This is a genomic window from Hyalangium versicolor, assembly GCF_020103695.1.
Classification (GTDB): Bacteria; Myxococcota; Myxococcia; order Myxococcales; family Myxococcaceae; genus Hyalangium; species Hyalangium versicolor.
On sequence record NZ_JAHXBF010000014.1, the window covers coordinates 1 to 57,671 of the forward strand.

The 57,671-nt window shown below is 66.5% G+C and carries 37 protein-coding genes (1 of these 37 running past the window's edge); 13 read left to right on the plus strand and 24 right to left on the minus strand.

The features are described 5' to 3' along the window. Window positions 1-117 precede the first annotated feature (117 nt). From KY501_RS27470 to KY501_RS27480, 3 genes are read right to left on the minus strand one after another with little or no spacing between them, the layout of a single operon-like run. Window positions 118-597 (minus strand): peptidase associated/transthyretin-like domain-containing protein, encoded by a 480-nt coding sequence (locus tag KY501_RS27470; RefSeq protein WP_224366428.1) that lies wholly within the window; start codon window positions 595-597, stop codon window positions 118-120. 23 nt (window positions 598-620) lie between these two features. Continuing rightward, entirely contained in the window at window positions 621-1,271 is a 651-nt protein-coding gene (locus KY501_RS27475) for a peptidoglycan-binding domain-containing protein (protein ID WP_224366429.1), read from the minus strand. Window positions 1,272-1,318: 47 nt separating this feature from the next. Then, window positions 1,319-2,500 carry a hypothetical protein gene (locus tag KY501_RS27480; protein WP_224366430.1) on the minus strand — a complete coding sequence of 394 codons (1,182 nt, stop codon included), beginning with the start codon at window positions 2,498-2,500 and terminating at the stop codon, window positions 1,319-1,321. Between the two features lie 117 nt (window positions 2,501-2,617). Here KY501_RS27480 and KY501_RS27485 point away from each other — a divergent pair, with 117 nt between their 5' ends. Together KY501_RS27485 and KY501_RS27490 are read left to right on the plus strand one after the other, a co-directional pair. Next, entirely contained in the window at window positions 2,618-4,108 is a 1,491-nt protein-coding gene (locus KY501_RS27485; protein ID WP_224366431.1) for a phosphoinositide-specific phospholipase C-related protein, read from the plus strand. A 128-nt stretch (window positions 4,109-4,236) separates the two neighbouring features. Then, window positions 4,237-4,770, plus strand: a complete 534-nt coding sequence (locus KY501_RS27490; protein WP_224366432.1) for a hypothetical protein — start codon at window positions 4,237-4,239, stop codon at window positions 4,768-4,770. A gap of 115 nt (window positions 4,771-4,885) precedes the next feature. On the opposite strand, the gene KY501_RS27495 is transcribed toward KY501_RS27490, so the two are convergent. Continuing rightward, window positions 4,886-6,139: a discoidin domain-containing protein gene (locus KY501_RS27495; protein WP_224366433.1), complete on the minus strand. Its 1,254-nt coding sequence runs from the start codon at window positions 6,137-6,139 to the stop codon at window positions 4,886-4,888. 179 nt (window positions 6,140-6,318) lie between these two features. On the opposite strand from KY501_RS27495, the gene KY501_RS27500 reads away from it, so the two are divergent. Beyond that, the gene (locus tag KY501_RS27500) at window positions 6,319-6,795 is read left to right on the plus strand and encodes a GFA family protein (protein ID WP_444881610.1); all 477 of its coding nucleotides are present in this window, start codon (window positions 6,319-6,321) and stop codon (window positions 6,793-6,795) included. Between the two features lie 70 nt (window positions 6,796-6,865). Here KY501_RS27500 and KY501_RS27505 read toward each other — a convergent pair whose 3' ends face one another. The 3 genes from KY501_RS27505 to KY501_RS27515 form a co-directional block, all read right to left on the minus strand. Then, a complete protein-coding gene (locus KY501_RS27505; RefSeq protein ID WP_224366434.1) occupies window positions 6,866-7,936 on the minus strand; it encodes a hypothetical protein in 1,071 nt (356 codons plus the stop codon). A gap of 377 nt (window positions 7,937-8,313) precedes the next feature. Further along, on the minus strand, window positions 8,314-8,757 hold the full coding sequence (locus tag KY501_RS27510) for a nuclear transport factor 2 family protein (RefSeq protein ID WP_224366435.1): 444 nt from the start codon (window positions 8,755-8,757) through the stop codon (window positions 8,314-8,316). A 117-nt stretch (window positions 8,758-8,874) separates the two neighbouring features. Next, window positions 8,875-14,169, minus strand: coding sequence for a trifunctional serine/threonine-protein kinase/ATP-binding protein/sensor histidine kinase (locus KY501_RS27515; RefSeq protein ID WP_224366436.1), 5,295 nt, complete (start codon window positions 14,167-14,169; stop codon window positions 8,875-8,877). Window positions 14,170-14,384: 215 nt separating this feature from the next. On the opposite strand from KY501_RS27515, the gene KY501_RS27520 reads away from it, so the two are divergent. Together KY501_RS27520 and KY501_RS27525 are read left to right on the plus strand one after the other, a co-directional pair. Further along, complete coding sequence (locus KY501_RS27520; protein WP_224366437.1) at window positions 14,385-15,428, plus strand: SH3 domain-containing protein; 1,044 nt, start codon at window positions 14,385-14,387, stop codon at window positions 15,426-15,428. 147 nt (window positions 15,429-15,575) lie between these two features. Beyond that, window positions 15,576-16,064: a VOC family protein gene (locus KY501_RS27525; protein ID WP_224366438.1), complete on the plus strand. Its 489-nt coding sequence runs from the start codon at window positions 15,576-15,578 to the stop codon at window positions 16,062-16,064. An 83-nt stretch (window positions 16,065-16,147) separates the two neighbouring features. On the opposite strand, the gene KY501_RS27530 is transcribed toward KY501_RS27525, so the two are convergent. Continuing rightward, window positions 16,148-18,361 carry a M4 family metallopeptidase gene (locus KY501_RS27530; protein ID WP_309242999.1) on the minus strand — a complete coding sequence of 738 codons (2,214 nt, stop codon included), beginning with the start codon at window positions 18,359-18,361 and terminating at the stop codon, window positions 16,148-16,150. A 184-nt stretch (window positions 18,362-18,545) separates the two neighbouring features. Here KY501_RS27530 and KY501_RS27535 point away from each other — a divergent pair, with 184 nt between their 5' ends. After that, on the plus strand, window positions 18,546-19,694 hold the full coding sequence (locus tag KY501_RS27535) for a beta/gamma crystallin family protein (protein WP_224366439.1): 1,149 nt from the start codon (window positions 18,546-18,548) through the stop codon (window positions 19,692-19,694). A 185-nt stretch (window positions 19,695-19,879) separates the two neighbouring features. Next, the gene (locus tag KY501_RS27540) at window positions 19,880-21,292 is read left to right on the plus strand and encodes a pilus assembly protein (protein ID WP_224366440.1); all 1,413 of its coding nucleotides are present in this window, start codon (window positions 19,880-19,882) and stop codon (window positions 21,290-21,292) included. Between the two features lie 99 nt (window positions 21,293-21,391). On the opposite strand, the gene KY501_RS27545 is transcribed toward KY501_RS27540, so the two are convergent. Continuing rightward, complete coding sequence (locus KY501_RS27545; protein ID WP_224366441.1) at window positions 21,392-22,600, minus strand: hypothetical protein; 1,209 nt, start codon at window positions 22,598-22,600, stop codon at window positions 21,392-21,394. A 299-nt stretch (window positions 22,601-22,899) separates the two neighbouring features. Here KY501_RS27545 and KY501_RS27550 point away from each other — a divergent pair, with 299 nt between their 5' ends. Continuing rightward, window positions 22,900-24,678, plus strand: a complete 1,779-nt coding sequence (locus KY501_RS27550; RefSeq protein ID WP_224366442.1) for a hypothetical protein — start codon at window positions 22,900-22,902, stop codon at window positions 24,676-24,678. An 8-nt stretch (window positions 24,679-24,686) separates the two neighbouring features. Here KY501_RS27550 and KY501_RS27555 read toward each other — a convergent pair whose 3' ends face one another. After that, window positions 24,687-27,143, minus strand: coding sequence for an ABC transporter permease (locus KY501_RS27555; protein WP_224366443.1), 2,457 nt, complete (start codon window positions 27,141-27,143; stop codon window positions 24,687-24,689). 275 nt (window positions 27,144-27,418) lie between these two features. On the opposite strand from KY501_RS27555, the gene KY501_RS27560 reads away from it, so the two are divergent. After that, window positions 27,419-30,175: an AbfB domain-containing protein gene (locus KY501_RS27560; RefSeq protein ID WP_373691644.1), complete on the plus strand. Its 2,757-nt coding sequence runs from the start codon at window positions 27,419-27,421 to the stop codon at window positions 30,173-30,175. A gap of 135 nt (window positions 30,176-30,310) precedes the next feature. Here KY501_RS27560 and KY501_RS27565 read toward each other — a convergent pair whose 3' ends face one another. Genes KY501_RS27565 through KY501_RS27580 form a run of 4 tightly spaced genes read right to left on the minus strand, consistent with a single transcriptional unit; the run spans window position 30,311 to window position 36,441 of the window. Beyond that, window positions 30,311-33,406 (minus strand): ELWxxDGT repeat protein, encoded by a 3,096-nt coding sequence (locus KY501_RS27565; protein WP_224366444.1) that lies wholly within the window; start codon window positions 33,404-33,406, stop codon window positions 30,311-30,313. 56 nt (window positions 33,407-33,462) lie between these two features. Beyond that, on the minus strand, window positions 33,463-34,068 hold the full coding sequence (locus tag KY501_RS27570) for an anthranilate synthase component II (protein ID WP_224366445.1): 606 nt from the start codon (window positions 34,066-34,068) through the stop codon (window positions 33,463-33,465). Beyond that, on the minus strand, window positions 34,058-35,560 hold the full coding sequence (pabB, locus tag KY501_RS27575) for an aminodeoxychorismate synthase component I (protein ID WP_224366446.1): 1,503 nt from the start codon (window positions 35,558-35,560) through the stop codon (window positions 34,058-34,060). The genes KY501_RS27570 and pabB overlap by 11 nt, the downstream gene beginning before the upstream one ends. Beyond that, the gene (locus tag KY501_RS27580) at window positions 35,557-36,441 is read right to left on the minus strand and encodes an aminotransferase class IV (protein WP_224366447.1); all 885 of its coding nucleotides are present in this window, start codon (window positions 36,439-36,441) and stop codon (window positions 35,557-35,559) included. The genes pabB and KY501_RS27580 overlap by 4 nt, the downstream gene beginning before the upstream one ends. Before the next feature lie 45 nt (window positions 36,442-36,486). Between KY501_RS27580 and KY501_RS27585 the strand changes: the two genes are divergently transcribed. Beyond that, window positions 36,487-37,392 carry an alpha-ketoglutarate-dependent dioxygenase AlkB gene (locus tag KY501_RS27585; protein WP_224366448.1) on the plus strand — a complete coding sequence of 302 codons (906 nt, stop codon included), beginning with the start codon at window positions 36,487-36,489 and terminating at the stop codon, window positions 37,390-37,392. Between the two features lie 16 nt (window positions 37,393-37,408). Here KY501_RS27585 and KY501_RS27590 read toward each other — a convergent pair whose 3' ends face one another. The 3 genes from KY501_RS27590 to KY501_RS27600 form a co-directional block, all read right to left on the minus strand. Further along, on the minus strand, window positions 37,409-40,162 hold the full coding sequence (locus KY501_RS27590) for a M16 family metallopeptidase (protein ID WP_224366449.1): 2,754 nt from the start codon (window positions 40,160-40,162) through the stop codon (window positions 37,409-37,411). 67 nt (window positions 40,163-40,229) lie between these two features. Then, window positions 40,230-41,855 (minus strand): hypothetical protein, encoded by a 1,626-nt coding sequence (locus KY501_RS27595; RefSeq protein WP_224366450.1) that lies wholly within the window; start codon window positions 41,853-41,855, stop codon window positions 40,230-40,232. A gap of 72 nt (window positions 41,856-41,927) precedes the next feature. Continuing rightward, window positions 41,928-43,109, minus strand: a complete 1,182-nt coding sequence (locus tag KY501_RS27600) for an AI-2E family transporter (RefSeq protein WP_224366451.1) — start codon at window positions 43,107-43,109, stop codon at window positions 41,928-41,930. 103 nt (window positions 43,110-43,212) lie between these two features. On the opposite strand from KY501_RS27600, the gene KY501_RS27605 reads away from it, so the two are divergent. Beyond that, window positions 43,213-43,710 carry a hypothetical protein gene (locus KY501_RS27605; protein WP_224366452.1) on the plus strand — a complete coding sequence of 166 codons (498 nt, stop codon included), beginning with the start codon at window positions 43,213-43,215 and terminating at the stop codon, window positions 43,708-43,710. 16 nt (window positions 43,711-43,726) lie between these two features. On the opposite strand, the gene KY501_RS27610 is transcribed toward KY501_RS27605, so the two are convergent. From KY501_RS27610 to KY501_RS27635, 6 genes are all read right to left on the minus strand, one after another. Further along, window positions 43,727-43,840, minus strand: coding sequence for an aminopeptidase (locus KY501_RS27610; protein WP_224366453.1), 114 nt, complete (start codon window positions 43,838-43,840; stop codon window positions 43,727-43,729). A 31-nt stretch (window positions 43,841-43,871) separates the two neighbouring features. Next, window positions 43,872-45,206, minus strand: coding sequence for a DmpA family aminopeptidase (locus KY501_RS27615; RefSeq protein WP_373691645.1), 1,335 nt, complete (start codon window positions 45,204-45,206; stop codon window positions 43,872-43,874). A gap of 33 nt (window positions 45,207-45,239) precedes the next feature. After that, window positions 45,240-45,887 carry a TetR/AcrR family transcriptional regulator gene (locus tag KY501_RS27620; protein WP_224366455.1) on the minus strand — a complete coding sequence of 216 codons (648 nt, stop codon included), beginning with the start codon at window positions 45,885-45,887 and terminating at the stop codon, window positions 45,240-45,242. A 177-nt stretch (window positions 45,888-46,064) separates the two neighbouring features. Continuing rightward, on the minus strand, window positions 46,065-51,566 hold the full coding sequence (locus KY501_RS27625) for a DNA repair ATPase (RefSeq protein WP_224366456.1): 5,502 nt from the start codon (window positions 51,564-51,566) through the stop codon (window positions 46,065-46,067). A gap of 112 nt (window positions 51,567-51,678) precedes the next feature. Next, window positions 51,679-53,904, minus strand: a complete 2,226-nt coding sequence (locus tag KY501_RS27630) for an SPFH domain-containing protein (protein WP_224366457.1) — start codon at window positions 53,902-53,904, stop codon at window positions 51,679-51,681. 110 nt (window positions 53,905-54,014) lie between these two features. Further along, the gene (locus tag KY501_RS27635) at window positions 54,015-54,854 is read right to left on the minus strand and encodes a hypothetical protein (RefSeq protein ID WP_224366458.1); all 840 of its coding nucleotides are present in this window, start codon (window positions 54,852-54,854) and stop codon (window positions 54,015-54,017) included. Between the two features lie 142 nt (window positions 54,855-54,996). Here KY501_RS27635 and KY501_RS27640 point away from each other — a divergent pair, with 142 nt between their 5' ends. After that, window positions 54,997-56,043, plus strand: a complete 1,047-nt coding sequence (locus KY501_RS27640; protein WP_304608641.1) for a DNA topoisomerase IB — start codon at window positions 54,997-54,999, stop codon at window positions 56,041-56,043. 172 nt (window positions 56,044-56,215) lie between these two features. On the opposite strand, the gene KY501_RS27645 is transcribed toward KY501_RS27640, so the two are convergent. Next, entirely contained in the window at window positions 56,216-57,004 is a 789-nt protein-coding gene (locus KY501_RS27645; RefSeq protein ID WP_224366459.1) for a helix-turn-helix domain-containing protein, read from the minus strand. A gap of 100 nt (window positions 57,005-57,104) precedes the next feature. On the opposite strand from KY501_RS27645, the gene KY501_RS27650 reads away from it, so the two are divergent. Then, on the plus strand, window positions 57,105-57,671 hold the 5' portion of the coding sequence (locus KY501_RS27650) for an SDR family NAD(P)-dependent oxidoreductase (protein WP_224366460.1). It continues 417 nt past the right edge of the window; the window shows 567 of its 984 coding nt (coding positions 1-567); the start codon lies at window positions 57,105-57,107; the stop codon falls past the right edge of the window.

Consider the following 57,671-nt stretch of genomic DNA (forward strand, 5'->3'; position numbering starts at 1 on the left):
CGGGCGCTCGGCTCAGGGCTCCACAGGCGAACTCCCGGGCGCTGGCGTCAGCTCCCCCTACCCACCACCGGCGGAACTCTGCAAGTCACCCGTTTCGAGCCGCTTACGCGTTTGGTGCTAGTCCTGCTCCTGATCAATATAAGGACTCTCGTCCTCAGGCACGCCGAACAGCTCCTTATCCGCAGGGGGAGAGCCCTCGTCGGCGGAGGCCGGAGCACTCATGGGACCGCCCTCGAACTGTGAGGGCAGCTTCCGCTCCCCCAGAAACGCGCCGCTTCGGCGAACGATCAGATCCGGAATGACCACGCTCCACTCACCCGCGATGTTGACGGCCACCGAGTAGACGCCCGGAGGAACTCCCCGGAACCGGTAGTGCAAGAGGCGATTGTCGGGATCCGGCTCGACGTCCAGATCACTGGCCTTCAGGACGAGAGCGTAGGACCCATCCAGGCTGGCCAAGCGGATCGTGTCGTCCTGCATCGGATCCCCATCCAGATCCCTCTCAAGGGGGATGACGATGTCCATGCCTCCCAGGACCAGGATGTTGTGTGCCTGCTGGCCGGGCTCACCCAGCATGACGTCGTAGATGTCGTCCATGGATTCCCCCCGGCCGCAGAGGCTCAGCAGCCGTGGCGCTCTTCGAGCTTGTTCAGAGTGGTGGCATCCGGCTCGCCCGTGAAGTCCAGTCCCTCGTCGGCCTGGAACACGGCGAGCGCTGCACGTGTGGCTGGGTCCAGCAGGCCGTCCTGCCGGGGGATGTGGTAACCCAGATTCCGCAGCCGGGCCTGGACACCGGAGACATCGTCCTGGGGAGCATCCCGGGCCGGGTTGAGGTAGCCCAGGCGCAGGCGCAGCGTGCGATCGCGCAGTGTCAGCACCGCCTGGGTACAGCTCAGGGGCACGAAGTGCTGCAGCCCTCCTTCACCGTCGGTCTGGGCCACGATGAGCTCCGGCTCGCCGTCCAGCTCCAGCACATAGGGCTCGTTCGCCAGGGGCTGGCCTTCATGATCCCGAAGCTTCAGGGAGAGCATCTTCTTCGGCCGGCGAACCTGGAAACGGTGCATCTTTCCGGTGGAAACCGATGCCTTCTTCGGCGTGGGGTCCGGAATGGACACCTCGTCCCCGGGATGAAGGATGTTCGGGTTGGGCCGCTTCTTGCGAAGCTCCGCGTTGCTGGCGTGCTCGTAGACCGTCTTGTAGTCAGCGAAGCCATACTGCCAGGCGATCTTCGTCAGACACTCGCCCGGCCTCACGATGTGCTTGCGAGGCATGGGAGAGTCCTAGTCCAGGCGGGCGCCCCAGGACAAGCCAGGGGCGGTCAATCCCCGGGGCTGCAGTCTGCGCGTCCCTGCTGCACTCCCGCGTCGATCTGCAGCCCCCCATCCGCTGAGAGGAGGAAGGTGTGGGTGTGGAGCGTCTCGCCTGGGTGCTCGCAAACGGTCCCCACGGGACAACGTGTGCGTGCCCGCCAGCCACGCTCGAGCTGCTCGAGCTTCGTCTCACACGGTGGATCCATGGGCTCCTCCGGGGTGAAAGCGGAGAGCAGCCGGGAGTCGAGCAGGTTGCCGGATGCATCGCGCAGGGACGCGATGAGCTGGGTCACCGGCCTGGAGGGTGTGCCCCCATCGGGGACGAAGCTGTAGAGCCCCACCGCCAGCTCGCGGCCGCTTTTCTTGAGTATCCGCTCCTCCTCCAAATTGGCCTGATTCAGTACCTGAGGGCAGGAGGCCGCCTCGGCGGGCAGTTCGACCCGAAGTGAATAGACCTCTTTGTTGGTGGCCTCCAGGAGGGTGACGAGCTCCGCTCCCTTCGGAGCCGGGCAGTAGCCGAGAACCAGGGTTTGTCCCTCTTCGAGCCCGGGGACTGCCTTTCCCTCGACCACCTGGGGATAACCTGGAGCCAGACGCACCAACCTGCCCAGGAGCGCCGCCTCCGAGGCCCAGGTATCCACCCACTTCTTCGCCACGCTGGGAGAATCGGTCTCGTTCCAGATGATGGCGTCGAACACCGGCCGGGTGATGATCTCTCGGGTCGTCGCCTGGGTGGCGGCCCGGGCGAGGTCCAAGACCTTCTTCCTGGCATCGGTCCCCTTCCACCGGAAGACAAGATCGCAGGGCGAGTCGTCGTCCCATACCTCGACGAGCTGGGTGGTCTTGTCCTCGAGCTTCCGCAGTGCCTGACGCCCGAGTCCGCTGACGAGCGACGCTCCTGCGGGGAGCTTGTCGGGAGGCTCCTTCGAGCCGTCCTCGCTGCAGGTGTAGACAATCGAGGCCGTGCTGCGCTGCTTCTTGTTCTTGAAAGCGCAAATGGTGGAACAGGTCTCGCAGTTGGCGGTCTCCTCGAACTCCCAGCCCTTGAAGAAACGGGCCTGGAGTTGCTGCGGAAGAACGGTGGCGCAGCGTGGATAGTACGAGGAGCCTGCCTCCGAGGTTCCCGCAACCCCTACGACGAGCATGAAGGCCCAGAGGATCGGGAGCGTGGAGTGTGTCTGGCGGATCATGCGCCCCCACTATACCAGTGGGCACTCTCCGCGACGCTGGTGCCTCTTCCTCCGTCATCCAGGAATCCGTGATAAGCCGGATTGGCCAGAAGTATCGGCTCTTTCACAGGAGAATGTATGGCTTCACGACCGAAGTGTTCCAAGCTCATGGGCGTCCTGGGCTTCGCTGCCGCCCTGTTGCTCTCTGCGTGTGGCGAGGCCATCGAGCCTGATGCCGAGTCCCTCGACAGTCAGGAGCAGGGGCTCGTGCTGCGCGACACCTGGGCCGCGAAGGCGGCTCGCATCCAGCAGCGAGATCTCCAGCGGAGCGTCCCGCTCAACCGGTGGCAGCGGTTGGGGACACACAACTCCCACGTCGCCACGACCTATACGAAGTGCGGCGACGGCTCCTGCTACTACGCCCGCTCCAATCAGCACCGGAGCCTTCCGGCCCAGTTGGACATGGGGATCCGGACCCTCATGTTGGACGTCTACGACGGTGGCAACTGCCAGTGGGGCTGGAGCGTCTGCTTCAGCCATGATGGCGAGCAGTTCGGCCAGTGGAGCGTGGCGCTCGAGGACGAGATCGCCCGCTGGCTCAACTCGCCCGAGAACCAGGGCGAAGTGCTGATCCTCCTGCTGGAGGACTACTTCGACGATGACGCCAACAAGCGCCGGTTCTTCAGCGAGCTGCGGTACCGCTTCGACAAGGACTACTGGCCCGGCGCGGGCACGCCCACCGGAGTGACGGACGGAGATCTGATCTTCCGTCCGGTCGACAAGGAGCGCCTCTTCCCAGGGCGGTGGCCCACGCAGGACGAGCTCCTTCAGCAGGGCAAGCGTGTCCTCATCGCCGTCAAGGATCGTTCGAAGTACGAGCTGTCGGTTTCCGCGGAAGGCTACGCCGGTCCCATGAAGGACTGGCTCTTCTCGGTCAACTCCGTGGGCTACCCGTCCATCCAGTACCCCTGGTATAGCGCCAACTTCGCGCCGTCCTTCGATGGCTCGCGCTGTGGCTCGACGGAGATCAAGGACGGCTCGGGCAATGCGGCTCCCCTCCCCTTTCAGTTCACCCAGTTCGAGGAGATGAAGATCTGCGATCACTTCGAACTCTGCGGCGGTCTGTATGACACGAGCCTGTTCAGCAAGCGCATCGACGTGAAAGCGGTCGTGGACTGCGGCTTCAGCGTGGCCCTGGATCAGGCCGAGGCAGATCCTGGATACACGGGGCAGGGATATGACTACTACTCCCGCACCCTGAAGCAGGCCATCTGGAGCTTCGCGGAGGGAGAGCCCAATAACGTCGGCGAGGAGGACTGCGCGCACATGGCGGGCGATGGCCGCTGGAATGATCTGCCGTGCGAAGCCTCTCGCCGCTTCGCCTGCAAGAAGAAGGACGCGCTGTGTGAGCCGGCCTCCTGTCCCTCGGACTTCTGGACGCTGTCATCTGCCTCGGGAGCCTGGCCCAATGGCCTCACATCCTGCCCGGCTGGGTATGAGTTCGGAGTCCCCCGAAATGGCTTCGAGAACAAGAAGCTGCGGGAGCGCACGGGCGGCGAGGAGGTCTGGTTGAACTTCACGGATCGTGCGCAGGAGGGCACCTGGAAGAGCGAGGGTTCCTCTCTGTAGGCCTTGACCCGGGGGAACTCACCCTTAAGTGGTAGCTCCCCCAGCCTCATCCGGGCTCCCATCTGGCCTATGCTCCTGGACCGCATCCTCACCCAAGGAGACACTTCGTGAAGAGCCGCACCCCTGTCATGTGGGCCACGCTGACGTGCCTTGCCCTGTGTGCCTGCGGAGGAGATTCGCGTCGCGATCTCGTCGGCAACTATGACGTCACGGGTTCCTTCACCGTCACCTACGGAGACGGTCAAAAAGACACACAAACGGTGGATTCACCGCTTACGATCATCGCCGATGCATTCGATTCCGAGAAAATCTACCTGGACTTTGATTGTGGCCTGCCTGCGACGATGAGTGATTCGGGCTTCGTGTTCACCCGGAAGGCCTGCGATTCCTATGAAGTCGAAGAATGCACCTACGCCTGGACCTACAGCACTGGAGGGGGCAGTAAGGAAGAAGAAGGGACTGAACTCACACTGAATCCAGGAGGAACCATCAAGGGCCTCTGCTCCGATGGCTCGTCCGGGCAGATCTCCTTCCTCTTCAAACTCACCGGCACGCCGAGTGGTACACCTTCGGGGAATCCGGGTGAGCAGGACACGAGGAGCACCCTGAGCACTGCTCTCCACCGGGCCTTCGGACGCGCGACGCAGGCCCACCCTCGTTGAACTGGTACTGCACCCTCGATTGATTGACCTGCTGGCCTCCGCGAGGCGAGGCACGGTGGCGGGCGGTGTTCATGCCCGTTCCACCGCGCCCGCCCGAGGGCCTGCGATTGGAATCTCAGCGGTCGCTGATGCGCTTGGAGAACAGCCACGTGTACAGCGACTGCGTGGCGTAGGCGGTATCCCACGTGGCACCGCTGTGGCCTGCGTTGGCAATGGCCGTCGTCTGCATCTGGCTCGCGGACACACCGCATTGGGTATCGAGCCGGGTCTTCGCGGCCGTAGCGCTCGACGGCGGCGCGGAAGAATCGAGCGCACCGTTGAACGCCCAGATGGGCACGTTCGCCAGGTTGCAGAGGTTCGTCAGGTTCGATGGAGTGTTGGTCGCCGCGATGGGTACCAAGGCGGCGATGTTCGGGGTGTGGGCCACGCTGAATTCCCAGGTGAAGTTGCCGCCGCCGCTCAAGCCCGTCAGGTAGATGCGATCGGTGTCCACCAGGTAGTCGCCCTTCACGGCCTCGATGAGCTGGGTGATGGCGCCGTCCTGGAACCAGGCATTCCCGCTGCCTCCGGGGACGTGGTAGTTCGGCGACACGACGATGCCCTGGAACGAGTCCCGGAACGAGGCGCTGAGGAACTGCTTCGCCAGGCCTTCCGGCGAGGCTGCCACCTGGGTGTGATCATTCTGGTTGAGGGTGTAGCCACCAATGCCGTGCAGCGCGACGATGAGCGGCCAGCGCGCGTTCCGGTCGAGGTTGTAGTCCTTGGGCAGGAACTGCGCATAAGCATAGGCAGGGTGACGCACCGCGACCTGCTGCCCGGCGGGGCAGCTCAGGGCCGGCGTCGGCGCCGTCGAAGGCACCGCCAACACTCGCAGTTCTCGCAGCCAGCACGTAGTGGACCGGTCCAGGCAGACGAAGCGAACCTTCTCCGCCCGCACTGTCTGCGCCAGCGTGATGCCCACGTTGACGGTGGTGTTACCCGAGACAGCAGTGCCGGGAATGGTCTGCCAGCAGCCGCCATTCCACGCCTGGACCTCGAACGCCGAAGCGGGCGTCGAAGAGTCTCCCCAGCTCAAAGCCAGCTCAACGCGGCTCACATCATACGCACCCTGGAGGTCCACCGTCACGGACTGGCCCGCTTGGAAGGCATACGCGCTGGCCCAGCCGGTGGAAGTCGAACCATCCACCGCACGTGACGCGGGATGCGAAGCATCCGACTGCGAATAGGAAGTCGCGGGTTTGTTCAGCGCGACGTTCGTCGGTGTATCGAGCGATGCGCTCAGCGCGCCGAGGTCCTCCGCCCCGGTGCCTTGACCGCAAGCACTCATCGCCAATACCGCGAGACTGGACAGCAGCAGGTGTCGTTTCATTGTCGTGGCCTTGTGACCATTCGTTGAGCAAGCGTCTGCCATTGAGAAGCGGCGGGAGCTTGCGTCCACCCATGGGGATGCGCCATTGGGGATAACCAGGATTTCCCTCTTTTTCTGGATGTATGGCCCACGGAGGATCTCTCCTTGCGTGTAGCCAGCCCGCGCCCCACTCTCGTGGGATGGAAAATCCTGCGTCCGAATGGAAGTTGCCTTGGGATGGTGGGTGCCGCTGCGGAAAGATCCGCCTGCGCGTCACCCTGCCTCCCCTGCTCGCCATGGCGTGTCACTGCACCGGCTGTCAGCGCATGAGCTCCAGCGCCTTCAGCCTGTCGCTGGCGGTGCCGACGCCCGGCTTTCACGTCCTCTCTGGAGAGCCGGTGGTGGGCGGCCTGCACGGGCCGTCGAAGCACATGTTCTGCGGCTACTGCATGACGTGGATGTTCACGCGGCCCGAGGGCATGGACTTCTTCGTGAACCTGCGGCCGACCATGCTCGACGACCGGAGCTGGTTCGTGCCCTTCATCGAGACGTTCACGGACGAGAAGCTGCCCTGGGCCACGACGTCCGCGGTGCACTCGTTCCCGAAGTTCCCGGAGATGTCCGCCTACGAAGGGCTCGTCCAGGAGTTCGCCGCGAAGGGAGCGCGTCCCAGGTAGCTTCGCGGCCGTATGAAGAAGACGGCGGCCCGCGCGCACGCGAAGCCGCCGCCTTCAGGGGCGGGCCGGATTACAGCCCGTCGGGATAGCACCACCCGTAGGTGCGATCGTAGCCGCCGCCGGACAGCGGGTATCCGACGAAGCCCAGCTCTTCACCCGATCCGCAGTCCGAGCGAGCGCGCTCGTACTTGAAGCAGGTGCCGAAGCCCGTCCGCTGCAGGTCGACGCAGACTCCTCGCGCGCCCTCCACGCCGCAGAACTCGGCGTAGTTCACGCTGCACGTCTCACCGACGAGCGCCGGATCGAAGAGGTAGCCGATGGGCTCGAGCACGGACTGCTCGATGCACAAGCCATAGACTCCGCACACGGTGCCAGTGGGGCAACCGGGATCCGCCGCCATGAAGTCGCACGTCTTCAGGCACTGCCGGGAATCGGTGAACTCGGGGCTGCACGCGTAACTCGGAGCGCAGTCCGTCGAGGCCAGCTCGCCGTCGTTCGCCGGCGGGGTGTAGGTGCACTCCTGCCCTTGCGTCTTGGTGCCCAGGGACTTCTCGAACGTTCCGTCATCCGCCGCGGCATTGTCCGCGACGCAGGTGAAGTTCGAGAGGGGTGGCCGCCACGAACCCTCGCGGGGATCGCACCCACCAGTGCGAACGGTGCTCCAGGTGGCAAACCGGATCCACCGGCACTCGCCCCCTGCCACCGGTGCGCTGCCGGTGTAGGGCGCGCTGAGCGGCGCGGCCTTCACCGACTGGCGCAGCACCACGTTGGAGAGAGCTCCCACCGTCTGCTGCGGAGACACCTTGTGCGCCAGCAGGAGCTTCCCGGACTCGGCGACGAAAAGCTTCTCCGCCGATGAACCGGCGTCCTGCACGCCCCACACGCACTGCTCGCACGTGAAGAGGTTGGTGCCACCATTGGCCAGATCATAGAGCCCCGGAGCCGTGTTCAAGTCCAGCCGGATGAGCGCGGTGTCCGTGGTCGCGGGGTCTCCCTGGTTCGAGAACTCTCCGCGATACGTCGGCTGCGCCCCGTACATCACGGGCGCCAACTGCACGCCATTGCGAAGCTCGCCCAGGGTGATCTCGGTACACCCGGGAGGCGCGGACAGCTGAGACGAAGATTCCTCGAGCGCACGCATACTGTCTTGCTCCTGGGACGGAGCTTCCTTCTCGCTGGCGCAGCCCATGGCCATGACCAGCAGCGCCACACTCCACTTCAACCTTGTTGCCGTTGCATGATCCCGTTGTTGATACATCAAGGCTGTTGTCTCCTATGTTGGTTAACGCTGACTGCTCCCGTTGCTCGAGAGCGCAGCGACCATAGGGCAACAGTTTGAAGATTGTGAGCACCTGACAGTGCCTGAAGAATGGACAGGCCCCTCCTACTCGGGATGTCCATGGGGACGCCCCTCCATGGTGGGTTGGGTTTCACGCCAATGGATGCTCGAAGACAGGCATTCGAGCAATGGGGCGTGTCTTTAATGCGGGAACGACCAATGGGGTGGGATGTAGCGTGTCAGGGCTTCTTGAAGGCAGCTGCGAGATTGGGGAGAACCCCAAGCTGTCCCAGCAAGATGGTCGCGGCCGTGTAGCAGTGGAAGGACTGAACCTTGCCGTCCTTCAAGTGGAACACGTCACAGCAAGGCGTGTGTATCTCCTTGCCCGTGGCGGGGATGGTTCCAGCAGGCAGCTCTAGTGGCCCCCGATGCGTGCCGTTCAATGACAACTCCACGATCACGACATCACCGCTCACGTAGAAGTCGGTGAGCTCCCGATGCATATCAGGGAATGCCGTGGCGAAGATGTCGACCACGCGGCCAATCTCGTTGCCGTAATATTTACGGCCCGCTGACACATCATAGACGTAGCCGCTGTCCGCAAACAGAGACACGAACTTCTGGACGTCCTGGACCTCCGCGGCCTCATAGAGCGCGCGGATCACCTGCTCGTTCGTAGCCATGAGACTCCTCCTCATTGAGTGATGAGAAGGAGGTACCGTCACGCCCATCTTCTCGAAACAGAAGATCCTGCAATCCATCGTTGCAGGTTTGGCGGTGATCACCTCCGTCCAGGCGCGTCAGATCGGCAGCTCCAGGGTGGCCACGGCTCCCTTGCCGGTGCCCTCGCTCTCCAGCAGGAGCCGGCCGCCCAGGATTTGCGCCGCCAGTGCGCTCGAGTGCAGCCCGAACCCGTGCCCATCCTTGCGCGTGGTAAAGCCATGCTCGAATAGCTTGCCCTTCACCTCGGGAGTGATGCCCACTCCATCATCCGCCACCTGGATGATCACCTTCTCGCCCTCCGCCGCCATCCTCACACGCAGGTGGCGCGAGCCCTCCGGCACCATGTCCAGCGCCTGCTTGGCGTTGGTGATCAGGTTGATGAGGATCTGCAGCACCTTGTGCTTGTCCACCATCAGCTTCGGCACGGGTGAGAGCTGGACCTGGATGTCCACCCCGTGCCGCTTCAGGGCTGCTGTCTGGATGCGCAGCGCATCGTCCACCAGCTGCGCCAGATCACACTCCTCCTCCATCAGCGGCGTGCGCGCGTACATCTGCTGTACCTGAACGATGGCACGGATGTGTTCGATGTGCCGCCCCATCGTCTCCATGTCCTCCAACAAGCGCTGCTGCTCTTGCATCAGCCCTTCCGACAAAGCCACCAGGTACTCCGGGAGGTGATCGCCCCGCGATCCCGGAGCCAGGAAGGAGGCGAGTTCGGCGCGGTGCTCGCGCAACAGGTCCGTGGTCTGCTTCAGCCTTGCCACTTTCGAGGAGTCCAGCGCCTGGTGCATGACCTCCAGGTTGATGACCGCGCTCGTCAGCACATTGCCCACGTTGTGCAACACATTCGAGGCCACCTCCGCCATGCCCACCGCCCGCGCCGTATCCACCAGCTTGCCCTGAGCCTGCCTCAGCTCTCGCGTGCGCTCCTCCACCCGCTGCTCGAGCTCCTCGTTGGCGCGCCTCAGCTCCGCCCTGGCGCGCTGCACCTCCGCGTACAGCCGTGCATTCTCGATGGAGATGGCCGCCTGCGAGGCAATGTGATCCAGTACCGCCAGGCGAGCCGGACTGAAGGTGTTGGTGGCCAGATCATTCTCCAGGTACAGAGCACCGATGAGATGATCCTGGCGCAGCAACGGCAGACACAACACCGAGCGCACCCCACGCCGCGCCCAGTACGGATCCGAAGAATAGGGATGCGGAGCCAGGGCATCGCCTATCACCACCGGCATGCGAGCGCGCCGCACGTACGCCAGCACCGTCCACGGCAGTTCCAGCTCCGCGCCCTTCCCCACCGAGACAGCGACGCCGTCCGCGGACACGAGTGAAGAGGCAGCCACCGAGAGCGTGTCACCGCTCGCCAGCAACAGTGCTCCGCGGCGCGCACCCGCGTTCTCCAGGGCCGCCCCCATCAGAGTCGTGACCAGCTTTTCCAGGACCATCTCTCCCGAGATGGCCTGCTGAGTCTTCACCACCGTCAGTGCGTCGATCTGCGTCGACTGCGTCGTGCTGGTGGAGTCCCCGTCCGCGACGACCTCAACGGGCACGATGCGAGGCCACTGGGCTTCCAGGTTCTGGACCTTGCCCATGGCCCCCCATTGCAGATAGGCCGCCCGTGCCTCCCGGGCGAACGCCTCGGCCACGATGTGCGCATGGCGAGTGCGCCAGAAGTCCGCCGCCAGCTCGTTCGCCAAGGCCACGTGGTGGGTGGCCCCGCTCTCCCGGGCCGCGCGAAGGGCCTCCTCGTACAGGTCCGCCGCCACATCCTCTTGCCCTGTCAGCCGCGCGAGCTCCGCCGACACCATCCGCTCGGCGGCGAGGAAGTTCTCGGCGCAGCACTCCGCCCACTCCGCCAACTGCCGCTGGTGCTCCCGGATGAACTCCAGCGACCGCTGCCTCTCCTCGGGGGAGTCCTCGAAGAAGAGGGCCGCCAACGTCAGCGCGCGATAAAGATGGTACTCCCGGAGGTAGAACATGCCCTGCACGGTCCAGAGCAGCTCGGTCGCCTTGTCGGCGGCGGCTCGGGCCTCCGCGTAGGCTCCGCACATGAAGTGCGACTGGATCCGGGTCATCCAGTAGAGCCCCCGGATGGTGCCCATGCGCTCGGGTGTCATCCCGGCCGCGGCGGCCTCCGAGTCGAAGCCGTTCCAGCTCATCGTCCCGAAGGAGCGCGTGCGCCCACGCAATTGCTGCGCGTAGGCCTGGAAGATGGACAGGATCTCCAGGGCATCCGCCACCCCGGCCTTTCGCACGAAGTCGATGCGCGTGACGCACTCCTGGAACACGTCATCGAGGGGGTGTCCCATGCACACGCGGTTCTGGATGATCGCGGTGCAGAAGAAAGCGGCGTTCAGGAAATCGCCGAACTGGAGGGACTGCTGCAAGCCGGGCAGACAGATCTCCCGCTGCACGGCGGAGAGCGGGCGGACCCAGGAGCTGGCATAGCCCAGACCGAACGTCACCCGTGAGAGACGGGCGGGCATGTTGTGCCGCTCGAGGAGCTTGCAGGCCACGATGCCCAGGGCCTCGCCTTCCCGGTAGCGCTTGAAGTAGGAGCCGGTCAGCACACCGAGCCAGGCGAGCCCCAGCGCCGAGGGCTCCGCGAAGCCATGGCGAAGGGTGATCGAGACCATGAGGCTCACGTCGATGATGAGCAGGTGTTTGTCGCTGAAGTAGGCGGGCCCGAAGAGCGTGGCGAGCACGCTCATCACCATCTTCATCTCGGCGTCCGTCATGAGCGGCAGCTCGAGGAGGCTCTCGACGGAGCGCTCCCCCATCAGCCTCCACACCTCCTCATGGGCGGCCATCGCCTCTTCCCAGGTGGGGTGCCGGGAGATGGGCATGCCCAACGAGGCGAGACACTCGCGCGTGCAGGCCACCGCCCCTTCGATATCTCCCGTGACGAGGCCCAGGTCACTCTTCAAGCAGTAGACGGCCGTGGTATCCGCCCGGCTGCGCGCGTGAGGGAAGAGCTCCTCCGCGCACTGGCGCACCACGGAGGTATTGCCATTCCCGAGCTCGCACCGCGCCCGCGAGAGTGACACCCGGAAGGCCAGCTCGTAATCGGTCTCCCAGGGGTCTCCAGGGATGAGCGACAGCGCCGTCGTGAAGTAGCTGATGGCGGTGCCCAGCGCGACCGCGGACTCGGCCCGCCACCCCGCATCGGCGTTCAGCCGGGCGACGCGGTGGCGCTCCTCGGGGCTGCCGATCAGTGCCACTCCCGCGTTGAACTGGCTCACCACTTCGAAGAGCGACTCGCGCAGCTCCTCGGGAGACAGTCGATCGAGCATCAACCGGCCAATGCGCAGGTGCACGGCCTTGCGCTCCGGCTCGGAGAGCAGGGCATGGGCGGCCTGCTGGAACCGATCGTGGAAGAAGCGGTACTCCTCTGGCCCCAGGCGCGCCAGCATGCCTTCCTGGAGCGCGGGCTCGAGCCCCTGTTCGACCTGATCCACACCCGAGAGCTCCGCGAGGGTGCCCAGCAACTGAAGCGTGAAGGAGCTGCCCACGCAGGCCGCCAGCCGCAGCAGGTGCTGCGTGGACGGAGGCAGGTTGCGCAGCTTGCCCACCATGAAGTCGACGACGTTGTCCGAGTAGCCTCGGGCGCGCACCCCTTGCGCGTCCCACCGCCACCCCGCTCCGGGTTCGCGCACCAGCAACCCGTCCTGGTTCAGCGTCACCAGCAGCTGCAAGAGGAAGAAGGGGTTGCCGCCCGTCTTCTCGTGCAGCAGCGCCGCGAAGGAGACCACCTGCTCCAGCTGCGTTCCCGGCAGCGCCTCCGCCAGCATCTCGGAGATCTGCTCCAGGTTCAGGGGCGCCAGGCGGATGTCGGTGACGCGAGCTCCTGCCTTGCGCACTTCTTCCAGCACGGAGGAGAGCGGATGAGTGGAGCTCACCTCGTTGTCCCGGTACGCGCCGATCCACAGCACCGGCGGCGTCTCCGGCTGGGACACGAGCTGTTGGAGGAGCTGCAGGCTGGCCAGGTCCGCCCACTGCAAATCATCCAGGAACACCACCAGGGGATGTTCAGGGGTGGCGAACACCCGGAGGAACCGGAAGACGGCTCGGTGGAAGCGGTGCTGGGCTTCGCTGGCGGAGAGCTCTTGGAGCGGCGGCTGCTGGCCCACCACTGCTTCCAGCTGGGGCACCAGCTCCACGAGCGCCTGCCCCTGCCCCTCCCACGCCTCGTTCACCCAATGGCGCCACTGCGCCAGCTCCTCATCCGGCTCCGCCAGCAGTTGCTGCACCAGGCCGCGGATGGCCTGCGCCACCGTCGCGTAGGGAATGTCCCGCTGGAACTGATCGAACTTGCCGTGGAGGAAGAAGCCCCGGCGCCGCACCACCGGCTTGTGGAGCTCGTGCACCACCGACGACTTGCCGATGCCCGAGTACCCGCTGATCAGGAACAGCTCGGGACGGGCCGTCCGCGCCACGCGCTCGAAGCCCAGCAGCAGCGCGGACACCTGCGCCTCTCGGCCATACAGCCGCTGCGGCAACTGGAACCGGCTCGGGATGTCCTCCGCTCCGGGCGAAAACCCCTCCAGTCCTCCCGCGCTCAGTCCGCGCTGGCACCGCTCCAGGTCGGCCTTCAGCCCCTCGGCGCTCTGGTAGCGCTCCTCCGCCGTCTTCGCCAACAGCTTCATGACGATGGCGGAGAGTGCGACGGGCACCGCCGGATTCACCTCGTGAGGAGGCTTCGGCCGCTGGGCCATGTGCGCGTGGAACCACTCCAGCGCGTCCCGGCCCTGGAAGGGCCTCTGCCCCGTCAGCAACTCATAGAAGGTGACCCCCAGCGAATAGAAGTCCGTGCGGTAATCCACCACCCGGTTCATCCGCCCCGTCTGCTCCGGGGACATATAGGCCAGGGTGCCTTCGATCAGGTTGCTCGGTGCCGCGTCCAGGTGCTCCACCTTCTGCACCGTCGCCGCTCCGAAGTCGATCAGCCGCGTCTCTCCCGAGGGCTCCAGGATGATGTTGCCCGGCTTGATGTCCTTGTGGATCACGTTGCGGCTGTGCACCGCCGCCAGCGTCGCCGTCAGCGAGAGGGCCACGTGCAGGAAGCGCGAGAGCTCCCACGGCTGGCCCACGCGCTCGGAGAGCGCCTCGCCCGGCACCCACTCCAGCAACAGCACCGGCCGATCGTGAATGCGCTCGCAGGCATAGGGCCGCGCCACGCCTTTCACGTCCTGCAGGCGCTGGAGGATGCCGAACTCACGGCGATAGCGCTCGTGCTCACGCTCCCCGGGAGAGGGAGACATGGGTGTCTTGAGGATGACGTGCAACCCATCCGTCTCGCGCACGGCGCGAAAGAGCATGTTCACACTCGAGGCCCGAATGGTCCCCTGGACCCTGTACCCCGCGACGTCCAACATGGATGACTCCCCCCACTGCTCGCGCCAGTGCTTGCCTACGCCAGGTCAGCTCGGCTCGTTGACCTCACGTCTCGCGCTCGAACATCAGCATGCCGCTCCCCCTCCGCCATGCCAAGACCCGGAAGGGTAGCTCGAATTCAGCCGAGCGAGCATCGGTCCGGTGATCCATCATGCCGTGCTTCCTCTGGGGAGCTCTCTCGACTGCAAGGAGTCCCATGTTCACGCCCATCCTGGCTCGACAACAGAGCCACTCCACTCTCTCCATCCCCTCGCTAGCCCAGGCGCTGCTCCCGGGGCCGCGCGGCCTGATACTGGGAGTGCTCCTGGTGCTGCTCCAGGTGGCTCCCGCCTTCGCGGAGGCTCCAGCGCAGTCCGAGAAGCAACGCATCGCCGCGGCCTCGGGCATCCGGCTGCGTGCCACCCCGGCCCCAAGCGGCAAGGAGGTAACCAAGCTCTTCATCGGCACGGTCCTGAAGGTACTCGAGCAGACCGCGAAACAGGAGACGATCGGGGGCAAGGCGGACTATTGGTACCGCGTCGCCACGCCCGAGGGACAAGAGGGCTGGGTGTTCGGCTCGCTCGTCTGGCCCCTCCTGCCGGACCAGCAGGTGCAGACCTATCTGGAGATTGCCCGGCAGCGCATGGCGGACGAGAAGACGCCCTTCGTGGATCGAGCGGACCTGGTCAACTTCCTGAAAGCCACCGTGACTCAGACTCCTGCCAAGGAGAGCGCGGCCCACCTGGAGCTCGCGCTCTGGCGCGCGATGCGCTGGACGCTGGCCGCTCTCTCGGAAGGCAACGTGCCCAAGTCGGCTTACGAGAAGTGGGTGCAGCGTCAGGGCGACGCGCTGGTGTACAGCGAGCCCGCGGGGGAATGGTTCGTGAGTGGCGCATTCCTCTGGAAGCTCGAGGAGAAGTACCGCGGCCTGCCCGAGGCCGAGGCGTTGGCCTGGGAAGCCGCGACCACTACTCCTCCGGGTGAATGCGAGGGTTACGCGCCGTGCTACCTAGCCATGTCCAACTCCATGGAGGGGGAGTACCTGCGGCGCTACCCCGCCGGACCTCATGCGGGTGAGGCCCTGAAGGCGCTGCAGCAGGGGCTGGGAACAGACGGCATCTCCGACCTCGACCAGGAAGGACGGACCGACCTGCGCGAGGAGCTGGGCAAGCTGGAGGCGGCGCTCGGCCCGGTGAAGCTCCCGGAGAAGAAGAAGGCGCTGGACCAGCTCCAGGCGCTCCGCAAGGCAGCTGGCAAGTAGCGGAACCCCGCGTCCCGGGGCCTGACTCGGGCCGAGTATGGGGTCGATGGGCGTGTCCTCGCCTGCTCCCCAATGCCATTCGAAGTCTGGCGCCCCATTCATGAAGAGGGAGAGCGCGAACCCCTGCTCGATACGAAGGAGAAAGCCATGGCCAAGATCACGCCCTGTCTCTGGTTCAATTATCAGGCCGAGGAGGCCGCGAAGTTCTACGTCTCGCTGCTGCCCCATTCCCACATCGACAAGGTGGTGCGCTCGCCTGCCGACAATCCGAGCACACGCGCCGGGGCCGTGCTGACGGTCGAGTTCACTCTCGCTGGGCAGCCGTTCATTGGCCTGAATGGAGGCCCGCAGTTCCCATTCACCGAAGCCGTGTCGTTTTCCATCGACTGCGAGGACCAGGCCGAGGTGGACCGATTGTGGGAGGCGCTCACGCGAGGCGGCGGTTCGCCCGGGCCGTGCGGCTGGCTCAAGGATCGCTTCGGCCTCTCCTGGCAGATCGTCCCGAGGGCCCTGCCCAAGATGCTGGAGGATCCCGACCGCGACGCCGCGAGCCGCGCCATGCAGGCCATGCTGAAGATGGGCAAGATTGACATCGCGGGGGTCACACGCGCCTACGAGGCCAGGCCAAGCGCCTAGAAAGCCTCCCCCCCTTGAAGCACAACGGGCGGCCCTCGCGAGAGAGCCGCCCGTCTCTTTTCAGCGCCTTCGGACCGTCGAAGCTACGGCTTCGTGTAGTTGATGGTCAGGTTGTAGGTGGCGCTGCCCGAGCCCGCGCCGCGGACCATGATGTACGCGGAACTCTGCCCCGCAGGCACCGTCAGGTCGCACGTCTCGGAGGCCCCCGACAAGGCCGGGCGGCAGTTGTACGTGGTGGTCGTCGGCGCCGCGCCGAACCGCACGTACAGGTCGGGGTTCTTCGTGCCCGTCATCACCACCTTGAACTGGGTGCCCGCCACCACGCTGTACGGGCCGTGGTTCTTCTGCGAGTTCTTGCTCACCGAACCGCTGGCCGTCTCGGTCGTCGGCGTGCCGGTGCTGCCTCCGCCACCATACGTCCCCGTGAGCGTCAAGCCCGAGTACGAGGAGTACCCGACGATCATCACGTACCAGGTACCCGCCGCCGGATTGGTGAAGGAGCAGGTCTCCGCGTTGCCGCTCGTGTACGGACGGCAGTCATACGCGCTGGCGGTCGGCACCGAGCCGGCCCGCACGTACAGGTCCGCATCACCCGTGCCGCCGCTCGTATTGAACGAGATGCTGGACTGACCGGCCGGCACCTCGAGCGTGTAGTACTTCTTGCTGCCGGAGCTGCCCGAGAGGCTGCTCACGGGCACGCCGTTGCTCAGCGGCGACGTCACCGGAGGCGGAGGCGGCACACCCACGGCCAACCACGCGTCCGTCACGGCCTGCACCGTCGCCGCGTCGTAGCCCAGCGCCTGCGCGGCCTGCACCGTGTACGCCTTGGCCTGCTCGAAGGTGGTGCTCGCGGTGAAGAAGTCCGTGTTGGCCTTGTAGAAGATGCGGCCGGCCTTCTCCGGGCCAATCGCCGTCACGTTGATGCTCGTCTTGCCGCGTGGGTGCACGCCGCCCTTGGAGAGCAACGCGAACACCAGGTTGCTGATGCCCGAGCTGTAGTGCACGTCCTGGCCGCCGTAGTCCCCATAGAAGTCCAGCGAGACGCCATCCTTGGCGGGGTCATCCATGTAGCGCAGCGCATCCCCCGCCTCGCCCGGCGTCCAGATGTCCTCGCCGATCTTGAAGATGTCCGCGTCCACCGCCCAGCCGCGCGACCAGCTCTCGCACACGCCGGAGAAGATGTCCGAGTAGCTCTCGTTGAGGCCGCCAGACTCACCCGAGTAGATGAGGTCCGACTCGGAGCTGGTCACCGCGTGGCTGAGCTCGTGGACCGTCACGTCCAGGTCCTTGCCCAGCTCGATGGAGTCCACGCCGTCGCCGTCGCCGTACACCATCTGCGTGCCGTCCCAGTAGGCGTTCACGTAGTTGGTGCTGTAGTGCACGGTGCTGATCAGCGTCGCCCCCGCGTTGTCGTACGAGTCGCGGCCGAAGAGGGCATTGTAGCAATTGTAGGTGGCACCCAGCTGGTCGTAGTTCTGGTCCACGTGGGCGTCGCCGACGGACGCCTGACCCTCGGAGCGCTTGAGCGTGCCCGGAGTGCTGGTGCCGTTGTTCGCCGAGTACACCTTGCGGTTGAGCACCGAGTGGATCCGCGGGTGCAGCGCCAGGACGCCCCCGCGCTGCGCGTCCACGTAGAGCAGGTCATCCGCGGGCATGCCGTCGCGCTCGCCCTTCACCCTCACCTGCCAGGCCAGCCTCAGTTCGTCGCTGCCCTCGGGGCGCAGGTAGACGAGGCTCGGAGCCCCCTCGGCGGAGGCGCGGAGCGACTTCGAGCCGACCTCGGCCTCCTTCAGCGCGGTCTCGGGGGCCAGCTTCGCCTGAACGGAGACCGTGTCGCCGCCGTGAGCCGAACCGTTGGCCGCATAAATGAGGCCATCCGAGTCCACGTGGAGGATGAGCTCGCCGCCCACCACCTTCAGGCCGTTGAGCGTCTGCTGGAAACGCAAGTGCTGGTGACCCTGCGCATCCACCGAGGACTTGCGCAGCACCAGATCATTGCCATTGAGCCGGAACACGGGAGCGATGGTGTTGAGCGCCACACGGACGGCATCCTCCGCCCCGCGAGCGCCCTGGGCGGAGAGCCGCGGCGCTTGACCGAGCCGGCCCTGGATGGAGAAGGGCACGCCCTGGTTCGTGTTGGCCACCACCCGGGCTTGATCCAGCCGGGCCAGCGCGGACTGGATGTCTACGTCCTTGGCCGGCAGCACCTCCGCCGCCTCCTCCTGCGTGGAACCACAAGCGGCGAGGCTCGCTCCAAGCCAGGCCGCGCAGAACGTCTTCAAGAGTTGATTGCGCACGACATCACTCCCAGTGAAAGGGAGTTCTTTAGTGACATCCGTGATCATCTCTTTGCAATCCATAAAATAGGAATTCTGGTTCTCCAGTTGTAGGTGAACGAACCAGCTCTACCGGAAAACCCGAAAAAGACCTGCTACTCCTCTTTCTTCGGGAATTCCCCAACTGGGAGACCTGGATACATCCATGCTGAAGATCAAACCCGTGATTGCCCTGGTGGTGCCTTTTCTCTCGATAACTACAGCCCAGGCGGACACGCCTCCCGCCACCTGGCAGGAACACTGGTTCGAACACAACCAGGTGATGACCAAGGTGTTTCAGGACAACGATGTGGCTGTTTATTTCGACCCGGACGTGAATCGCTCCGTCACGTGGCCCAATACCTACCTCAGTCAGGTCTGGCGCTACACGAAGAAGACCTACGGCAACTTCGGCGCCCAGCCGCAGCTCTACGCCCTCTTCCACACCAACAAGTACAGCGGTGGCCATCCCTCCGGTTACTTCGATGGCAGCCATGACTACCGGAACGTGATCGACGTGGGGCCGGGCCCGTGGACGAACGGAACCGGCAACGATCTGGATCTCACCACCCACGAGGTGGCTCACATCGTCGAAGGTGACTCCAAAGGCTCACATGGCTCGCCGGCCTTCGGCATCTGGGGCGATAGCAAGTGGGCGGAGATCTTCAACTACGATGTCTACGTGGGGCTCGGCAGGACCAGCGATGCCACGCGGTGGTACAACTTGATGATCAATGGAACCGACAGCTTCCCGCGGGCCAACACCCACTGGTTCCGGGATTGGTTCTATCCCATCTACTCGAGGTACGGCGGCTCGGCGGTGCTCAACCGGTACTTCGTCCTGCTGGCCCAGTACTTTCCCAAGAATGGGAATGACTATGCGCGGGGCCTGAACTGGGGCGAGTTCGTCCACTTCTGGAGCGGCGCGGCCGGCATCAACCTGAAGTCGCTGGCCACCACGGCCTTCGGCTGGCCCACCGACTGGGAGGCCCAGTTCACCCAGGCGCAGAAGGACTTCCCCTTCACCTACTCCACCCCCAAGCCCACCGTTGTCTCCTTGTTCCAGGACATCAACTATGGTGGCTACGCAGCCGCGCTCCCGGTGGGCAATTACACCCTGGCCGCGCTGAAGAACCAGGGCATCCTCAATGACGACATCACCTCACTGAAGGTGGCGAGCGGCTACAAAGTCACCCTTTACTCCAATGACAACTTCTCCGGGTCCAGCATCGTCAAGACCGCGGATGATGCCTCGCTCGTGGATGACGGGTGGAACGATATCGTGTCATCGATCGTCGTAAGCACAGCGCCTTGAGCGCCTGAGCACGAGACCTCCGCATTCTTTGCGGAGTGCAAACCTTGCAATGCAGCCGCGTGCACAATCACGCGCTGCGTTGCTCACAGGTTTTGTTTTTTCGAAGACTTGCATCACTCCCCTTGGCGGTCTGCGGCTTGCACAGGCGACGAGCCGCAGCACCCACCAACGAGGGAGAACATCTGATGAGATTGATCATTCCAACGCTGCAGCGTTTGTGTATGGGGCTCGCATTGATTGGCACGGCAGGCACTGCCTCCGCGAGAACGGCCCCACCCAATCTTCACTTCATCGTTGACACCTCGGGTTCGATGCGGGAACTCCCCCAGGTCGTCAACAGCGGCCACGCGGAATTCTTCAATATCACGACGAATGGCTGCGAGAACCCTCGGTTGGATGCGTACCTGGTGAGCCATGGCTGGGATCCCTCCACGGTCTACCCGGTCCCCGATGAGGGCACGGGGCTTGGCTCGGATACCGGCCACCCCAACCTGTTCCGAGACAACAAGTTCTACGGATACATGTACTGGGCCGACTCGAGCGACCCGTCCTATCAGTGGAACTCCAAGGAGGAGGCCTGCCAGTCCCAAGTGCCCCTCTGGGACACGAGCCGCTCCGCCGACTACAACCGGTGCCTCTCGTGCCTGAACACCAAGGGCTACTACAAGCTGCCAGAGGCCGTCGGACGAGACACCGCACCGTTGACCAGCCTGGACTTCATCTTCTGGGGCCGTCACCTCAACTTCAATCCACCCAAGTATGTGACGGTCAAGGCTGAGTTGAAGAAAGCCTTCAAGGACCTGCAGGGCAAGCGCGTCGGCTTCAGCGTCTTCGCGCCCAACATCGCTCCCTTCTCCACGATGGTCCAGCGGCAGCAGCCGAACTGCGATCAGACCGCGGACGCCTCCGCCTTCGATACCTACCGAGCCAGCTACATCAGCTCCGTTGACGGCCTGACCTTCACCACCGGCACGCCGCTGGCCAAGGCCCTGCTCAACGCGGGCTACTACTTCACCTCGGGCGACGACGTGTACCAGACCACCTTCGGCTTCGGCTCCAACTACAGCTACCCGTTCAGCTTCAAGAACGACCCGCTCACCTCGCAAAGCCGCAGTGTCTGCTGGACCTGCCAGACCTCCGCCATCATCCTCATCTCCGATGGTGAGCCCAGCAGTGATAGCGTCAGCAGCTCGTTCGCTGCCGCGCTTCGCACCCGCAACCAGGGCCCCGTCTACTGCCCGGACTCCCAGCCGTGCGCATCGGGCACCACCGCCGCGACCCGGGACATGGGGGCCAACGCCACCAATGTCCTGGATGACAACCCCAACTACTACCTGGACGATGTGGCGAAGCTCCTCAACAACCAGGATCTGCAGCTGGCCACGCCCTCACTCGTGGGCGACTTCGACACCAGCGGGCAGCAGAGCCTGAAGGTCTACACCGTCGGTTTCGGCATCAACAGCAACCTGTTCAAGAACACGGCGGCAGTGGGAGGCGGACTGTCGTTCTCGGCTGATGGTGGCGCCAGCCTCCAGCAGGCGATCCAGTCGATCGTCAGCGACGTCGAGGAGCACAGCGCCTCCTGCGTCATCCCCTAGAAGCGCTGTCGAACGGAAGCACCTCACGGTGCCAGGGGCCCTCTCCCAAGGTAGCCCCTGGCACCGCGAGTATCAGGGTTCCGTCCTCTTCTCCCTGACTCAGAACATCCCGGCGATATCCTTCACGATCTGCGGGGCGGCCTCGGTCTCGCTCAGAGCCCCCGTGTAGGCGCCCACGAGCAGGGAGGCCGGGTTGACCTTGCCCGTCGTCACGGCTCCGAGGACGCCCTCGGCGACACCCTTCCAGGTGTTGAGCACTCCACCCGCGGCGCCCTTGAGGACGCCCCCGACGCCACCCTCCGAGTTGCCGATGCCCGTCAGCACGTTGCTGACGCCCGGGACGAACCACAGCGCCTTGCCGGCCTCGCCCATGGCCCACTGGAAGTTGTCCTTGTTGCTCCCGTCCGCCTTGACGTGGGTGTCATTCGTGGTCGGCAACTGGTGCTCGCCCAGGAACTTGTAGCCCTGCTCGGCGAAGTCCTTGAGCATGCCGGCCTCGGTGCCGTGGCGGGCATCGCCGTCCTTGGTGAGACCCTCGATGTTGCCGTCACCCTGGCCGTTCTGGACCTTGCCCGACCGGTCCGATCCGTCGGCGCCCTTGGTGCTGTCGATGAACTCCAGCACCTTGGCCATCCGGTAGACGGCATCCGGGTTCTGCTTCGCATCCTTGATGTCGAGCTTGGAGTCGACACCCGTCTGCTTGCAGAGATCATCCCACTTGATGTCCTTCTGGCGGCCCAGGTTCTTCAGCGCGGGGGTGTCGTCGACGATCTGCGCCGCCGAACGGGTGTCACCCTTCGGCCGCTTGGATTCAGCGCTGAGTCCGTTGTCCTCCTGGACCGGCTCAGCGGGCTGCTCGGGCGCGGCCTCGGGGGAGACCTCGGGGGCGCCCTGGAAGATATCCGCGGGCTGCAGCATCTGCGGATCCATCATCTGCGGACCCATCATCTGCGGCCCCATCAGCTCGGGCGGCAGCATCTGCGGACCCATCAGCTGCGGCGGCAGCATCTGCGGACCCATCAGCTGCGGCGGCAGCATCTGCGGACCCATCAGCTGCGGCGGCAGCATCTGCGGCCCCATCAGCTGCGGCGGCAGCTGAGGAGCAATCGTCGGCATGCCGAACCGGGCATTCGCGAGGGGACCTGCCTCGAAGGCATCCTTCGGGACAAGGTTCAGCGCAGGTGCGGCCAGGCCGCCGGCGACGCCGCCCGCGCCCAGGGAGGCAACGGCCTCCTGCGCGGGGAGCTGCTTGGCGGAGACCAGGGACGACTGGCCCGCGTCCGGGCGAGGCATGGCAAACGGAGACATAGCCGCAGTTGCTTTGAAGTCGATCATTGGATTCACCCAGTTCGTGACCGCGAAGGAGATTGCTGCCGCGGGTCTTGCCCGCCGTTGCCCTATCCGATTGCAGCGGACATGCCATCGCGCCCAGCTGCGCAAGTCGTTGATCTTCCAGGGCCAGGCTCGCAGCGCGGCGCCCGTGACGAGGCCTCTTCCGGTGACTGAAGTCACCAGGAGGGTGGCTCGGGTCATCAGCGCCGGGATACCCTGGGTGCATTCTCGCTTCGATTGCACTCACGGCGCTCGTGGCCTGCGCGCCCGGATTGATGGATGAGGCTCCCGCGGCAGAGCCCCGCACGACCGGCAAGTCGGCCCTCGCGGCCCCGGTCTCGGGCTCCATCCCCGGGGGCCTGCCCTCGCGTCTGCTCGTGGGCCTCTTCGAGGACACCGGACAGACGTGGATGAAGAGCAGTGGCGTGCCGTGGGACGTGCGCTACCGCTACTTCGTCAAGGGCTGGATCAACAACTGGGGCTATGGCCCGGGTAATGGCCAGTGGGGCCTCCAGTTCCTCCAGGAGTGCCAGGCCCAGGGGTTCCTGCCCGCCGTCCAGTACTATCAGCTCAACGGCGAGCCCGGCGGCGGCGAGGACCAGTTCCTCGCCAAGCTCCGGAACACCGCCACCATGAGGAGCTACTTCTCCGACTTCAAGGCGCTCATGCAGCGGGCCCGCGAGTTCGGCAAGCCGGTGCTGGTGCTCGTGGAGGCGGATGGCTTCGGGCTGATCCAGAAACAGACGCAGAGCAATCCCTCGGCGCAGGCCGCGGTGGCGAGCACCGGGCTGCCCGAGCTGAGCAAGCTCCCGAACACCGTCGCTGGATGGGGGCTCGCCTTCCTCCAGCTTCGCAAGGCGGTGGGCGCCAGCAACGTCATCCTCGGCATCCACATCTCCGCTTGGGCGGGAGACGGGGATATCGCCCACTTCTCCGTCACCCAGCCGCTCCAGCCTGAGGTGACCAAGGTCTACACCTTCCTCAAGCCCTTCGGACTGGCTCCCAACGTCACGGGAGGCACCTGGGATGTGCTCGTGGGGGATCCGCTCGATCGGGATGCGGACTTCTACAAGCGCACCTCCAATCAGGACCGGTGGTGGGACGCGAGCGACTCAGCGTCCATCTCTTCCAAGAGCTTCAACCGGTACGCTGAGTGGCTGCACCTGTGGAACGTGACGTCCGGCAAGCGCTGGGTGCTGTGGCAGATCCCACTGGGGAACTCGAACCACCTCAACGTGGACAACACGCGCAACACCCCGCGCGAGGGCTATCGCGACAACCGCCCCGAGTACTTCTTCGGCCCGAACGGCGCCACGCACCGGCAGAGGTTCGCCAACAGCGGCGTCATCGCCCTGCTCTTTGGCAAGGGCGAAGGCCGGCAGAGCTCGTACACCAATGACGTGTACACAGACGGTCAGCTCTTCATGAAGACCCGTGCGGGCGCCTTCCTGAAGGCTGGTGGCCTGTCCATCCCCGCCTCGGGCTCCGGGCCAACGGGCGGGACTGCGCCAGCCCCGTCACCACCGCCACCACTGCCCCCGACTCCGACTCCGACTCCCACGCCAGTACCAACACCTGCGCCTGCACCTCCGCCTGCTCCGGCTCCTGGGACAGCGGCGTTCCAGTTCGAGAGCGGCACGCAGGGATGGACGAGTTGGGGGCCTCTCATCCAAGGCCTCTCCAGTTCCACCACCCGGGCCTTCCAGGGCAGCCGCTCGCTCGAGGTGAAGGTGGCTGGCACGCCCAAGGGGATGTCCAAGGTCTCCGTGCCTGGAGCCTCGGTGCCAGCGGGCAGGACGGTATCCTTCCGCGTGTGGTTCCCCAGCGGGAGCCGCATCAGTGCCCTCCAGCCCTTCGTGTTGCAGGGAGCAGCCGGCGGGTGGAAGTGGAACGGCTCGTGGATTGCGACCTCGTCCTTGAAGCCCGGTACCTGGAACACCATCACCCTGCAGATCCCCGCGGGCGCGGTGTCACCGTTCCAGGAGCTCGGCCTGGAGATCTTCACCGACGCACAGTGGACAGGTCCGCTCTACGTCGACTCGGTGAGCTGGTAGAGCGCTCGTCACTCGCTGCGCAGCGCCACGAGCGGATCCACGCGCATGGCCCGCCACGCTGGCAGCCAGGTGGCCACCAGCGCTACGGCCGTCACCAGCAATGCCAGCGTCCCGAAGGTCAGCGGGTCCGTCGCGCTCACGTTGAAGAGCAGGCTGCCCAGCGCTCGCGACGCGGCCCACGCGCCCACGAGCCCCAACCCCACGCCTCCCAGCGCCAGGCTCATTCCCTGCACCAGCACCAACCGGAGCACATCTCGCGGCCGGGCGCCCAGCGCCATGCGAATGCCGATCTCCTGCGTCCGCTGCCGAGCGATGTACGAAATGACGCCGTATAACCCCACGCTCGCCAGTACCAACGCCAACCCCGCGAACACGCTCACCAGCAGCGTCAGGAAGCGCTGGCGCGCCATGGTGGCTGCCACCACCTCCTCCAGGGTGCTCACCTTGGCGATCGGCATGTCGGCATCCAGGCGGCTCACCACCTCACGCACCATGGGAGCCAGCGCCAGCGGCTCTCGCTCCGTGCGCAGGATGAACCGCATGGTCGTGTTGGGCCGCTGCAGCGAGGCCACATAGGCCTCCGGCCGCACCTCTCGCGTCGGTCCGCCATGCCTCACGTCCGCCACCACTCCCACCACGGTGAGCCAGGGGGTCTCTTCACCGCCCACGCGAATGCGCTGCCCCACCGGCGCCTGCCCGGGCCAGAAGCGGCGCACGGCCGCCTCGTTCAGGACGGCCACGCCCTGGGAGCCCTCCCTGTCCGTGCTCGTGATGTCGCGCCCCTGGCGCAGGGGAATACCCATCGTCTGGAAGTAGCCCGGGGTGATGACCTGGAACCCCAGCACCTGTGACTCGCCAGCGGCCGGCGGCGCCCGTCCCTCGATGTCGAACGTGAGCTGCACGTCACTGCCTCCGCCCATCGGAAGGTCCGACACGCTGCCCGCGGACTCCACGCCCGGGAGCGCCGAGATCTGCTCGAGCACGTTCTCGAAGAACGCCGCCTTCCGCGCATCCTCGGCGTACTTCCCCGGCGGCAGCGTCATCTCCCAGGTAAGCGCATGGTCCGTCTTGAAGCCCAGCTCCACCGCCTGCACGCTCCACAGACTCCGCAGCAATAGCCCCGCGGCGATGAGCAACATCACCGCCAGCGCCACCTCGCCCACCACCAGCGCCGAGCGCGAGCGATCACGGCTGGCCAGGCTCCTCCCGCCGCCTCCCTGCCGGAGCACCGCGCCCAAATCCGGACTCGAGGCATGGAGTGCCGGCGCCAGCCCGAAGAGGATCCCCGTGCCCAGCGCGACGGCCAGCGTGAACACCAGCACCCGCCCATCCAGCCCCACCTCGCCCATCCGAGGCAGATCCTTCGGGCCCAGGCCCAGCAGCACATCCATGCCCCACATCGCGCCCAACAGCCCCAGGCATCCCGCGATGAGCGCCAACAGCACGCTCTCTCCCAGGAGCTGCCGCACCAACCTCCCACGCCCAGCCCCCAGTGCCGCGCGCACCGCGAACTCGTGCCGGCGCACCGAGGCCCTCGCCAGGAACAGGTTGGCCACGTTCGCGCACGCGATGGCCAGCACCAACCCCACCGCTCCGAGCAGGGCCCACAGCACCGGCTGGACGTTGCCCACCAGATGCTCGCGCAGCGGCACGACCGTGATACGTGTCCGCGCGTTGGTCTCCGGGTACGCCGCCGCGAGCCGCTCCGCGATGGTGGACATCGCTGCTTGCGCGCGCTCCAGCGCGACACCCGGCTTCAGCCGCCCCAACACCCGCAGATAGTGCCCGCCTCGCCAGCCACTGGGGTCCACCTGCGGGTTCAGACCGAACTGCGGAACGTCCTTGTGCACCGCGGGCACCCACAGCTCCGGCGCCCCGAGGGATGTGACCCGATCGCTGCCAATGGCAGGCCACTCGAAGCGCGCGGGCATCACGCCGAGGATCTCGTAGTTCCGGCTGTTGAGGTTCACAGTGCGCCCGATGACGCGAGGATCTCCGCCGAAGCGGCGCACCCAGAGTCCATGGCTCAGCACCACCCCTTCCCGAAGCGCCACCCCATCCACCGCCGGAGTGAAGGGGGCGCCCAGGGCCGGCGCCACACCCAACACCTGGAAGAAGTTCGCCGAAACGCTCGCGCCGTACAGCCGCTCCGGCACGCCGTCTCCCGTCAGGGTGAAGGGCAGGCTCACGAAGGCCGCCAGGCCCTCGAACACGTCGTTCTGCTCCCGCCAATCGAGGAAGTCTGCTGGCGACACCGGGAGGCGCGGCGTCTCCCCTTCTCCCGTCCATGCCAGCGCCAGGCGCTCCTGCTCCGGATAGGGCAGCGGAGACAGCAGCACCGCATCCACCACGCTGAAGATGGCCGTGTTCGCGGCGATGCCCAGCGCCAGCGTGAGGACCGCCACCGCGGTGAACGCCGGTTGATGGACGAGCATCCTCAGTGCGTGACGAAGTTCCTGGATCATGTCCCTCATCGATTCCCTCGGGATGGACGGTGCCGGGGCGCACGACAGAGCAATCCCCACGCCACGATGCGTCCCCCTCAACCCTACGGAACTCCTCGCGGTGGCACGGGGCGGTGACCACCCGTGGGATCTCACTTCCCAATACCGGACAGAAGGCGGAGCGTTTCCCACTCCTTGGGAAAACCCATTTAAATCGGATTAACCTCTTAAAAGGAACAATCCGCCGTAAAAGAAAAACTGAAGACGCTGGCCACCCCTGTCACGGAGAGCACTGGATGGAGTCTCGAACCGTTGTCTGTACTGGTGGGAAGTGGATGGGCTTGCTGCTGTGCGGCGCCCTGCTCACCCACCCCTGGGCCGCGGAGGCGGCATGGGCGCTGAAGACGCCGCCGCTGTCCACACCGTGGACTTCGCAGGCGACCCCCGCCAACGCTCTGCCCGAATATCCCCGCCCGCAGATGGTGCGCGCCGACTGGCAGAACCTCAACGGTGAGTGGCAGTTCGCCAATGCCACCGCCTCGCAGACACCTCCGTTCGGGCAGAACCTGTCCGAGAGCGTGCTGGTGCCATTTCCCATCGAATCCGGCATCTCGGGCATCCAGCGCCACCAGGATCGCATGTGGTACCGCCGCACCTTCACCGTGCCCTCGGGCTGGAGCGGGCGCCGCGTGCAGCTCCAGTTCGGCGCGGTGGACTGGGAGGCCAAGGTCTACGTCAACGGCCAGCTCGTCGGCACGCACCAGGGTGGGTTTGACAGCTTCGGCTTCGACATCACGGATCGCCTGAACGGAGGCACCAACGAGCTGATCGTCGGCGTGTACGATCCCACGGACTCCGGGGGGCAGCCGATTGGCAAGCAGCGCCACACCCCGAACTCCATCTGGTACACCGCCGCCTCGGGCATCTGGCAGACGGTGTGGCTCGAGCCGACTCCATCCGCTCGGATCACCCGGCTGGACATGACGCCGGATGTGACCGGCAAGGTGCTGAAGCTGACGGTGCAGGCCACGGGCCTCAGCGGCCAGACGGTGGAGGCCGTGGCGTTCGACGGCAGCGTGCAGGTGGGCTCCATCACGGGCAGCGCGGGCACTGAACTCCGCATCCCGGTGCCGACCCCCAAGCTGTGGTCCCCCGAGAGCCCCTTCCTTTACGACCTGCGCGTGTCGCTCAAGAGCGGCAGCACCACGGTCGATCAGGTGACGAGCTACTTCGGCATGCGCTCCATCGGCCTGAAGCTCGTGGCTGGCGTGGTGCGCCCGGTGCTCAACGGGCAGTTCGTGTTCCAGCTCGGCACGCTCGATCAGGGCTACTGGCCGGACGGCATCTACACCGCCCCCACGGATGCGGCGCTGAAGTTCGACATCCAGAAGCACAAGGACCTCGGCTACAACATGATTCGCAAGCACATCAAGGTCGAGCCTCAGCGCTGGTACTACTGGGCTGACAAGCTGGGCCTCCTGGTGTGGCAGGACATGCCCAGCATGGGCAGTTCCCCCTCGACGGCGGCAAAGACGCAGTTCGAACTCGAGATGCGCGAGCTGGTGGATGAGCACCGCAGCGCCACTTCGATCGTGCAGTGGGTGGTGCAGAACGAGGGCTGGGGCCAGTACGACCAGGCGCGCCTGGCGGATCTGGTGAAGAGCTGGGATCCCACCCGGCTCGTCGACAACATGAGCGGCATCAACTGCTGCGGGGCCGTCGACGGCGGCAATGGAGATGTGGCGGACTGGCACGTCTATGTCGGCCCCGGCTCTCCGCCGCCCTCGGGGGCGCGCGCCTCCGTGCTGGGCGAGTTCGGCGGCCTGGGCCTGCGCGTCACCGGCCACGAGTGGAGCCCCGGCAATGGCTTCGGCTACGAGATGATGAGCAGCGCCGCGGCGCTGACCAGCCGCTACGTGGGGCTCGTCCAGCAGACCCAGACCTTGATGAGCAACCCGGGTCTGAGCGCCTCCGTCTACACCGAGATCACCGACGTGGAGAACGAGGTCAACGGCATGCTGACCTACGATCGGGCCATCGTGAAGCCGGACGCCACGCAGGTGAAGGCGGCCCATGACACCCTGATCGCCGCCTCCCGGCTGCTCAACAACCAGGGGCCGCTGCCGGTCAACCAGTTCCGGTCGCTCCAGGTGATGACGCCGGGCTACACCAACCGCTACTTGCGCCACATCACCAGCCTGGGTGTCACCGAGGTGGTCACTGCCACCAGCGATGGCACCCTCAAGCAGGATGCGACCTTCAAGATCGTCGCGGGCCTGGCTGACTCCGCCTGCTACTCCTTCGAGTCGCGCAACTATCCTGGCAGCTACCTGCGCCACTCCGCCTCTCGCATCCGCCGGGACGCGCGCGATGGCACGGCGCTCTTCGACCAGGACGCCACCTTCTGCGCCCGGGCCGCGCTCGATGGCTCCGGCAACTTCTCGCTCGAGTCGAAGAACCTGCCGGGCTCGTACGTGCGCCACAGGAACGCCGAGGTCTGGGTCGATGCCTTCCAGGACACCACGGGCTTCCGGCAGGACGCGACCTGGGCCGTGGCACCGCCGTGGTGGAAGAGCGGAGTGACCTTGACGGCCAACACCTACCAGTCGTTCCAGGTGGTGACGCCGGGCTACACCAACCGCTACGCGCGCCACTACAACAGCCTGGGCGTCACCGAGGTGGTGAGCAGCGCCAGCGATAGCCTCCTCAAGCAGGACTCGACCTTCAAGATCGTGGCGGGCCTGGCGGATGGCAGCTGCTACTCCTTCGAGTCGCGCAACTACCCGGGCAGCTACCTGCGGCACTCCAGCTCTCGCATCCGCAGGGACGCACGGGATGGGTCCACGCTCTTCGATCAGGACGCCACCTTCTGCGCCCAACCCGGACGGTACGGCTCGGGAGTCTCGTTCGAGTCCTTCAACTACCCCGGTCACTACATCCGCCACTACAGCGCCGAGCTGTGGAGCGCGGACGGCACCGGCGGAACCTGGAACACCGCCTCCGGCTTCGATGCGGATACCAGCTGGAGCGTGGTCTCTCCCTGGGCTCCCTGACCTGTATCCAGTGCGTCCGGTAGGACTCAGCTCCGGACACGAACCACACACGGCACTCGTGACCTCCCCACACCGGGGGCTGGGGAGCGACCCCGGAGAGCAACGCTGCTCTCCGGGATCGGGCACTACCCTCTTCTACCGGGATTCATCCGCGGAGTTCGTCCGGCCGGCACGAGCCTTCCTCCCGAAGCGCCATCCCGGACGCATCGAGGCAAGCGAGAGGAGCAGCAGCCCCCAGCCCGCCCCCGCTCCTGCGCCCAGACTCGAGGTGCAGCCACAGCCGCTGTCCTCTCCTTCATCGTCGGGAGCGGCCACCTGGTCCAACCTGACCGTCACGGTGAAGCTGCACTGCGCCGTGTTGCCCGCGCTGTCCGTGGCCGTCACCGTCACCTGCGTGTCGCCCGGAGCAAAGTGAGTCCCCGAAGCCTGGCTGTAGACCAGCGTCGGCGAGCCCCCCTCGTCGCTGGCCGTGGCGGCCGGGTACTGCACGGTCGCGCCCTGGGCATCGAGCGTCGTCTCCGTCACGTTGCCAGGGCAGCGCACCGTGGGCGGAGTGCGATCCACCGAAGTCGGCAGTGGCACGGCCCGAGGCTCGCGGCCATAGGCGGCATCTCCCGCGTGGAAGAAGAGCTGTCCTCCCACCACCGCGAACCCCGTGGGGGACGAGGAATCCGGACCCGGGATCAGATCCGCATATCGGAAGGTGCCCGCCGTCGTGCCGTCCGTCGCCCAGAGCTCCACGCCGCCGGCCTCATCCGATCCAGCGAAGACGGCCAGGCCCCGATCATCCAGCGTCAGCAGCTCGAACGGGGCGTTGAACTCCTCATCGCTGGTGTTGATGCGAATGCTGCTGCGGGCTCCCGGCACGAGGTCCGTCACCCGCTCCGTACCGGCCTCAGTACCGTCCGTCCTCCACAGCTCGAAGCCGTGGGCATCGTCCCGAGCCGTGAACAGTACCCGGTTGCCCAGCGCCTTGAAGCCAATGCCGAAGGACGGATCGCTCCCGGGCGCGATGTCCTTGAGGATCCGGGTGCCCTCCGTGGTCCCGTCGCTCACCCAGGGCTCGAAGCCGTGAGCGTCGTCCCGAGCCATGAAGTAGATCTTACCGTTCGCCCAGGTGGGGGAGAACACCTCATCCAGCCCGTTGCGAACCAGCACCGTCCCGGCGGCGGTGCCGTCAGTCTTCCACAGCGCCTCGCCCTCATCGGTCTCGTTCGTCACGAAGTACAAGCTGTTACCGCCGACGAAGAGGCCCTCCACCTCCGCATTCGTCACCTTCACCGTGCCGGCAGCCGTGCCATCCGTCTTCCACAGCTCTCCGTTGGAGTCCGCGTCATTGGCGGCGAAGAACAGGGTCCCATTGAACACCGTGAAGTCTGACGGGTTGCTGTTGCCATTGCCGGGCACCAGATCCCGAACCAGCACCGTGCCAATCTCGGTGCCATCGCTCTTCCAAAGTTCCCACCCAGCACTGTCACGCGCTGCGAAATAGAGGCTGCCCGCGAACTCCGCCAGTCCGGAGGGAAAACCGCCCTCTGTGCCGGGAACGAATTCCTTCACCATCACCGTGCCAGCCGCCGTGCCGTCACTCTTCCACAGCTCGGTGCCATGAGTGCCATCGTCCACGGAGAAGAAGAGCGTGGAGCCCACGCGCGCGGCGCTCCTCACCTGGTCGATGAAACTCCGGAGCAGCACCGTGCCCCCTGCCGTCCCGTCACTCACCCACAGCGAGACGCCACTGTCTTCCCGCGCCTGGAAGAAGATCTTGCTGCCCACCACCGCCGTCAGCGGGTACTGCGCGAGCTGAGAACCCTTCGTTCCAGGCCGGACGCTGCCCAGCGCAACCGTCCCCGTAGAAGTGCCGTCCGTGCGAAACGCCGTGGCTTTCTGCTCGGGGCTCAGCAGTTCGACGAGCGTCGTCGTTCCCAGGGGTACCGCGGGCCTCTGAAAGTAGGTGGAGATACTGCTCCACTCTCCGGGTCGCTCCGCGAGCAGCTGGGTACCCGCCTCGGTGCCGTCGCTGATCCAAAGGCCGGTCCGCCCCGCCCCCGGAGCCGCTACGAGGAGGAGTCGCCCGTTCACGCGCCCCACGGGCGAGGCGTAGCTGGAGTCCGGCCCCGGGAACAGATCCTTGACCCGGCTCGTCCCCGCAACGGTTCCATCGCTCTTCCACAGCTCCAGGCCGGCATCATCGTCGCTACCGAAGAACAGCGTCCCCCCCACTGCCTCCATCCAATATGGAGAGTAGTCCGCGAGCTTCACGGTGCCAGGCTCCGTCCCATCCGTCTTCCAGAGACCGCCTTGGGTATCCATGAAGAGCTGTGTCCCCACGGCAGTCAGGTCGTTAATCGACACACTCAGCGTGGTGACAAGCACCGTTCCCGCAACGGTTCCGTCGGTCTTCCACAGCTCATGGTTGAAATCGCCCGCGGCGAAGTAGAGCGACTGCCCCAGTTGCACCGGCAGCCCCGGAGAGCCATCGTTCGAGGCGGAGTACAGATCCTTGAGGAGCACCGTGCCCGCAGCCGTGCCATCCGTCTTCCACAGCACCGCACCCAGATCGGAGTCATCGGCCACGAAGGTCACGGAGTTGCCCAGAGGCACGAGGCGCGAGCTGAAATAGGCTGCCGTGGCCGGCAGCAGGTTCTGGATGGAGACGGTGCCCGCCTCCGTGCCATCGCTCTTCCACAGCTTCTCGGCGTGGAAGAAGTAGAGCGATCCACCCGCGCTCACCAGCGAGCTGAAGGTGTCGTCATCCGGCTCCTGCGCGTTGGGGAGGAACTTGACCACCACGGTGCCCGCCTCCGTGCCATCCGTCTTCAGCAGGGCGTTCACCCCGAATTCGAGCTCCGCGCCGAAGTAGATCGCTCCGTTGAACGGGGTGAAGTCCCTCGGACGCGAGGACCATGTCCCCGGCGCGAGATCCTTCACGAGGGTGGTTCCCGCCTCGGTGCCGTCTGTCCTCCACAGCTCCTCACCGGTGAGTTCCTCCTCCAGCGCGACGAGCGTTCCGCCCGTGGGCAAGGGCACCGCCGCGTTGGCCCCCCTGTGGAGCCGGGGGAACTCCTGAGCCTCCGTCTGGATGTCCTTGAGAAGCGCGGGTCCCTCCACATGCTGCTGCGTGGTGGCCCTCGTGAACTTCATGGACTGTCCTTGTGACTCGGAGCAGCCCGCCAGCCCCACCATCGCCCCCGCAATGAGCATCGCGGAGACCTGGCTTGTCCTCTTCATGATGTTCCCCCTCTTCGGTTGATGACGACGCCATCGAAAACGCCATCCCATCACAGCTACCTCCGCTTCCCCTCCAGGAAGTTTCGAAGCAGCCGCTGACCGTTCCGCGTGCCGATGGATTCGGGATGGAACTGGAGTCCGACAATTGGGAACTCTCTGTGAACCACGCCCATGATGAGCCCCTCGTCCGTGGACGCCGTCACCCCCAGTGAGGCCGGCAGTGTGGCAGGATCGATCACGAGCGAGTGGTAGCGCATCACCTCCAGCGGGCTCTCCAATCCCGCGAAGAGGCCCTCGCCGTCATGGCGGATCCGGCTTGTCTTGCCATGCATCACTCTCGGCGCGCGGATGACACGGCCTCCAAAGGCCACGCCGATGCCCTGGTGCCCGAGGCACACGCCCAACAGGGGGATTCTCCGTCCGAGCGTGAGGATGACGTCGCGGCAGATTCCGAACCACGCCGGCTCCTCGGGGTTGCCCGGACCGGGCGAGATGATGAGGTGGGTGGGGTTCTCTCGAGCGATGGCGTCGACGCTGGTCCGATCGTTTCGCACCACCTTCGCCTCGACGCCCGTCAACTCTCCCAGCGACTGGTACAGGTTGTAGACGAACGAGTCGTAGTTATCGATGAGGACGATCCGGGGCCGGGACTCACCGCTCATGGGCGATCTCCAGCGCCAGCACCAGCCCGTGCGCCTTGTCGAGCGTCTCCTGATACTCGTCCTCCGGAATCGAGTCGGCGACGATCGCTCCGCCCGTGTGGAAGCTGACGCGCTGCCCCTGCTTGAGCACCGTGCGGATGATGATGCTCAAGTCCACCGCGCCTTCGAAGTCGAAGTAGCCGATGCTCCCGGAGTAGACGCCTCGCCGGGAGGGCTCCAGCCGCGAGATGATCTTCATCGCCTCGATCTTCGGAGCCCCCGTCATGGAGCCGCCCGGGAAGGCCGCGCGCAACAGGTCCACCGCGTCAAACTCCGGGCGCAGCCTGCCCCGCACCGTGGAGACCAACTGGTGCGTCATCGGGAACGTCTCCACCTCGCAGAGGCGGGGTACCCGCACGGTGCCGAACTCGCAGACCCGGCCCAGATCGTTCCGCGCCAGATCGACGATCATCAGGTTCTCGGCCCGATCCTTCTCGCTGGTCTCGAGCTCCTCGCGGAGCGCGGCGTCCTCATCGGGAGAGGACCCCCGAGGCCTCGTGCCCTTGATGGGGCGCGTCTCTACCCAACGCTCGCGATCCAATGAAAGGAATCGCTCCGGCGAGGCGGAGAGCACCTCGCCCTCGGGGAGGCGCATGTACGCAGCCATGGGCGCCTCGTGGACCGCTCGGAGGACGCGGTACAGCGCCTCACCCGAGCCTGCGTACGCGGCATCGAAGCGCTGGGTCAGGCAGACCTCGAAGACGTCTCCGGCATGGATGTGCTCCAACACTTCGTAGACCGTCTCCAGGTAGCGATTGCGATCGAGGAAGGGCCGGATGCCGTTCTCGGCGAGGTGTTGCTCCAACAGGCGGGGGCGTTGGGCCAGGCGGGCCTTGCGCCGCTGGATGTACTCGGCCGCTCCAGGACGGGTCGCCAGAGGTGGGCACGTGGCCAGCCGCCGCAACATGTCCCCGAGTTCGCGATCCGCCCGCCGCGAGGCCTCGCCGGACGTGTTCCCGAAGCCGTTGGCGAGGACCCAGCTCGTGCCCTCCAGGTGGTCGGTGGCCAGCACGGCGCCGCAGAACATCAGGCACGCGTCGGGCAGTCCCAGGTTCTCCTCGCCGGGAGAGGGAATGGACTCCAGCGCATGGAACAGCTCGTAGCCGAGGTAGCCCACGGCGCCCCCCAGGAACGGAGGAAGCCCGGAGGTCCACTGGGACGATGGGGAGCGGTAGCGCGCCAGCAGCGCCTTCAACGCCTCGGACGGCTCACCCGGCAGCAGTTGGAGTTCCCCTGGGGGCCCGGCCCGGCAGGTCGCGCCCTGAGCCTGGAAGACCAGGAAGGGATTGGCGCAGAGGAAGGAGTATCGGCTCTGGGCAGAGGGCCTGCCTGGACTCTCCAACAGGCACAGGTACGGCTGATCCGCGAAGCCGGGCAGCGCCTCGTATGGGTGGATGGCAGAGGAGAGCTTCTGCACCCGCAGGCTGCGCTGGAATGGCCCCTCCGAGTTCATTCCCCGCCTCCTTTCTGTGCGACGTCAGCAGTGCGCTGCCGGTAGAGCCCGTGCAGACGCTGATACACAGGGCCCGGCCTCCCCGCCCCGATCCGAGCCTGATCGATGCGAACCACGGGCAGCAACTCCGCCAGCGAGCTCGTGACGAAGACCTCTTCCGCCTCCGAGAGCGTGCTGGTTGGAAGCGGCTCCTCCAGTACCTTCAAGCCGTTCGCCCGTGCGAGTGACAGGACCTCGGCCCGGGTGATGCCGGGAAGGCACACGGTCCGCGGCGGAGTCACGAGCGCTCCGCCCACCACCGCGAACAGGTTGGAGACCGTACCTTCGGTGATGTGGCCCGCGCCGTCGACGAAGAAGCCTTCCTGGACACCACGACGGGAGAGCTCCGGCCGCGCGACCACCGTGTGCTGGTAGCTCGTCGACTTGAGCGTGGGCGGAGGATGTACCTGGGTGGGCCGGACCCAGAGCACCGTGGCGGCGATGCCATCCGTGTACGAGGCCTCGGGATAGGTCCGCAGTGGCAGCGCCGCGATGAGTACCGTGGGCACCTCGCAGCCCGCAGGATCCAACCCGCGCGTGCTCACCCCTCGTGTCACGGTGATGCGCAGATAGGCCTCGGGCAGCTTCGCGCGAGCGAACGTCTCCAGCACCCGGGCTTGCAGCTCGGACCTCGGGGGCGCGCCACGGATGGCCAGCTCCGCCAGCCCTTCCTCCAGCCGCGCCAGGTGCTCGTCCAACCGGAAGGGCACGCCTCCATAGGTGCGCAGGGTCTCGAAGAGCCCATCCCCATAGAGAAAGCCGTGATCGAACGCCGGCACGGTGGCCTGCGCGGGCGGGACGAAGGCCCCGTTCACATAGACACAGCCTTCCGTCGATCCCATGGCGCTCCCAGCATGCCACGGACTCCTGTGATAAGGGCCTCGGCAATGGCCCCTCCTCGCCGTCCCGGTCGCGCTCTCGCCTTGAAGGCCCGCCAGCGCACACCAGGCCACCATTACAACGGGAGCTTCCTCTCAGCCGCGGACCGCGCCGAGGTGATCTCCTGGCTCACCACTCTGAAACCCCTGTGGGAAGAGCGCTACTCCAAGCACTTCCCTCCCCCGCCGGGCCAGACGCAGCGCCGGCTGCTGCGCCCCGTGTACTGGCTGGGCAACTGGCAGTTCGCCTGCCTCGACTACTACCGCCCGCCCAAGGGCGTGAAGGACCGCTGCGTCCGGGCCGAGCCCTTCCCTCCCGTGCTCCAGCGCCAGGTGGAGAAGATCGAGGCGCTCGCGCGCCGCATGTTCCGAGGGCCGGACATGCCCGCACGCTGGCACCTCAACACGTGCCTGGTGAACTTCTACGGCAACCGGCTGGAGGATGGGCGTTGGGTGGACACCGCGCGCGTGGGCGAGCACAAGGACTTCGAGCCGGGCCCCGTGGCCTCGCTGTCCCTGGGCGAGCGAGCCCTCATCCAGTTCGTCACCTCCACCCGGCCGGGCGAGCGGGACGCGGTGGTGCTCGAGCAGTGGCTGGATGACGGCGCGCTGGAACTCTTCGGAGGCGCGCAGTGGAAGGAGCAGACCTTCCACCGTGTGCAGCGGGTGGACACGCGCGAGGGCCATGTCCTGCCGCCCGAGCTGCCCGACTTCCAGACCCGGCGCGTGAACCTCACCTTCCGCTACGTACCAGACGAGCACGTGACGCCCTTCGCGGCGCTCGCGCGCGAGGCCCGCGAGGACGTGCGCCCCTACATGCGCACGCTGGCCGAGGGCAGCCCCTTCTTCCGTGCAGAGCTGGCCCGCGAGAAGCCCGAGCCCGAGAGTGCTCCCCCCGCGGGCACTCCGAGCTGAACGAGCGCCCTGCGCTTCACGGGAAGGCCGCCTGAGCCGCCTTCCGCGCCTGGGCCTCGTCGCCGACGATGCCCACCACCAGCCGCTCCGTGCAGGCAGCGAACTCCTTCCGCAGATCGGCTGACGTCACGGCCTGGAGGAGAGCCGGCCGTCGCGTGATGGCCTCCGCATCCCAGCCCAACACGCGCGAGTCCAACACCGCATCCACCCAAGCCCACGAGGTCGTGAGCGACACGGCCTGCTCCGCCAGCAACCGGCTCCGAGCGCCCTCCAGCTCCGCGGCGGGCACGCCCTCGCGGGCATATGCCGCCATCACCGAGCGCATCGCCGTCATCGAGGCACTCAGCTGGGAGTCCTCCACCACGCCCTCCAGCAACAGGTAGGCCGCGCCACCACGAGCCACTGACACCCGAGTCTGGAAGCCATAGGTGGCGCCCATCTGCTCGCGCACCTGGCGCCACAGGTGCCGCCTCATCACCTCGGCCATCAGCCCGTAACGAGCCGCGGCCTCAGCCGTCACCTCCGGCAACCGGCAAGCGAGCTGCACATGGCCCTGCGTCGCTCCCGGGCGCGGAGTGAAGAGCAACTCCGGCTTCGCAGTGGGTGCCGGCATCGCCGGGAGCGGTGGCGCCTCCACCGGAGCGCCCTTGCTGCCCCAGCCGCCCAGATACTGCTGCACCAGCGGCAGGACCTGCTGGGGCTCGAACTCGCCGGAGATCACCGCGACCGCGTTCGCGGGGCGATGTACCTGAGAGAGCCAGCCCTCCACATCCGACTGCGTCACCTGCTCCAGCTCCTCGAACGAGGTGGAGTGGCCATAGGGGTGCTCGCCGTAGAGGGCCCGCTGAAGCGCCCGCTCCGCCTTCGCCTCGGGGTCGGCATCCAGCGCCTTGCGCCAGGGCATGACGTTCTCGCGATAGACGCGCAGGGCTTCGTTCTCGGTGCCCGTGCTGGACAACCGCTCGGACATGATCGCCAGCATGTTGCCCACGTTGCCCGCCGCGCCCTCGACCCCATAGCGCAGGTGATCGCGGTAGAGCCGCGTGAAGCTGCGCAGGCCGTAGTCTCCCGGGCTTCCCTCGTAACTCGACTTGGGGAAGGAGACCCACTCGGTCACCTCGGCCACTCCCTGCTTCCCGCTCACCTCGCCCCCACCCAGCATCACTCCCACGCTCACCAACGGCATCCCAGGCCGCGGCACCAGCAACACCTCCATGCCGTTGCCCAGGCGCATCGAGGTGATCGGCACAGGGGTCGTGAGCGCCGCGGGCAGCGGGCCCTGGGGCCGCACCGCGGTCTCCTCATCGGGCGGCAGCCCCTGAACGGCGGCCAGGGCAGGCACACCGCTCTCCCCCGGCTTCACCAACACCACGCGCGCCCGGTCGCGCTGCAACCAGTGGTAGGCGAAGCTGGTCACCTTGGAGCCATCGAGCGCCTCCAGCGCCGTCTGGGTGCTTCCATAGGCGAGCGCATCAAGGGTGTAATGGGTGAGCTCGGCCCGGCGTATGGCGCGGCCCAGCAGATCCTGCGAATCCAGCGCCATGCCCACCGTGACGTTGCGGTGCATCCGCTGGAAGTCGAGCTGCCGGGTGAGCACATCCCTGGCGGCCAGGGCCGTGTCCCACACGGAGTACACCTGATCCAGCACCGTCTCCGCCGACTTGTCCGGGTGGGCTCCCGAGATCAGCACCACCCGCACCAACAGCATCGAGGCGCGTGTGCCCGGAATCAGCTCGCTGCTGATGCCCGCGATGTCGCCGTCATGCAGCATCGCCCGGCCGAGCGCGACGGAGAGGCTGGAGCGCACGAACTCCTGCACCACGCTCGCCTCGTCGAAACCGCGCGGCAGCACCCAGCTCAGGTACAGCTCGGGTGAAGGGAGCGCGGCCTCGTGGGCGATCAGCTTCGAGGCCTTGGGGGCCAGGGGAGGCTCGGGAGCTGGCTGCGGCAGCCGGGGACTCACCGCCAGGGGGAGTCCACTGCCGTACCAGGACTCGGGCAGGTGCTCCTTCAGCAGCGCCTCCATGGCCTCCAGATCCACGTCGCCAGTGATGACCAGCGTCACGTTGTCGGGCTGGTAGTGCTTGCGCACGAAGCGCTGGGCATCCGCGAGGGTGATCCGCGAGAGCGAGCCATGGGTTCCAATGACGGGCCGCGCGTACGGATGGTCCGCGGGGAAGGACGCCGCCTGGACCCACTCGAAGACCTGCCCGACGTAGCCCGTCTCGTTACCCTCGCGCAGCTCGTTGCGCACCACCTCGCGCTCCACGGTGAACACCTCCTCGGTGATCCCCTGGAGCGGAGTGCTCAATCGCTGGGCCTCGAGGTGCAGCAACTCCGGCAAGGACTCGCGCGGCACGAGCGTCTCGTAGCGGGTGTAATCCATGCCGGTGAAGGCGTTGAACCGGCCCGCGCCCGCCCGCTCCAGCCGCGTCCACATCGAGGCGCTGCCCTCGTGCCGCGACCGGAAGGCCAGGTGCTCCACCATGTGCGCGAGGCCTTCCCTGCCCGCCGGATCGCCCGAACTCCCCGTGCCCACCAGCGCCACTACCGCCACCACTGGAGCGCGCCGGTCCTCCTCGACCACGACACGCAGGCCCGAGGGGAGCTTGAAGTCCCTCAACGGGAAGTTCACATCGCGCATCACGACGGTGCCCCGAGCGGGCAGCATCGTGGCGCACGCGGACAGGGACAGGGCCAACAGCGCGAGCAGCCCCATGACGGCGCGAGGGCGCTCGGAGCGAGCGGACACCAAGTGGGACCTGGGCATGCGGTGACACTTCCCACACACCCTGGTGGCCTGCCAATCCCCTCCAGCGGCGCCTGCCGCAGGGGGCTCAGAACGACGCGGTCAAGCCCCAGCGGATGTCGATGTGCTGCTCGGAGGCCACGCCCCCCTGCTCCCAGCCGACCCGCGCGCCCGCGCCGGTGAAGGTGTCCTTCACGGTGGTGTACCGGCCGCGCACCGAGTAGCCCAGCGGGCCCCACACCTCACCGGCCAGGCCCAGCTCCCCGAACCAGCCGGCGCTCGACACCTCGGTGCCCAGATCCCGCACCTCGAGTTCCAGCTCACCCTCATCGGCGGTGAGGCTCTTGCCAGCCTTGGGGCCGATGAAGAACTGCCCGCCGCCCTCCACGCGCAGCCAGTGGCGCAACGGCACGGAGAACTCCAGCCCCGCCGACGGGTGCATCCGGTGCGAGCCCGTGAGCGCAACCTGCGCCTTCTGATCCACCTCGAAGGCCCGGCTCAGCAGGCCTCCGCGAAAGCCCGCGTACGCCAGCCTCGGGCGCTCGACCGTGCCCATGTTGAAGTAGTAGCGGTACAGGAGCATGCCGGTGATGACCGTGTCGGTGGCCACCACGCTCCGGGTGGGCGTCTCTCCCGAATCCGTCGTCACCTTCACCTGCGTCTCCGAGTAGCCCTGCTGGTAGCCCGCCACCAGACCCAGGCCGCGCAACGCATTGCCCGAACGAGCCAGCGGCAGCAATTCGATCTGACCGGTCAGCCCCAGGTAGGGCACTCCGGACTTGAAGTCGATCGTGTCGCCCGTCTGGTTCTCCTCGGGGCGGCTGTCGAACTCGGCGCAAGACTTGGAGCCCGGCCGGGCGCAGTACGTGCGCCACGTGGTGGTGCCCCCCAGGAACAGGTGGATGAAGGGGGGATGTCGGTGCTTGTCCTCGGCATCCAGCCTCGTCTGGCTCGCCGCGGCCGCGACGACCGGCTTCGTGGAAGTGTGGGACTCGTCATCGACGGACTTGGGCGTCTCCTCGGGCTCCAGGGACGGCTTCTCCGGAGTCGAGTCCACGGGCGCATCAGCGGAGCTCGTCGCAGGAGGCGTGGCTGGCGGCTTCGTCTCGGCGGGTGCGGCGTCCGAGGGGGGCGGCTTCGCAGCAATGGGTTCGGGCGGCGACGGGCTGGCGGATGGAGGCGGAGTGACCGCGACGGGCGGAGACGGCTCAGGCGTGGAGGGCGTCGGAGGCGTGGCGGGCTCCGTAGGAGGCGGCGTCACAGCCGGAGGCGGCTTGGCGGCCGTGGCGGCAATGCCCGCGACGAGCCTGCGCGCCTCGCTCGCGGACATCTTCCCGCGCTGGAGCTTGACGCTCTTGGTCCACAACTCCCGGCCATCCGAGCCCTGCACCTGGATCTCCAGGGTGCGCCCGGCCGTGGCGGTCACCACCGCGGTCAGCCCGAGCCCGGGGGCCACCTGCGCAATGCCATCGGCCGTCTGGGCGGCGGCGCCCTTCAGGCCCGCCTTGCTGGCGGCGGCCGTGTACTTCTTGAGCGGGACGACCTCGACCTGCTTGCCCTTCTTGAGGCCCGTCTCCACCTGGTTGCGCAGCGCACCGCGCTTGTCACCCTCGAAGTCGAGGACCACGACGCGGGGTTTGGCCGCCTTCTGGGCCAACGCCGCGTGAGAAGTCAGCACCAAGGCCAGGGCCAGCACCGCGCCCCACCGACTCATCCATCGTCCCATGGACATCATCTGAACTGGGAGGTTCACCCAGCCCACACCCGATGTCCACAACCACACGCATCAGGTCTCGATGGGAGACGCTGCGAGGGAGGGAGCCGCCTCCAGGACCGCGGGAGCCAGGATGGGCGTGGCCTCCATGGCCGAGGGGGCTGGGGTGGCGGTGGCGGGCGGCTCGCCGGGGTTCTCGAACACCGCCGGCTGCGTCAGCCCCAGGAAGTCGCGCCGGTAGATGCGCACCATGGCCATGAAGAAGGCGGCGATGAGCGGGCCCACCAGCATCCCCATCATCCCGAACACCGCGACCCCGCCGAACATGGAGAGGAAGACGATCAGGGGGTGCAGGGCCATGCGCGAGCCGCACAGCCGGGGCCGGATGAAGTTGTCGACGGTACCCACCACCAGGGAGCCCCAGGCGGCCAGGAAGAGGGCATCGCTCGTCTTGCCGGACAGGAACAGCAGGAGACTGATGGGGACCCAGACCAGGCCCGTGCCCACCACCGGAACGAGCGCGGCGATGACCATGGCGGCGCCCCACACCACCGCATGGGGCACACCGGCGATCAGCAGACCCACCAGCCCCACGGCGCCCTGGACGAGCGCGGTGACGGTGTTGCCATAGACGATGGCGTAGCCCACGTCGGTGAACTCACGCGAGAAGTGCTGGATGTAGCGCCGCTCCAGCGGAACCAGGCGGATGGCCTCGGCATAGAGGCGGCGCCCGTCCAGGAAGAAGTAGTACATGGCCACCGTCATGAGGAACAGGTTGACCACGAACTCGGAGCCCATCCCCACCGCGTGCTTGATGACGGTGGCGCTCCCGGTGGCGGCCGACAGCAGGCCCTTCTCCATCTCCGAGCCCACGGACTCCGAGCGCACATAGCGGCTCAGCCCCCGAGGCAGGTTGGTGATCAGTTCCTGGCGAACATCCACCCGCTCGAGGACGGCCGGGAGGTTGGTCGCGAGCTGGAAGAGTTCACGGCCCACCAGCCAGCCCACCCCGGCCAGCGGCACGAGGATGAGGAGGAAGACGGTGAGCGTGGAGAGCAGGGCACTGAGCCCCTTGCGCCCCTTCAACCGCCGGCACAGGAAGTCCTGGATCGGTAAGAAGAGAACGACGAGAAAGCCGCCCAGGAGCACAGGCATCACAAAGGGCAGCAAGATGCGAGAGAACAGCACCACCGCGAGAGCAAACAGCCCCGCGAACACGAAATTGGACCAGCGCTTCGAATCGGCCGCCGACACGCCCCACCACCCTTGAGCCCCACGGCTCCCCACCCGCCAAGAACAACGTAGGAATGCTCCCCATCTCGGGGAAGTACCGACTCCCTTGCCAAGGAAACGAGCTATGACTTCTGGACGCTTCTGGGTGATCGCCACCACGCTCGCGAGCACCGCGGTGGCCGTGGCCATCGGCTGTGGCGAAGACGGCGCGCCCTGCACGGCGTGCCCCTCGATCGAGGGACGCTACCCGCTGGAGTTCGCTGCGGGCTCCCTCCCGGCCGAATGCACTTCACTGGGGGTGACACTGCCGAAGGGACCGCTGGAAATCCAGCACACCGGCAGCCAGCTCAACGCGACGCTGGACGCGGTGGGGCTGCAGGGCACGCTCTTCCAGAACTACAGCTTCACCTTGCTGGGGAGCCAGTCGGCGACCGATGGGGGCACCACCCAGTTCAGCCTCTCGGGGACCTACATTCCCGGCAGAGCCGACGGCGGCACGGATGGCGGCACGGGGCAGCTCTCCGGCTCCTTCACGGGCACCTACACCCGGCCCTCTGCTCAGGGGACGGCGCGTTGCTCCCTGGTGCGCGCCTACACGGCCACCCAGAACGGGCAGCCGTGAATCGGGCGCAGGGGGCCTACTTCTTCTTGGCAGCCTCTTTGGCGGCGGCCTTGTGCTTCTTCATGCGCTTCTTCCACGCCTGACGGTTCTTCATCTGCACACGGCGGTGCTTGCTCTTGCTACGGGCCATTCAAGTGACTCCTGGGTGATGAAAGGGAGCGCTACGTATCAGAAGACCCCCCGGGAGCGGAACCCTCCGCTTCATCGGGGGCGGGCCTTGTGGGGTAAGGGATACCCTCGGCCCCTCGGACGGCGGTCGGCAGGGCCTCGGCCAGACGGACCTCGCCCTCCTTGTCGGCGTCCACGGGCTTCTCTCGCGAGGCGGGGGCGCTGCTCTGCTGGGGGCGCTTCTTCACCGAGGCGAAGATGGGGCGGCAGGCGTCCACGAAGCGCCGGACCTCGTCCAGCGGCAGGGCCGGGCAGTAGTTGTCGTTTACGCCCTTCATAGGCTCGGCCATGCACATGGAGTTGAGGATGGCCTCCTCGGTGGCCTCCATGACGGCCTCGTAGAGGGGGTCCAGCCGCTGGTCCAGGAGGATCTTCAGCTTGTAGACCATCTTCTGGGTGCGCCGGGGGATGATGTTGGCAGTGGAGAAGCCGACGATGATCTCCCCCGAGCCGTGCGCCGCGTAGCTGCCGACCCGGCCGATGCCCAGGGAGACGCGCTTGCACAGGCGGTTGATCTGGTGGCTGAGCAGGGGGGCGTCCGTGGCCACGACGGCGATGATGGAGCCGTAGGTCTGCCCGCGCCGGGGGGTGTCCTTGAACTTCTCGGCGAGCACCTCGCCCACGGGGAGGCCGCCCACGCGCAGGTTGTGCATCTTGCCGAAGTTGGACATCACCAGGACGCCCAGGGTGTAACCGCCCAGGGCCTCGGGGAGCTTGCGCGAGGCGGTGCCGATACCGCCCTTGAAGTCGCACGTCACCATGCCGGTGCCGCCGCCCACATTGCCCTCGGCGACCGGGCCGGCCTTGGCGTTGTTGATGGCCTCGATGACGTGGTGATCGCGCACGTGGCGGCCGGAGATGTCGTTGAGCCAGCTGTCGTCGCACTCGCCGACGATGGGGATGATGACGTCGTGCTCGTCGCCGATGCCGGGGTAGCGCTCGACCAGATAGCGCGCCACGCCATCGGACACGGCACCCACGGCCATGGTGTTGGTGAGCATGAGGGGGGTCTCCACGAGCCCCCACTCCATGAGCTGCGTCATGCCGGAAACTTCGCCGGCGCCGTTGAGGACGAAGCCGCCGCCGTTCATCCGCTCCATGAAGATGTTGCCGTTGTTGGGGAGGATGGCGGTGACGCCGGTGCGCACGGGGCCGTGGCCTGGGCGCAGGGGGCCCTCGCCGCGGATGATGGTGCTGTGGCCGACCAGCACACCGTCCACATCGGTGATGGCGTTGTACTTGCCGGGCTTGAAGCGGCCCAGGGGCAGCCCCAGCTCGCGAGCGCGGACGCGTGGCACGGTCAGTTCCAGTTGGCGCTGAGACGACATGGGGATGGGACGCTAGTCCACCCCGGGGCGGGGTCAACCGTTCTGGGGCCTGACGCGCAGACCGTCCAACAACAGGCGGGTCTGGGCCACGGCCTGAGCCTCGGGGTCCAAGGAGCCGTTGCCCATGGGTTCGAGGACCCCGTCGACCAGCAACGAGGCCAGTCCGTGGACCAGGGACCAGGACGCCATGGCCAGTAAGAGCGTATCTCCGGAGCGCAGCACGCCTGCCTGCTGGCCTTCGGTGAGGCACTGCAGCAGCAGGCCGAAGCCATGACCGCCCTCGGTGCTCATGCTCTCGTGCTCGGCGGGACGGGCGAAGTGCGGGCCGAACATGACTCGGAAGTGCGAGGGGTTCTGCACGGCGAAGAGGACATAGGCGACGCCGCAGGCAATCAAGCGCTCGGCGGGGTCTGTCTCTCGGTCCATGCGCTCGCGCATCTGGGCGGCCATGGAGCGAAAGCCCTCCTCGGCGACGGCGGCCAACAGGGCCTCTTTGTCGGCGAAGTGCCGGTAGGGAGCGGCGTGAGTGACACCGGCACGCCGAGCCACCTCACGCAGAGTGAGAGCACTGAAACCCTCCTCGGAGATGAGGGCCAGGGACGCGTCGATGAGGGCGCGGCGCAGGTCTCCGTGGTGATAGCGGGCCTTGGATTGCGAACTCGTCTTCTTCGGGACGGCCACGGCGGTTCTCCTCGTACGAGAAGCTAATACCGAACGCACGAGAAGTAACCAGCGACAACATGCACTTGAAGCACCGCGTCAAGGCCTGCGCAAGTGACGGGGGGACCCGCACCGAGACGAGGGACCCGCGACCTGTGTCCCCCGAAATGTGGGCCCCTGCCCTTCCAACCGTGTGACTCAGCGCAACTGGATCATGGCCTGGACCAGCGCCAGAGCCTCCGTCACCGTCTGCCAGACCTGCATGGCCTTGAGGTCCTCTTCCCCGGCCTGAAGACTGCGCCGAGCCGCACGCTCCAGCGGTTCCAACGCGGCCTGGATGAGAGAGACCTGCCTGGGCAGATCCACCGGCATCGGTGCGGAAGCAGCCCTGGCGAGCGCTGGGGCCACCTGCACAGGCCGCTCCGCCATGGTCGCCACCGCCTTGGTGAGCTGCTCCATGAACGGCGTGAGATCCGCCACGGGCCCGGAAGCCGCCACAGGCGCCGGAGCCTGCAACGAGCGCTCCGCCAGCGCCTTCAGCACCTTCGCCAGATACTGGAGATACGGCGAGAGATCCGGTGCTGGCGGCACGTTCACCACGGGCGCAGGTGGTGGCGTGTCCTTCGTCTCGCGAGCCACCCGAGCCACCTCCAGCACAGCCTCCCGGAGCGCCTCCAGCCTCGGAGTGACAGCCGCCACGGGATCCTGCCCCGGCTTCTTCTCCAGTTGGCCGTGGCGCACCGTCTCCGCCGCCTGTGACACGGCCTGACTCACCGCACCAAGCTGTTCCTCGATCGCGCTGAGCTGACCCGTCACGCGAGCGACCGGATCATCCTCCTTACCACCCATGCGCTTGACCCGAGCGAAGCCCTGCTTGATCTCCTCCCAGCGCTTCGCCTTCTCCGGATTGAGCCGTCCGCGCATTTCCGCCAGCTTGAGCAGGTTCTGCTCCGCCGCCGTGGTGAGCGTCTGGGACTCGCCCTGGTAGTGATCGTCGATGAGCCGCTCCAACTCCTCGTCGGTCATCGCCGCCACCACCTTCTCGGAGAGCTTGTTCATGTTGCGGTAGCTGCCCTGCAGCTTGAACGCAGGCTCCGTCCGGAACCGCTCATCCTGTGCCGCCGACGCGATGTACTGCAGATTCACCTTCAGCAGCACCTTCTGCACGCTGAAGAGCCGCTGCAGCACCGCGGTGATCTCCTGGATCTCCGCCGCCGCGTACCCGTACGACAGCTCGCCCGTGTTCACATCTTCACCGCGAGCCATCCGGATGAACTTCTGGATGTCCCCCGGATCCCGAGTGGCCAACGGCGCCAGCGCCGGGTTCGACGTCAGCGAGTTCTCGATGTAGCTGAGCGCGAACAGATCCTCCTTGCCATCCAGGATGTCGCCCAGGTTGTACGTGTCAGCACGGTTGGCGAGCATGTCCGGGATGCGGAAGCGCTCACCCGTCTCCGTGTACGGGTTGCCCGCCATCACCACGCAGAACTTCTTGCCCCGCAAATCATACGTGCGCGTCCGCCCGTTCCACACGCCCTCGATCCGGCGCTGACCGTCGCACAGCGAGATGAACTTCTGGAGCAACTCCGGATCCGTGTGCTGGATGTCGTCGAGATAGAGCATCACGTTGTTGCCCATCTCGAACGACAGATTGATGCGCTCCACCTCCTGCCGAGACGTCGCGTTGGGCGCCTCCGCCGGATCCAGCGACTTCACCGAGTGCCCCAACGCCGGGCCGTTCACCTTGACGAACGTCAATCCCAGCCGGCTCGCCACGTACTCCATGAGCGTCGTCTTGCCGTAGCCGGGCGGAGACATGAGCAGCAGCATGCCCATGCGGTCCGTGCGCTTGTTCTCCCCCGCCGCACCCAACTGCTTGGCGAGGTTCGCGCCGATCAACGGCAGGTACACTCCATCGATGAGTTTGTTACGCACGAAGGACGTGAGCACCTTGGGGCTCAGTTCCTCCAGCCGCAGCTTCCGGCGCTCGCGCTCCAACTGATCGCGCAGCAGGCCTCGGTACGCATGGTAGGCGGGGACCTTCAACTGCCGGAACTCGCCCAACCGAGCGAGGAACTCGTCCAACCGCAGGATCATCTTGCGGTCCGTGATGCGCGGGTGCTGCCCCAGCAGGCCCGTCACCTCCAGAGCGGTGAGCGCCCCGGCCTCCTGGCGATCCAGCCTGCGCTCGGTGAGCAGCAGCACGGCGGCCTCCACCGCCACGTGCGCCGCCTCTCCCGGCCCGCCCTCACGCTGAGCCAGGTACGCGTCCACCCAGGCCCGAGCAATGCGCAGGCGCTCGGGGAGGTTCTTCTCCAGACCTCGCAGATCATCCTCGAAGGCCGGGCGATTCCCCCTCCGATCCAACTGTCCGATGAAGGCGTCCCGCAGCGCCACCGCCTCGCTGCTGGTGGTGAAGCGCGGCCGCTCCTCCCCCAGTTCCTCCACGAGGTAGCGGCCGGCCTGACGGGCCTCCGCGGGCGAATGCGCGATCTTGTTCGCCGTCAGGAAGGCGCCCACGCGCTCTCCCAGCTCATCCCCGAGCACCGCCAACTCAGACGCGCTGGAGAACACCGTGCGCAGCCGAGCCAGACTGCGCGCCCGGCGGTGGCCGACGGCACGGCCGGCATCATCCGAATCGAACGCCCAGTAGAGCGAGGCCCAGGCGCGTGGCGTCGGAGCAAACCGCAACAGGCCCGCGCCCTTGTGGAGCGTGAGCAGCTTCTCGAGGATGTTCACGGCGTCCGTATCGTGGATGCCGCGCTCGTAGCCCTCGTCGAACCGCTCGGCCGAGTACGCGCGCACGCGCTCCAGCAGCGTTCCCGAGGTGACCGCCTCGTGCAGAGCCGACAGGATCAGTCCGCCCTTCCCTTCCTCCGCATCCGCGAGGATGCACGCGGCCAGGAACTCCGACCGATACACCTCCCGCGTCTCGGAGACGAGGTGCTGCTCCCACAGCTCCCGGTACTTCTCCAGCTCCGGGTCCTCCAGCTTCTGGGCATAGTCCGAGCCCGTCAGCTGCATGAAGAGCGCGCCATCCCTCGGCACCAGCGTCAGATCCAGCGCCTGGGTATTGACGTTGAAGCGGTACTTCCCGAACTTGATGACAGCCTGGCCGTCCTCGAACAGATCCTGGCGATCCCGCAGGGCGCGCAGCGCATCCTGGCGTGCCGTCTTGATGCGGGAGAGCACCTCGTCCGAGCGGACGCTGTCCTGCAGATCCATGAGCTGCTCGGACAACTGCCGCAGCTTCTGGACCATGGAGTCGGACGCGAAGTACGTGTTCAGCTCGTCGTCCGACTTGAAGGACTTCGCCCGGCGCTGCACGCCCACGAGGATGCGATCGGCGGCGCTGAACAGGTTCTGCGCGCGGCGCTGGCGCTCGTCCACCAGGGCCTGCTTCTTGGCCCCGAATGCCTCGAGCAGCTCTTCACGCTTCTGCGTGATGGGCCCCAGGAACTCGTCGAACTCGCCGAAGCGGCCCTCGAGCTCCTCCAACTGGACGGTGATGCGGGACAGGCCCTCATCACACTTCTCCGGCGTGTCCGCCACGGACAGGCCGCTCTCGATGTTCTGCGCCAGCAGCTTGAACTGGGCGCCGAACTCCGCGCGCTTCTCGCGGCCCACCAGCTCCTTGCGCTTCACCTGGAGCCCGGCGCGCACCCGGTTGAGCCGGGAGAACAGCTCGGAGATGCCCTCCAGGATCTTCGCGCGAGCCAGCGGATCACCCACCTGGAGTCCGCCCACCACCTCGCCCAACACCTCCAGGCCCTTGCCCACCGTCTCGATGTCCTCGGCGAGCGGAGCCAGCTCCAGCGTCGTCTGCACGGGCTCCAGCTTCGCGAGCAGCGTGTCGAGCCGCTCGCCCACGGGCTGCAGCGCCTCGCCTTTCTGGAAGAAGGTGACGCACTCCGCGCTGACGCGGTCCGTCTCCTCGACAACCTGCTTCTCCAGTGCCTCCACCCGGGCCAGCTCGATGTAGCGGATCTCCTTCAAGGAGATCAGGTGCCCACGCTGCTGACGCAGCTCGGTGAGGGCCTGCATGTACGAATCGGCGTTCGTCAGCTCCTCGGGGCGAACCTTCAGGAGCAGTGCCTGCTGCTTCGCATCCGCGCCGGCAATGGCCTCCACCGCGCGCTTCTGCAGCGCCTGGACCTTCTCGAACTCGTCGATGATGAGCTCGGAGGTGCGGCGCAGCGCCTCCATGGGTTCCTGGAGCTTCACCTCGGCGTGGGCGAGCCAGTAATAGGCATCCACTGCGCGCGTCACCGAGGTGATTAGATCCTCGTAGCTGCGCCGGGTGGGCTTGTCCGACTTCGCGATGCGCTGCAGGGTAAGCGCATCGGAGATGCCGCGTACCAGCTCCGCGTTACCCACCTTGCCCAGGTAGCCGGGCGCCGGGGGCAAGGTAGCGGCGTGCTCAGCCGAGACGAACGGCGTCTGCCAGATCTGCATCGGGTGGACGCGCGTGGGCTCGTTCGACGCGGCCCGGAAGATCACCAGACACCCGTCCGCGAAGAGGCTGAACCCGTGCCCGAGCAGCGGATTCTGAACCTCCTTGCGTACCAGGTTGTACGGGAAGAGGACGTAAGAGCCCTCGTCGCGGCGGTGGAAGATGTAGAGCACATCCTCCCCATTGGGAGAGCGGATGGCCCGGGTGAACTCCATGCCCTCGGAGGTGCCCTCGAAGACCTTGAAGTCCCCTGTCTGCAGATAGAAGCCCCCAGGAAAGATGATGCCCTGGTCCTCTGGGAGCCGGACGCACGCCTGTCCGATGGCATCGATGCGCACCACGTGCTGCGTGCGCGTATTGAAGACCAGATAGCGGTGGGTCTTCTCCCGAAACGGCAGCACGCGCAGCAGGATGAGGCCGCCCACCTTCGCGTAGGCAATCTCCGCGTCATCCAGCGCCTGGTCCGCATCGTCCACGGGCTCGCTGTAGATGCCCAGGCCCGTGCTGGTGTTGTTCTCCACCTTGACGGTGAGGTCGCCCTTCACCGTCTCGACGAACACCTGATCCAGGATGTTGACGTGCGGGTGGGTGCCCAGCACGTAGTTCCCGCGAGACGTCACCGTCCACTCGAAGTCGTGCGCCGGCGGGAGCACCAGGTCCCGCTCACCCTGGTTGTCGATATAGGTGGCTCGGCCCTCGACATCGATGTTGAAGCGGAAGACCTTGATGTCGCGCAGCGTCTGGCCCGTCTGGAAGATGGCCATCAGCCGGGACTCGGTGCGGCTGAGCTGCAGCAGCTTCGCGTCCTTGTAGTACTTGTACAGCTCGCCGAAGTCCTTCACGAACCGCGGATCGGCCAGGAAGCCACCGCCCTCGGTGGGAGGCACGGCGGTGAGATCGAAGCCCTCGGCCGTCTTCTCGAACTTGTGCAGCGAGAAGACGTCCGCGACGGCCGTCTCCTTCTTCAGCCCGATGAAGACGTTGTAGCCGAAGAGCAGGTACTTCCCGACGCTGATGATGTCGCGCGGGACGCAGTTGTTCTCCGTGCGGACGCGCTCGTTCCCGATGACGGTCAGCTCGGTGCCGCCAAAGAGCGCCTTGCGCCGCGCGTTGAGATCCGCGGCCCGAGTGCCCAGTTCCTCCGCCTGGGACAGGAGGCGCGCACGGATGACCTCGTAGCTGCCGCCCTCCAGCGTCGTCTCACCTGCGGGAGCAGTGCCCGCGGGCTTCGCGCCGTCAGTTGCCATGGTGATTCACCGGGAAGAAACAGGATGAAGAGAAGAAAGCACCCTCGCCTCCTGTCCACTCCACGGCGGAGGAACAGGAGGCCAGGGATTCACACACAGCGAGCGAAGCGGCCTACTCCTTGGACTTCTCCGAGGAGACGGACCGGCCGCTGCTGTCCACCACCGGGGCAGCGGGCTGCACGGCGGCGGCCGGGGGCGGAGCGTTGCTCACCATGCGGTGCAGCAGCGCGGCCACGGCCAGGTTCTGCGCGTCATTGGTCAGCCCCGGCTTGGAGAGGATCTCCTTGAGGTCCGCGGAGAAGTCCTTCTCGCCGGACAGGTAGCCCTGGGCCACCGTGCGCAGCGCATCGCTGTGCTCCAGCGCGCCATCCACCGAGGTGCCCAGCGAGACGGCCTTGACGAACCGCTCGAAGAACTGGCCGTCGCCGCCGACGATCTGGAACTTGGCGTGGCTGAAGGCCTCGGCGAGCACCTTGGACTGGGCCTCGGCGATGTCCTTGCGGACGCGGATCGCCTCGAGCTCCACATCGCGCTCCTTGTTCAGACGCAGGCGGAACTCCTCGTGCTCCTTGCCCACCCCGTCCAGGGCCTTCATGGAGGTGGCCTTCTCGGCCAGACCCTTGGCCTCGGCCAGCAGCTTCTCCTGGATGGCCACGGCCTCGGCCTCGCCGCGCTTCTGGATGGCGGACGCCTCGGCCTCCTGGGCACGCGCGTGCGCCAGGCCCTTCTCCTGCTCACCAGCAGCCTCGGCCAGCAGCCGCTTCTGGACGGCGACGGCCTCGGCCTCCTGGATGCGCGCCTTGGCCAGACCCTTCTCCTGCTCACCCGCGGCCTCGGCCAGCAGGCGCTCGCGGATGGCCTCGGCCTGCGCCTGGCCCTGCTTCTTGATGACCTCGGCCTCGGCCTCCTTCACGCGCACGTTGGCCAGGCCCTGCTTCTCGCTGGCCACGGCATCCGCCTCGCGCACGCGCACGTTGGCGAGCCCCGGGGCGGCCGTCTCGGCCTGGATGCCCTCGGCCAGCCGAGCCTTCGCCTTGGCCGTCTTGTCGGCGGCTTCGAGATCGGCCTCGGCCAGGGTGAGCCGCTCCTTGGCCATGAACTTGGCCACCTCGTTGCTGGCCTCGGCGGCCTTGATGTCCTTGACGAGCTTCTCCTGGGCGTGGGCCTCGGCGGTGATGAGCAGCGCGTCCTTCTGGCGCTTGGCCTCGGCCGTCACGCGCAGATCCTTGATGCGCTCCTCCTCCTCGGCGACCGTCTTCTCCACGGCGATGCGCGCGCGGACGACATCGGCGATGGCCTTCTTCTCCGCCTCGAGCGCCTTCTCCTTGGCGATGCGCTGCAGCTCCGTCTCGCGCTCACGGTTGATGGCCTCGAGCATCCGATCCTTCTCGACGCGCTCGGTCTCCACGCCGACCACGCGCTCGCGGTTCTTCTCGGCGACCTCGACCTGGCGGGACTTGTTCTGCTCGTTGATGAGGATCTCTTCCTCGGCCTTGATGCGCGCCAGCTGGGCCTTGGCCTGCTCCTCGGCCTTCACGCGCTCGGCCTCGGCCGTCTCGCGGGCCTGGATGCTGTCGATCTCACGCTTCTGCTTGGCGGCGGCCTCAGCGCGCTGGCGCTCGAGGGCGAAGATGGCCTCATCCGACTCGACGTTGCGCTTGGTGATGGCCATGCGCTCGTTCTGCTTGAACTCGTTGGTGCTGACATTCTGCACCGTGGTCAGCTCGGTGATCTTCTTGATGCCCTGCGCGTCGAGGATGTTGTCCTTGTCGAGCATCTCGACGGGGGTCTGCTCCAGGAAGTCGATGGCGCAGTCCTCGAGCATGTAGCCGTTGAGATCGCGGCCGATGACCTTGACGACCTCGTCCTTGATCTCGTCACGCTGGGTGTAGAGATCCTCGAAGTTGAAGCGCTTGCCCACCGTCTTGAGGGCTTCGGAGAACTTGGCCTCGAAGAGGTTCTCCAACGTCTCCTGATCGCTGGCGCGGACGCAGCCGATGGCGCCGGAGACCTTGAGCACGTCCTCGCGGGTCTTGTTCACGCGGACGAAGAAGGTGACCTTGATGTCCGCGCGGATGTTGTCCTTGCAGATGAGGCCTTCCTTGCCTCGCCGATCGATCTCGACCGTCTTGAGGGAGATGTCCATGACCTCGGCGCGGTGGATGATGGGGATCACCACGGTGCCGGTGAAGGTGACGGTCGGCTCGCTCTTGAGGGTGTTGACGATCAGCACCTTGCCCTGATCCACCTGCCGGTAGAAGCGTGCGACGGTGAAGAGGGTGCCGAAGATGATGACGACGGCTCCGCCGCCGATCGCGAGTGCGCTGACAGGATCCATTGCGTTCCTTCTTGGATAGAAAAACGGCGGGCCTTGTTTGACGTGTCCGGAGTCCCCCGCAAACGGCTCTCCGGGCAGCGAGGTAGCGACGGTGGGCGTCGCATGAAGTCCTAGTGCACCCGGTCCCTGGCACGAGCCGCGATGGCGGCGCCCTTCTCGGGATCATGAATCTGGGCAACCTCCTCGGGGAGGAGCCAGTCGACCGGCTCCACCTCATAGACGTCCCGAGCCGCGTCGTATCCGAGGATGAGCGCCTGATCACCGCGCTTGAGCTGGTTGGCGTTGGTGCAGAAGACGTTGAGGATGAGGCCGGCGCCTCCGTCCTCGAAGGTGGCGTGGCCGTGGGTCTTGTCCACGCTGCCGCTGTTGATGGTGCAGACGCGGCCCATGAGATCGTCGCGGCCGGGAGCCTTGCGAGCGATGAAGATGGGACGCAGCGGGCGTACGGCGACGGCGGCCAGGAGCGTGCCGACGACGAGGCTCAGAAGGAACAGGCCGCCGCTGAGCAGGAGACTGGGCACCACGGAGCCGAGCAGGTTGAACACCGCCTCGCGAGCGAGGAAGGACACGGTCCAGGAGGCGAAGGTGACGAAGCTGGAGGAGATCGTCACCGGAATGCCCGCGAAGCCGAGCGCCGAGAGAAGCCCCGCGCCGTCTCCGTCCGCGTCGTGATCATGGCCATGGCCATGACCATGGGCGTGACCGTGGCCATCCAGCACGCCACCGGCGGCCTTGGCGCCACCTTCGAGCATGCCACCGGCGGCCTTGGCACCACCTTCAAGGATGCCACTGGCGGCCTTGGCTCCGGCGGAGAGGTCGACATCGCCGTCGAGCACATCGATTCCCACGGCTCCCAGGATGACGAAGATCCAATACGTCAACGTCACCCCGAGCAGGATGGTGAAGAAGACGGTGGGAAAGGCCAGGATGGAATCGAGGAAGGTGCTCATCTGCTCCGGGCGGGAAAATTCGTCGGAGTCTAAACCAGTTGGGGGGCGGCCAGGGAAGCCCTCCCCCTGCCGGTCTTGGCTGCCTGCTCTACGTGCCACCTGCCTGTAGCGGATTGCGGCAGGTGAGCAGGCTGTACATCCCATGGGGACGATGACCCAGATCGAGTGCCTCCAGCAGGAAGGGATCCGAAGGCTGGGAAGCCCCAAGCGGGGGTTCCGGTACGTGCGAGCCGACGGTCGCCCGGTCCCTCGTGCCGAGCGAGAGCGAATCGAAGCGCTGAAGATTCCGCCTGCCTGGACGGACGTGGCGATCTCACCGTCTGTGAAGTCGAAATTACAAGCAGTTGGAAAGGACAGCGCGGGGCGGTGGCAGTACTACTACCACGAGTCGTTCACGCGGCGGCAGCAGGAGGAGAAGTACCGGAGGATCGTGGGGTTCGCGCGAGCGCTGCCTCGGATGAGGCGGAGGGTGAGCGAGGATCTGCGGAAACAGGGCCTGGGGCGAGACAAGGTGCTGGCGTGCATGCTGCGCATCCTGGGTACGTGCTTCATCCGGCCTGGGAGCCAGGTGTACGCGGAGGAGAACGGGAGCTTCGGGCTGGCGACGCTGCGGGCGCGGCACGTGAAGGTGGTGGGCGACACGGTGTACTTCGACTTCCCGGGCAAGAGCGGTCAGCAGCAGCACCGCGAGCTGAAGGATCGGCGGGTGGCGACGCTCGTCCGGCAGTTGCTGAAGGTGCGAGGCCGGGACGTATTCAAGTTCGTACTGGACGACGGATTCATCGTGGACGTGCGTCGGCGGCACATCAACGAGTACATCCAGGAAGTGATGGGAGTGGAGTACACGGCCAAGGACTTCCGGACGTGGGCTGGGACGTTGATCTGTGCCTGTGCGCTGGCGCGGGCGCGGCAACGGGTGAAGAAGGCGGCGGCCGAGGGCGGAGTGAAGGCGGCGAAGAAGACCATGGTGGCCGCGGTGCGCGAGGCGGCGGAGCACCTGGGCAACACGCCAGCGGTGGCGAAGTCTTCGTACATCTACCCGTCGGTGCTCGCGATGTTCGAGCAAGGCAAGGTGGTAGACCGCTACTTCGAGTCCGTGGACGAGCTGACGAAGCACGAGGGTCCAGCTCTGCACTGCTCGGAGAAGGCGCTGCTGGACATGTTGAAGGAAGACGCCGCACCCGCTTGAGGGAACCGGAAGCCACAGCACCGGCATGTCACCCCGAGAGCGGGCCACTTTGGTGGCATCGCCCTGCCCTCCCTCGTTCTTTAGCCTTTGCGAAGCGCTCGGGCTCCCCGTGCCAGGAGCCCCTCGAGAAGGCGGGCTGGTGGAGGGCAGCCGAGACGGTGGTGGCCTACCTCTACGCCTCGGGCGCAAGCAGCGCAGCGGCACCGAACTCGTTCGCACGCTTGAGGAACGCACCCGGTGTGAGCCCCACGAGCTTCTGGAAGTCGGCGATGAGGTGCGACTGGTCGTAGTAGCCCGCGTCGAGCGCGACGCGACCCCAGTCGCTCGATGTCGCCGCCAGCCGCAAGGCGCGCTGCAAGCGAATGGACCGGACAAACTCCTTCGGCCCCACGCCGACGTTCTCCACGAAAGCGCGATGCAGGTGGCGGGTCGTCACGCCCAGCCGCTCGGCCAGAGCGTCGACCCGCACGTCCTCGCGATCAAGCACGCGGGCCGCGTGGCGCGCCAGCCGGGCGGACACGGGCTCGAACGTCGGCGAGAGCTGCACCGCGAAGGCGTGCGCGATGCGGTCGAGGAACTCGGGCACGCTCGTTGTGCCGAGAAGCTCGTGGTACAGCGCGGTCGCGGAAGGCCCCCAAAGATGTTCCAACGCAATGAACTCATTCTTCAGTTCGTTCGCGGGCCCCCCGAGCAACGGCCTGGACCAGCCGGGCTTGAAGTCGAGTATGACCGCCTTGACGAAGCCGCTCGCCTTCTTCAGCAGCGAGCGGGTGCGCGGCCCCACCACGGTGATGTCACCGCGACGCCCCTCTTCGATGACACGAAAGACGAGCGAGGTCCGTCCATCGGGCAGCCGGTCGACGAGACAAGCGCGACCGCTTACGGGCGCGACGGTTCGAACGCTCTCGACGAAGCGAGAGAGAGAGAACATCGAATCGACGCTGGCAATCACGCGGGCCATACCCAGACTTTCATGCACCGAGCCGATGCGTGCAACCCCACGCGATGCAACCTGTCCGATCCTTCCAATCGCTTCGCCGGCGCAGTGACTAGGAATGGGCATGACCCATCAGCAACGTCCCCTCGGAACCGGCTTCACCGCATCCTCGACCACCGAAGAGGTCCTTCGCGGCGTCGATCTGGCCGGAAAGAACATCATCGTCACCGGCGGTCATGGGCGCCTCGGCCTCGAGACGACGCGCGCTCTGGCCCAGGCCGGCGCGTCTGTCACGGTGGCCGCGCGCGATCTGGAGCGCGCCGGTCGCGCCATCGCGGGCATCTCGCGCGCGGAGGTGAGCAGGCTCGACCTCGTCGATCCAAAATCCATCAATGACTTCGTAGCTCGTTGGCTCGCATCGCCCCGCCCGCTCCACGTCCTCATCAACGGTGCCACTCCGAAGGCCCCCCCGACGCTCACGCTGGACGCGCGCGGCTTCGAGATCCAGTTCGCGACCAGTCACCTCGGTCACTTCCAGCTCACGCTCGGGTTGCTGCCAGCGCTCCGGGCGGCGCACGGCGCTCGCGTGGTCAACCTGTCTTCCGGCGCGCAGCGCATCGGCACCCTGCGTTGGGATGACCTCCACTTCGCGAACGGCGGCTACGACCCGCAGGTCGCCTACGCGCAGGCG

What these genes read in the sequence shown, in the direction of transcription:
- KY501_RS27585 (WP_224366448.1), top strand. Translation starts at nt 36,487, where the DNA reads ATGGCCCCTCCTCGCCGTCCCGGTCGCGCTCTCGCCTTGAAGGCCCGC.
- KY501_RS27500 (WP_444881610.1), top strand. Translation starts at nt 6,319, where the DNA reads ATGGAAAATCCTGCGTCCGAATGGAAGTTGCCTTGGGATGGTGGGTGC.
- KY501_RS27565 (WP_224366444.1), bottom strand. Translation starts at nt 33,406, where the DNA reads ATGAAGAGGACAAGCCAGGTCTCCGCGATGCTCATTGCGGGGGCGATG.
- KY501_RS27510 (WP_224366435.1), bottom strand. Translation starts at nt 8,757, where the DNA reads ATGGCTACGAACGAGCAGGTGATCCGCGCGCTCTATGAGGCCGCGGAG.
- KY501_RS27595 (WP_224366450.1), bottom strand. Translation starts at nt 41,855, where the DNA reads ATGAGTCGGTGGGGCGCGGTGCTGGCCCTGGCCTTGGTGCTGACTTCT.
- pabB (WP_224366446.1), bottom strand. Translation starts at nt 35,560, where the DNA reads ATGAACTCGGAGGGGCCATTCCAGCGCAGCCTGCGGGTGCAGAAGCTC.
- KY501_RS27525 (WP_224366438.1), top strand. Translation starts at nt 15,576, where the DNA reads ATGGCCAAGATCACGCCCTGTCTCTGGTTCAATTATCAGGCCGAGGAG.
- KY501_RS27475 (WP_224366429.1), bottom strand. Translation starts at nt 1,271, where the DNA reads ATGCCTCGCAAGCACATCGTGAGGCCGGGCGAGTGTCTGACGAAGATC.
- KY501_RS27545 (WP_224366441.1), bottom strand. Translation starts at nt 22,600, where the DNA reads ATGTCTCCGTTTGCCATGCCTCGCCCGGACGCGGGCCAGTCGTCCCTG.
- KY501_RS27490 (WP_224366432.1), top strand. Translation starts at nt 4,237, where the DNA reads ATGTGGGCCACGCTGACGTGCCTTGCCCTGTGTGCCTGCGGAGGAGAT.
- KY501_RS27470 (WP_224366428.1), bottom strand. Translation starts at nt 597, where the DNA reads ATGGACGACATCTACGACGTCATGCTGGGTGAGCCCGGCCAGCAGGCA.
- KY501_RS27590 (WP_224366449.1), bottom strand. Translation starts at nt 40,162, where the DNA reads ATGCCCAGGTCCCACTTGGTGTCCGCTCGCTCCGAGCGCCCTCGCGCC.
- KY501_RS27550 (WP_224366442.1), top strand. Translation starts at nt 22,900, where the DNA reads ATGGATGAGGCTCCCGCGGCAGAGCCCCGCACGACCGGCAAGTCGGCC.
- KY501_RS27605 (WP_224366452.1), top strand. Translation starts at nt 43,213, where the DNA reads ATGACTTCTGGACGCTTCTGGGTGATCGCCACCACGCTCGCGAGCACC.
- KY501_RS27640 (WP_304608641.1), top strand. Translation starts at nt 54,997, where the DNA reads ATGGGGACGATGACCCAGATCGAGTGCCTCCAGCAGGAAGGGATCCGA.
- KY501_RS27555 (WP_224366443.1), bottom strand. Translation starts at nt 27,143, where the DNA reads ATGATCCAGGAACTTCGTCACGCACTGAGGATGCTCGTCCATCAACCG.
- KY501_RS27520 (WP_224366437.1), top strand. Translation starts at nt 14,385, where the DNA reads ATGTTCACGCCCATCCTGGCTCGACAACAGAGCCACTCCACTCTCTCC.
- KY501_RS27535 (WP_224366439.1), top strand. Translation starts at nt 18,546, where the DNA reads ATGCTGAAGATCAAACCCGTGATTGCCCTGGTGGTGCCTTTTCTCTCG.
- KY501_RS27570 (WP_224366445.1), bottom strand. Translation starts at nt 34,068, where the DNA reads ATGAGCGGTGAGTCCCGGCCCCGGATCGTCCTCATCGATAACTACGAC.
- KY501_RS27495 (WP_224366433.1), bottom strand. Translation starts at nt 6,139, where the DNA reads ATGAAACGACACCTGCTGCTGTCCAGTCTCGCGGTATTGGCGATGAGT.
- KY501_RS27610 (WP_224366453.1), bottom strand. Translation starts at nt 43,840, where the DNA reads ATGGCCCGTAGCAAGAGCAAGCACCGCCGTGTGCAGATGAAGAACCGT.
- KY501_RS27630 (WP_224366457.1), bottom strand. Translation starts at nt 53,904, where the DNA reads ATGGATCCTGTCAGCGCACTCGCGATCGGCGGCGGAGCCGTCGTCATC.
- KY501_RS27615 (WP_373691645.1), bottom strand. Translation starts at nt 45,206, where the DNA reads ATGTCGTCTCAGCGCCAACTGGAACTGACCGTGCCACGCGTCCGCGCT.
- KY501_RS27635 (WP_224366458.1), bottom strand. Translation starts at nt 54,854, where the DNA reads ATGAGCACCTTCCTCGATTCCATCCTGGCCTTTCCCACCGTCTTCTTC.
- KY501_RS27580 (WP_224366447.1), bottom strand. Translation starts at nt 36,441, where the DNA reads ATGGGATCGACGGAAGGCTGTGTCTATGTGAACGGGGCCTTCGTCCCG.
- KY501_RS27540 (WP_224366440.1), top strand. Translation starts at nt 19,880, where the DNA reads ATGAGATTGATCATTCCAACGCTGCAGCGTTTGTGTATGGGGCTCGCA.
- KY501_RS27505 (WP_224366434.1), bottom strand. Translation starts at nt 7,936, where the DNA reads ATGCGTGCGCTCGAGGAATCTTCGTCTCAGCTGTCCGCGCCTCCCGGG.
- KY501_RS27625 (WP_224366456.1), bottom strand. Translation starts at nt 51,566, where the DNA reads ATGGCAACTGACGGCGCGAAGCCCGCGGGCACTGCTCCCGCAGGTGAG.
- KY501_RS27515 (WP_224366436.1), bottom strand. Translation starts at nt 14,169, where the DNA reads ATGTTGGACGTCGCGGGGTACAGGGTCCAGGGGACCATTCGGGCCTCG.
- KY501_RS27485 (WP_224366431.1), top strand. Translation starts at nt 2,618, where the DNA reads ATGGCTTCACGACCGAAGTGTTCCAAGCTCATGGGCGTCCTGGGCTTC.
- KY501_RS27560 (WP_373691644.1), top strand. Translation starts at nt 27,419, where the DNA reads ATGGAGTCTCGAACCGTTGTCTGTACTGGTGGGAAGTGGATGGGCTTG.
- KY501_RS27645 (WP_224366459.1), bottom strand. Translation starts at nt 57,004, where the DNA reads ATGGCCCGCGTGATTGCCAGCGTCGATTCGATGTTCTCTCTCTCTCGC.
- KY501_RS27480 (WP_224366430.1), bottom strand. Translation starts at nt 2,500, where the DNA reads ATGATCCGCCAGACACACTCCACGCTCCCGATCCTCTGGGCCTTCATG.